The 56,697-nt window shown below is 71.6% G+C and carries 51 protein-coding genes (1 of these 51 only partly in view); 34 read left to right on the forward strand and 17 right to left on the reverse strand.

Annotation, left to right across the window (positions count from 1 at the left end; genetic code table 11):
* Positions 1-239, reverse strand: partial view of an NAD(P)/FAD-dependent oxidoreductase gene (locus DMB66_RS30755; RefSeq protein WP_125807662.1) — the 5' portion only. Its footprint begins 1,186 nt before the window's first position; the window shows 239 of its 1,425 coding nt (coding positions 1-239); the start codon lies at positions 237-239; the stop codon falls past the left edge of the window.
* A gap of 163 nt (positions 240-402) precedes the next feature.
* On the opposite strand from DMB66_RS30755, the gene DMB66_RS30760 reads away from it, so the two are divergent.
* From DMB66_RS30760 to DMB66_RS30770, 3 genes are all read left to right on the forward strand, one after another.
* Positions 403-1,275, forward strand: coding sequence for a helix-turn-helix transcriptional regulator (locus DMB66_RS30760; RefSeq protein WP_125807612.1), 873 nt, complete (start codon positions 403-405; stop codon positions 1,273-1,275).
* A 168-nt stretch (positions 1,276-1,443) separates the two neighbouring features.
* On the forward strand, positions 1,444-1,692 hold the full coding sequence (locus tag DMB66_RS30765) for a hypothetical protein (RefSeq protein WP_125807613.1): 249 nt from the start codon (positions 1,444-1,446) through the stop codon (positions 1,690-1,692).
* 251 nt (positions 1,693-1,943) lie between these two features.
* The gene (locus tag DMB66_RS30770; RefSeq protein WP_199752705.1) at positions 1,944-2,204 is read left to right on the forward strand and encodes a chaplin; all 261 of its coding nucleotides are present in this window, start codon (positions 1,944-1,946) and stop codon (positions 2,202-2,204) included.
* A gap of 90 nt (positions 2,205-2,294) precedes the next feature.
* Here DMB66_RS30770 and DMB66_RS30775 read toward each other — a convergent pair whose 3' ends face one another.
* On the reverse strand, positions 2,295-3,332 hold the full coding sequence (locus tag DMB66_RS30775; protein ID WP_125807614.1) for a hypothetical protein: 1,038 nt from the start codon (positions 3,330-3,332) through the stop codon (positions 2,295-2,297).
* Positions 3,333-3,593: 261 nt separating this feature from the next.
* On the opposite strand from DMB66_RS30775, the gene DMB66_RS30780 reads away from it, so the two are divergent.
* Complete coding sequence (locus DMB66_RS30780; RefSeq protein ID WP_158647419.1) at positions 3,594-4,481, forward strand: AbfB domain-containing protein; 888 nt, start codon at positions 3,594-3,596, stop codon at positions 4,479-4,481.
* An 87-nt stretch (positions 4,482-4,568) separates the two neighbouring features.
* Here the strand turns inward: DMB66_RS30780 and DMB66_RS30785 are convergent, their stop codons facing one another.
* Entirely contained in the window at positions 4,569-5,588 is a 1,020-nt protein-coding gene (locus DMB66_RS30785) for a LacI family DNA-binding transcriptional regulator (RefSeq protein ID WP_233624959.1), read from the reverse strand.
* Between the two features lie 139 nt (positions 5,589-5,727).
* Here DMB66_RS30785 and DMB66_RS30790 point away from each other — a divergent pair, with 139 nt between their 5' ends.
* Genes DMB66_RS30790 through DMB66_RS30805 form a run of 4 tightly spaced genes read left to right on the forward strand, consistent with a single transcriptional unit; the run spans position 5,728 to position 10,869 of the window.
* Positions 5,728-7,719 (forward strand): beta-galactosidase, encoded by a 1,992-nt coding sequence (locus DMB66_RS30790; protein WP_125807617.1) that lies wholly within the window; start codon positions 5,728-5,730, stop codon positions 7,717-7,719.
* Complete coding sequence (locus tag DMB66_RS30795) at positions 7,716-8,645, forward strand: carbohydrate ABC transporter permease (RefSeq protein WP_125807618.1); 930 nt, start codon at positions 7,716-7,718, stop codon at positions 8,643-8,645. Before DMB66_RS30790 ends, DMB66_RS30795 begins: the two co-directional genes overlap by 4 nt.
* On the forward strand, positions 8,642-9,502 hold the full coding sequence (locus DMB66_RS30800; protein WP_233624960.1) for a carbohydrate ABC transporter permease: 861 nt from the start codon (positions 8,642-8,644) through the stop codon (positions 9,500-9,502). The genes DMB66_RS30795 and DMB66_RS30800 overlap by 4 nt, the downstream gene beginning before the upstream one ends.
* A gap of 35 nt (positions 9,503-9,537) precedes the next feature.
* On the forward strand, positions 9,538-10,869 hold the full coding sequence (locus DMB66_RS30805; protein WP_125807619.1) for an extracellular solute-binding protein: 1,332 nt from the start codon (positions 9,538-9,540) through the stop codon (positions 10,867-10,869).
* 79 nt (positions 10,870-10,948) lie between these two features.
* Here the strand turns inward: DMB66_RS30805 and DMB66_RS30810 are convergent, their stop codons facing one another.
* Together DMB66_RS30810 and chvE are read right to left on the reverse strand one after the other, a co-directional pair.
* Entirely contained in the window at positions 10,949-12,607 is a 1,659-nt protein-coding gene (locus DMB66_RS30810; RefSeq protein ID WP_233624961.1) for a methyl-accepting chemotaxis protein, read from the reverse strand.
* A complete protein-coding gene (gene chvE / locus DMB66_RS30815) occupies positions 12,607-13,671 on the reverse strand; it encodes a multiple monosaccharide ABC transporter substrate-binding protein (protein WP_125807620.1) in 1,065 nt (354 codons plus the stop codon). Before chvE ends, DMB66_RS30810 begins: the two co-directional genes overlap by 1 nt.
* Positions 13,672-13,898: 227 nt before the next feature.
* Here chvE and DMB66_RS30820 point away from each other — a divergent pair, with 227 nt between their 5' ends.
* From DMB66_RS30820 to DMB66_RS30840, 5 genes are read left to right on the forward strand one after another with little or no spacing between them, the layout of a single operon-like run.
* The gene (locus DMB66_RS30820) at positions 13,899-14,336 is read left to right on the forward strand and encodes a YbaB/EbfC family nucleoid-associated protein (RefSeq protein ID WP_125807621.1); all 438 of its coding nucleotides are present in this window, start codon (positions 13,899-13,901) and stop codon (positions 14,334-14,336) included.
* Entirely contained in the window at positions 14,333-14,653 is a 321-nt protein-coding gene (locus tag DMB66_RS30825; protein ID WP_125807622.1) for a type VII secretion target, read from the forward strand. The genes DMB66_RS30820 and DMB66_RS30825 overlap by 4 nt, the downstream gene beginning before the upstream one ends.
* 6 nt (positions 14,654-14,659) lie before the next feature.
* Entirely contained in the window at positions 14,660-15,361 is a 702-nt protein-coding gene (locus DMB66_RS30830) for a WXG100 family type VII secretion target (protein WP_125807623.1), read from the forward strand.
* 11 nt (positions 15,362-15,372) lie between these two features.
* The gene (locus tag DMB66_RS30835) at positions 15,373-15,900 is read left to right on the forward strand and encodes a hypothetical protein (RefSeq protein WP_125807624.1); all 528 of its coding nucleotides are present in this window, start codon (positions 15,373-15,375) and stop codon (positions 15,898-15,900) included.
* Entirely contained in the window at positions 15,890-16,612 is a 723-nt protein-coding gene (locus DMB66_RS30840; RefSeq protein ID WP_125807625.1) for a hypothetical protein, read from the forward strand. Before DMB66_RS30835 ends, DMB66_RS30840 begins: the two co-directional genes overlap by 11 nt.
* A 43-nt stretch (positions 16,613-16,655) precedes the next feature.
* Here the strand turns inward: DMB66_RS30840 and DMB66_RS30845 are convergent, their stop codons facing one another.
* Together DMB66_RS30845 and DMB66_RS30850 are read right to left on the reverse strand one after the other, a co-directional pair.
* Entirely contained in the window at positions 16,656-17,048 is a 393-nt protein-coding gene (locus tag DMB66_RS30845) for a hypothetical protein (protein ID WP_125807626.1), read from the reverse strand.
* Positions 17,049-17,061: 13 nt separating this feature from the next.
* Positions 17,062-17,808, reverse strand: a complete 747-nt coding sequence (locus tag DMB66_RS30850) for an FHA domain-containing protein (RefSeq protein WP_158647420.1) — start codon at positions 17,806-17,808, stop codon at positions 17,062-17,064.
* A 253-nt stretch (positions 17,809-18,061) separates the two neighbouring features.
* On the opposite strand from DMB66_RS30850, the gene DMB66_RS30855 reads away from it, so the two are divergent.
* The 3 genes from DMB66_RS30855 (at position 18,062) to DMB66_RS30865 (ending at position 22,135) form a co-directional block, all read left to right on the forward strand.
* Complete coding sequence (locus DMB66_RS30855; RefSeq protein WP_125807628.1) at positions 18,062-19,621, forward strand: methyl-accepting chemotaxis protein; 1,560 nt, start codon at positions 18,062-18,064, stop codon at positions 19,619-19,621.
* 298 nt (positions 19,622-19,919) lie between these two features.
* The gene (locus DMB66_RS30860) at positions 19,920-21,623 is read left to right on the forward strand and encodes a VWA domain-containing protein (protein WP_125807629.1); all 1,704 of its coding nucleotides are present in this window, start codon (positions 19,920-19,922) and stop codon (positions 21,621-21,623) included.
* Positions 21,624-21,922: 299 nt separating this feature from the next.
* Positions 21,923-22,135: a hypothetical protein gene (locus DMB66_RS30865; RefSeq protein ID WP_125807630.1), complete on the forward strand. Its 213-nt coding sequence runs from the start codon at positions 21,923-21,925 to the stop codon at positions 22,133-22,135.
* A 141-nt stretch (positions 22,136-22,276) separates the two neighbouring features.
* Here DMB66_RS30865 and DMB66_RS30870 read toward each other — a convergent pair whose 3' ends face one another.
* On the reverse strand, positions 22,277-23,080 hold the full coding sequence (locus DMB66_RS30870) for a trans-aconitate 2-methyltransferase (protein WP_125807631.1): 804 nt from the start codon (positions 23,078-23,080) through the stop codon (positions 22,277-22,279).
* A gap of 14 nt (positions 23,081-23,094) precedes the next feature.
* Complete coding sequence (locus DMB66_RS30875; protein WP_125807632.1) at positions 23,095-24,024, reverse strand: DMT family transporter; 930 nt, start codon at positions 24,022-24,024, stop codon at positions 23,095-23,097.
* A gap of 82 nt (positions 24,025-24,106) precedes the next feature.
* Here DMB66_RS30875 and DMB66_RS30880 point away from each other — a divergent pair, with 82 nt between their 5' ends.
* The gene (locus DMB66_RS30880) at positions 24,107-25,051 is read left to right on the forward strand and encodes a LysR family transcriptional regulator (RefSeq protein WP_125807633.1); all 945 of its coding nucleotides are present in this window, start codon (positions 24,107-24,109) and stop codon (positions 25,049-25,051) included.
* Here DMB66_RS30880 and DMB66_RS30885 read toward each other — a convergent pair.
* A complete protein-coding gene (locus DMB66_RS30885) occupies positions 25,041-26,549 on the reverse strand; it encodes a family 43 glycosylhydrolase (protein WP_125807634.1) in 1,509 nt (502 codons plus the stop codon). The two genes, DMB66_RS30880 and DMB66_RS30885, sit on opposite strands and share 11 nt — an antisense overlap.
* Positions 26,550-26,754: 205 nt before the next feature.
* Between DMB66_RS30885 and DMB66_RS30890 the strand changes: the two genes are divergently transcribed.
* From DMB66_RS30890 to DMB66_RS30900, 3 genes are all read left to right on the forward strand, one after another.
* Positions 26,755-27,741, forward strand: a complete 987-nt coding sequence (locus tag DMB66_RS30890; RefSeq protein ID WP_125807635.1) for an arabinan endo-1,5-alpha-L-arabinosidase — start codon at positions 26,755-26,757, stop codon at positions 27,739-27,741.
* Positions 27,742-27,917: 176 nt separating this feature from the next.
* Entirely contained in the window at positions 27,918-28,919 is a 1,002-nt protein-coding gene (locus tag DMB66_RS30895; protein WP_233624962.1) for a polysaccharide lyase family 1 protein, read from the forward strand.
* Positions 28,920-28,994: 75 nt separating this feature from the next.
* On the forward strand, positions 28,995-30,005 hold the full coding sequence (locus DMB66_RS30900; RefSeq protein ID WP_125807636.1) for a pectinesterase family protein: 1,011 nt from the start codon (positions 28,995-28,997) through the stop codon (positions 30,003-30,005).
* A 289-nt stretch (positions 30,006-30,294) separates the two neighbouring features.
* Here DMB66_RS30900 and DMB66_RS30905 read toward each other — a convergent pair whose 3' ends face one another.
* Positions 30,295-31,365, reverse strand: coding sequence for a lytic polysaccharide monooxygenase (locus DMB66_RS30905; protein WP_125807637.1), 1,071 nt, complete (start codon positions 31,363-31,365; stop codon positions 30,295-30,297).
* A gap of 281 nt (positions 31,366-31,646) precedes the next feature.
* On the opposite strand from DMB66_RS30905, the gene DMB66_RS30910 reads away from it, so the two are divergent.
* The 4 genes from DMB66_RS30910 (at position 31,647) to DMB66_RS30925 (ending at position 34,202) form a co-directional block, all read left to right on the forward strand.
* On the forward strand, positions 31,647-32,327 hold the full coding sequence (locus tag DMB66_RS30910) for a DUF2064 domain-containing protein (protein WP_233624963.1): 681 nt from the start codon (positions 31,647-31,649) through the stop codon (positions 32,325-32,327).
* Between the two features lie 111 nt (positions 32,328-32,438).
* A complete protein-coding gene (locus DMB66_RS30915; RefSeq protein ID WP_125807638.1) occupies positions 32,439-33,320 on the forward strand; it encodes an LLM class F420-dependent oxidoreductase in 882 nt (293 codons plus the stop codon).
* Between the two features lie 70 nt (positions 33,321-33,390).
* Positions 33,391-33,672, forward strand: coding sequence for an SCO0607 family lipoprotein (locus DMB66_RS30920; RefSeq protein ID WP_125807639.1), 282 nt, complete (start codon positions 33,391-33,393; stop codon positions 33,670-33,672).
* A complete protein-coding gene (locus DMB66_RS30925) occupies positions 33,669-34,202 on the forward strand; it encodes a GNAT family N-acetyltransferase (RefSeq protein ID WP_125807640.1) in 534 nt (177 codons plus the stop codon). The genes DMB66_RS30920 and DMB66_RS30925 overlap by 4 nt, the downstream gene beginning before the upstream one ends.
* A 1,042-nt stretch (positions 34,203-35,244) precedes the next feature.
* Here the strand turns inward: DMB66_RS30925 and DMB66_RS30930 are convergent.
* Positions 35,245-36,234, reverse strand: a complete 990-nt coding sequence (locus tag DMB66_RS30930) for an AraC family transcriptional regulator (protein WP_233624964.1) — start codon at positions 36,232-36,234, stop codon at positions 35,245-35,247.
* Between the two features lie 38 nt (positions 36,235-36,272).
* Between DMB66_RS30930 and DMB66_RS30935 the strand changes: the two genes are divergently transcribed.
* On the forward strand, positions 36,273-36,764 hold the full coding sequence (locus DMB66_RS30935; protein WP_125807641.1) for a VOC family protein: 492 nt from the start codon (positions 36,273-36,275) through the stop codon (positions 36,762-36,764).
* Here DMB66_RS30935 and DMB66_RS30940 read toward each other — a convergent pair.
* Both DMB66_RS30940 and DMB66_RS30945 read right to left on the reverse strand, forming a co-directional pair.
* Positions 36,734-38,143, reverse strand: coding sequence for a Fic family protein (locus DMB66_RS30940; protein WP_125807642.1), 1,410 nt, complete (start codon positions 38,141-38,143; stop codon positions 36,734-36,736). The two genes, DMB66_RS30935 and DMB66_RS30940, sit on opposite strands and share 31 nt — an antisense overlap.
* 38 nt (positions 38,144-38,181) lie before the next feature.
* A complete protein-coding gene (locus DMB66_RS30945) occupies positions 38,182-40,557 on the reverse strand; it encodes a glycoside hydrolase family 3 N-terminal domain-containing protein (RefSeq protein ID WP_233624965.1) in 2,376 nt (791 codons plus the stop codon).
* Positions 40,558-40,877: 320 nt separating this feature from the next.
* Between DMB66_RS30945 and DMB66_RS30950 the strand changes: the two genes are divergently transcribed.
* From DMB66_RS30950 to DMB66_RS30960, 3 genes are read left to right on the forward strand one after another with little or no spacing between them, the layout of a single operon-like run.
* Complete coding sequence (locus DMB66_RS30950) at positions 40,878-42,218, forward strand: extracellular solute-binding protein (protein ID WP_125807643.1); 1,341 nt, start codon at positions 40,878-40,880, stop codon at positions 42,216-42,218.
* Positions 42,215-43,144 (forward strand): carbohydrate ABC transporter permease, encoded by a 930-nt coding sequence (locus tag DMB66_RS30955; RefSeq protein WP_125807644.1) that lies wholly within the window; start codon positions 42,215-42,217, stop codon positions 43,142-43,144. Before DMB66_RS30950 ends, DMB66_RS30955 begins: the two co-directional genes overlap by 4 nt.
* Positions 43,144-44,049 carry a carbohydrate ABC transporter permease gene (locus DMB66_RS30960; RefSeq protein ID WP_125807645.1) on the forward strand — a complete coding sequence of 302 codons (906 nt, stop codon included), beginning with the start codon at positions 43,144-43,146 and terminating at the stop codon, positions 44,047-44,049. The genes DMB66_RS30955 and DMB66_RS30960 overlap by 1 nt, the downstream gene beginning before the upstream one ends.
* A gap of 8 nt (positions 44,050-44,057) precedes the next feature.
* Here DMB66_RS30960 and DMB66_RS30965 read toward each other — a convergent pair whose 3' ends face one another.
* Both DMB66_RS30965 and DMB66_RS30970 read right to left on the reverse strand, forming a co-directional pair.
* Entirely contained in the window at positions 44,058-45,116 is a 1,059-nt protein-coding gene (locus DMB66_RS30965) for a LacI family DNA-binding transcriptional regulator (protein WP_125807646.1), read from the reverse strand.
* Positions 45,117-45,191: 75 nt separating this feature from the next.
* Complete coding sequence (locus DMB66_RS30970; RefSeq protein WP_125807647.1) at positions 45,192-46,295, reverse strand: endo-1,4-beta-xylanase; 1,104 nt, start codon at positions 46,293-46,295, stop codon at positions 45,192-45,194.
* 241 nt (positions 46,296-46,536) lie between these two features.
* Between DMB66_RS30970 and DMB66_RS30975 the strand changes: the two genes are divergently transcribed.
* From DMB66_RS30975 to DMB66_RS31000, 6 genes are all read left to right on the forward strand, one after another.
* Positions 46,537-47,235 (forward strand): polysaccharide deacetylase family protein, encoded by a 699-nt coding sequence (locus DMB66_RS30975; RefSeq protein ID WP_233624966.1) that lies wholly within the window; start codon positions 46,537-46,539, stop codon positions 47,233-47,235.
* A gap of 13 nt (positions 47,236-47,248) precedes the next feature.
* Positions 47,249-48,523: an SGNH/GDSL hydrolase family protein gene (locus DMB66_RS30980; protein ID WP_125807648.1), complete on the forward strand. Its 1,275-nt coding sequence runs from the start codon at positions 47,249-47,251 to the stop codon at positions 48,521-48,523.
* Between the two features lie 13 nt (positions 48,524-48,536).
* Positions 48,537-51,488, forward strand: coding sequence for a glycosyl hydrolase 115 family protein (locus DMB66_RS30985; protein ID WP_125807649.1), 2,952 nt, complete (start codon positions 48,537-48,539; stop codon positions 51,486-51,488).
* A complete protein-coding gene (locus DMB66_RS30990; protein WP_125807650.1) occupies positions 51,485-52,741 on the forward strand; it encodes an SGNH/GDSL hydrolase family protein in 1,257 nt (418 codons plus the stop codon). Before DMB66_RS30985 ends, DMB66_RS30990 begins: the two co-directional genes overlap by 4 nt.
* Positions 52,729-53,256 carry a hypothetical protein gene (locus DMB66_RS30995; RefSeq protein WP_125807651.1) on the forward strand — a complete coding sequence of 176 codons (528 nt, stop codon included), beginning with the start codon at positions 52,729-52,731 and terminating at the stop codon, positions 53,254-53,256. Before DMB66_RS30990 ends, DMB66_RS30995 begins: the two co-directional genes overlap by 13 nt.
* A 100-nt stretch (positions 53,257-53,356) precedes the next feature.
* A complete protein-coding gene (locus tag DMB66_RS31000) occupies positions 53,357-54,760 on the forward strand; it encodes an endo-1,4-beta-xylanase (protein WP_125807652.1) in 1,404 nt (467 codons plus the stop codon).
* Between the two features lie 188 nt (positions 54,761-54,948).
* Here DMB66_RS31000 and DMB66_RS31005 read toward each other — a convergent pair whose 3' ends face one another.
* Complete coding sequence (locus DMB66_RS31005; RefSeq protein WP_233624967.1) at positions 54,949-56,658, reverse strand: substrate-binding domain-containing protein; 1,710 nt, start codon at positions 56,656-56,658, stop codon at positions 54,949-54,951.
* Positions 56,659-56,697 lie beyond the last annotated feature (39 nt).

The following is a 56,697-nucleotide window of genomic DNA, read 5'->3' on the forward strand; positions in this document are numbered from 1 at the left end:
ACGTCGAGCGGGCCGGTCACGGCCGCGGCGGCGCCGCCGACCTGCCGGGCCGCGCGTACCGCCTCCGCGGGACGCAGCAGGGCCTTCGACGGCATGCAGGCCCAGTACGTGCACTCCCCGCCGACGAGCTCGGACTCGACGAGGACGGCGGTCAGCCCGCCCCGGACGGCGCGGTCGGCGATGTTCTCCCCGACCGGCCCGGCGCCCAGCACGATCACGTCGTAGCCGGGTTCGGTCATCTGTGTCATGCGTTCTGCGTACCACCAGCGGCGGGGCGGTCCGGGGCAGGGGGTGTCCGGAACCCGGCCGGATTGAAGATCGTGCAGAAGGTTGCGCATCTTCCTTCGACATTGCACGGTTGTATGCACGTGCACGTGGGCACTCGAGTGCAGGGGAGGTGACATGACCTCGGTTCGTCCGGACAGCAGTGGGTCCACGGCATTGCGCATGCAGCTCGGGGTCCGGCTGCGACGCCTGCGCCAGGCGCGGGGGATCAGCCGCGAGACGGCCGGCTGGGAGATCCGCGGGTCCGAGTCGAAGATCAGCCGGATGGAGCTCGGCCGGGTGCCCTTCAAGGAGCGCGACGTGGCCGACCTGCTCACCCTGTACGGCGTCGGCGAGCGGGATCGGGCGGCGCTGCTGGGCCTGGCCCGGCGGGCGAGCGCCCCGGCCTGGTGGCGGCAGTTCGGCGAGGTCGTGCCGCCGTGGTTCCTGTCCTATCTGGGCCTGGAGGAGGCGGCGTCGCTGATCAGGACGTACGAGGCGCAGTTCGTGCCCGACCTGCTGCAGACCGCGGACTATGCCCGCGCCGTGCTGGCGCGTGAGCATCCCACCGCGCCCACCGCGGAGATCGAGCGCCGCATCGAGCTGCGCCGCAGCCGGCAGCGGGTGCTCACCCGGCAGGACCCGCCGCAGTTCTGGGCGGTCCTCGACGAGGCGGTGCTGCGCCGCGAGCTCGGCGGCCGCGACGTCATGCGGGCCCAGGTGCGGGCGCTGCTGGAGGCCGCGGAGCTGCCCAACGTCCAGCTCCAGATCGTCCCGTTCCACCCGGGATCCGCGGCGCCGGCCGCGTTCCCGTTCACCATCCTGCGTTTCACGGAGCCGGAGTTGCCGGACGTGGTCTACGTCGAGCAGTTGACCGGCGCGGTCTACCTGGACAAACCGGGGGATGTGGACCACTACGCGGTGACCATGGAACGGGCCTGCATCGAGGCGGAGCCGCCCGAACGCACGCCGGTCATCCTGGGCGACAAGCTTCTCGAAATCATCCGCTGACCGCCGCGGCCGGCACCCGGCAGATATCGGCCGAACGGCGTGCCGTCATGGCGGATCTTCCACTTTTCGTCTCATGTGCATATGCACGTGCATCGGCTCTTGCTTACGGCTGAGCATATGACGATGCTTGGGCACGTGCATGACAACCGGACGCTTAGGAGTGAGGCAATGGACGCCAACCGTGGCCCGAATCGGCCGGTGAGCCACTTCGCGGAGACGGACTACTGCTACGGCACCGGTGCGCTCGCCATGCGTGTCGACCGGGTCGACTGGACCCGGCCGATCCAGCGCGACGGTGAGAACTGGTACGAGGTCGAGGGGGTCGAGGTCACCCCCGACGGCCGGGAGATCGGCCGGCGGCAGGCCCTGGTGCGCGGCCGGCGGCTTTCCGCCCTGCAGCGCAACACCCGCTCCTGAAGGACCGTCCGTCGCGGCCCTGGTCGCCGCGCCGCGCCGCCCGCCTGGTGGGGCCCTGGCTCCCTCGCGTTTGCCGCCCGCCTGGTGGGGCCCTGGCCCCCTCGCGTTTGCCGCCCGCCTCGCGCCGTCCCGCCGCCCATGCCGGCCGGCTGTCGACACTGGATGGTGGCGGATTTTCCTAAAATGGGCGAAAAGCCGCAAAAAGCCCGCTACCTTGAGGGCAGTAATTGTCCGCAAGAGAAGGGTTAGTCATGAAGATGGTTCGAGGCCTCGCGCTCATTCTGGGTGCGGCCACCGCAGCCCTGGCCTTCTCGGCCGGGCCCGCGAGCGCGCACGGCCACGGCGACTGGCACGACCACGGGCAGGGCGGCAGCCAGTCGAGCAGCGGCAACTTCGGCCTGCTCAACGGCAACCAGGCGTACATCCCGGTGCACATTCCGATCAACGTGTGCGGCAACAGCATCGCGGTGCTCGGCCTGGCGAACAGCAACGCCGGCTGCGTCAACAACTGACCTACCGGCGCCGGTAGGTGCCGGCCGTCGTGCACGGACGGCACCTACCACCCCCGATACCCCCGTGTCCTTGGTGGGCGTGTCGCCCGCTCAGCCGCGGCCCACCCGCAGCGTGCCGACCCCCGCCACCGCGTCCAGGTCGATGCGGTTCTCGCTGTCGGCCCAGTCCGGTGACAGGAACGACGCGCCCCGCGCGACCCCGTCGTCGGTGAGACCGTCGAGTTTCACCTGACCGGCCCCGCGCCGGGTCCGGACCCGCACCGGCACTCCCTGATCGGTGTACACCTCGAAGCGGTTCACCCCGCCCGACAGCCGGATGGGCAGCGTGCCGTCCGGCCGCGGCAGCGTCAGGTCGATCCGGGTCGCGCCGCCGGCGAAGTCCACTTCGTCCACCTTGGCCGCGCCGAGGTCGAAGACCCCGGTCTTGACCCCGCCGGTGATCAGCATGCTCCACCGCACGTCCGCGTTGAGCAGCACGGTGACCGCCGCGGTGCCGCGCTTTCCGGTGGTGTCGAGGAAGAGCTTCAGGCCCGCCTCCGTGGACCGGACCCGCGGCAGCACGCTGCCGTTCGCCGGCGTCGTGATCCGGTACAGGTCGTCGCCGAGGTCGGTGGCCCGCAGATCGATCTCCACGGTGTTGCTGACGAGTTCGAAGCCGGCCTTGGCGCGGTCGCCGGCCGGGGCCGAGATGACGTTCGGCGCCTTCGGCGCGGTCGAAGGCGCCTCCGCTGAAGGTGCCACTTCCGCAGGCGCCACTTCCGCAGGCACCGCTTCCGCCGGCGCCTTCGACTGCGGCGCGGTGGGCGCCGGTGCGGCGGTGTCCGGCCCTCGATCGCGCTGCATGGTCAGCTTCAGCCCGACGGCGCCGGCCCCGACCACCAGCACGGCGGCCAGGGCGAAACCCAGGACGGCCGTGTGCCGGGGGCGCCGGCGCGGCGGCGGCAGGATCGGCGGTACGACGGGCCTGCGGGCGCGCTCGCCGGAGCGCAGCAGGGCATCGACCGCCGCCTCCGTGGGCTCGTCGGTGTAGTGATCGGCCGGCGGCCCGATCCGTTGCGGTGCGTCCGGCCAGTAGTCGGAGATCGACGGCAGTGTCGGTGGCGGGGTGGCGGCGGGCCGCCGGTACATTGCGTCGGAGTCTGCCGGGGCGGGATTGTCCACTGCGCGTTGCTCCCTCGGTGCAAGCACCGCCGACTGCGGGGATCGATGCGGTCGTCGGCGCGTGGTGATTCCCTCGTGACTACGGATGGGAGTGCGGTTCGGATCGATCACTCTGGGTGTATGTCGAATTGCCACTTGCCAGCAGCCGCTTTTGCCCCGAATATTGCTGCTGCACCCGCCTTCTTTTGGCGTCGACGCAGCTTTCGTGCTCTCAGTGAACGGACCCGGATGTCGGAAGAGGATGGCCGGCCTGCCCACCAGCAGGCCGGTGAGTGGGTACCACCGCCCCAGTACTTCGCACCAGCGCCGCGCGTCTCCGCGCGGGTCCCGATGGCAGTCGTCACCGACCCGGTCGCGCACCGGGCCTACTCGCCGGGCCGGCTGCGCACCGTCCTGGTCGGCGGCGCGGTGGTCAGCGTGCTGGCCGCGGTGGGAATGGCGGTCACCTCCGGCGAGGAGGAGCGGCCGGGGCCCCTCTTCGTCGCCCTGCCGTCCGTGCCGGCCGTGACGGTGCCGCCGAGCGGGACGCCGGCGACCGAGGGCCCGACGGGCCGGTCCGTCCCGCTGCCGACCAGCAAGGTGCGCGAGACGCTGCCGGGCCCCGGCGGCACGGCCGGCACCGGCACCGCCGGCCCCGGCCGGCCGGCGCCGTCGGCTTCCGCCACGCCGGTCGTGGTCCTGCCGGTGATCGGCGCGGTGATCGGGCTGGAACCGGTGGGCGAGCCCGGCCGCCGGCTGCGGCACCGCAACTTCGTCGCCCGGATCGACCAGCTGGGAGCCGACAGCCCGGAGGGGGACCGGGCCGACTCGCGATTCACCGTACGGGCGGGCCGCGGCGACGCGACCTGCCTGTCGTTCGAGGCGGCCAACTACCCCGGCTACTTCCTGCGCGCGCGCGGCTTCGAGCTGCGCCTGGAGCGGCCGAGCGGCTGGGGCGGCGACCAGGGATTCGACGCCGAAGCGACCTTCTGCGCGGTCCCGGCGGCGACCGGCGGCTTCGTCCTGCGCAGCCGCAGCGACCAGAGGCGCTACGTGACCGAGCGTAATTCGGTGTTGTCACTGAACGAAGTGGTGGCCGCGAAGGCGAAGGCCTTCGTCACGCGCCCGCCGCTGTGAGCCGGTGCGGGCTCACCACGGTGAGCCCCCGCGTGCGGTGTGGTTGAGCCCGTGTGGCCGCCACGCCCTGTGCCGGGTGCCGGGTGCTCAGGCCGACTCGCGCCAGACGATCGGGGTCGGCAGTAACACGTTTCCGGGTGGGGGCTCCTCGCCGCGCAGCTGCCGCAGCACCAGCTCCGCGGCGTTGCGGCCGATCTCCCGGGCGGGCTGGTGCACCGTCGACAGTGGTGGCTGGGTGCGCAATGCCCAGGTGCTGTCGTCGAATCCGACGACGCCGACGTCGGCCGGCGCGCTGCGGCCCGCGTCCCGCAGCACCTCCAGCGCCCCCGCGGCGACGGCGTCGGAGGCGGCGAAGACCCCGTCGATGCGGGGCTCGCGGGCCAGCAGCTCGCGCATGCCCTTGACCCCGGATGCGTAGTCGTAGAGCGACACCTCCGCGACCAGGCGCGGGTCGAAGCGGTCGCCGAGCGCCGTGCGGAAGCCGGTGAGGCGGTCGGCGCCCGAGTCGCGGTCCAGCGCCGCCGCGATCATCGCGATGTGCCGGCGCCCGGTCGCCGCCAGCCGCTCGGTGATCGAGCGTGCCGAGCCCACGTTGTCTATGCCGACGAACGGGATGCTCCGGTGCAGGTCGGGCGGGTGACCGACGAAGGTGGCGGGCAGCCGGAGCTCGGCGATGACCCGGGTGATCGGGTCGTGGGTCCGGGCCGACACGATGATCGCGCCGTCGACGAAGCCGCCGCTGAGGTAGCGGGCGACCCGCTCGGTGTCGCGGGCCGAGTCGACCACCAGGTTGACCATCTGGTGGTCGGCGACCGAGAGCACCTCGTTGGCGCCGAGCATGATGGCGCCGATGTTGGGGTCGTCCAGCAGCAGCGAGTGCGGCTCCAGCGCCAGGAAGCCGACCGCCTGCGAGCGGCGCATCACCAGGTTGCGGGCGGCGGTGTTCGGCACGTACCCGACCTCGGCGATCGCGGCCTCGATGGCGGCACGGGCCTCGGCGGAGACATAGCCGCCGTTCAGGACGCGGCTGACCGTGCCACGCGAGATCCCGGACGCCGCGGCGACGTCGTGGACCGTCGCGCGTCTCGGTTTGTTCGGCAGGGCCACGTGAGCAGTGTAGATCCGGGCTATTGACCTGGCGGGAGGGCCGTGTTTAGTGTGTGCACGTTCACACATTCGACACGGTTCCGTTCGCGCGGCGCAATGTGTGCACGTGCACATACGGTGCGGACGGCGAGGGGATCCGATGGCAGATCTACCGGGCATCAGCCTCGGTTGCGACTACAACTTCGAGCAGTGGTCGCCGAGCGTCTGGGCCGAGGACGTCGCGCTGATGCGCCAGGCCGGCGTCGATCTGGTGGCCGTCAACATCTTCGGCTGGTCGAGCATCGAGCCCCGCCCCGGCGAATACGACTTCGGCACCCTGGACAGCATCATCGGGCTGCTGCACGACAACGGCATCCGGGTCAACCTGGGCACCGGCACCTCGTCACCGCCGCCCTGGCTCACCACGCTGCACCCGGAGATCCTGCCCGAGGCCGCCGACGGCACCACCCGGTCCCCGGGCGGGCGCCAGGCCTGGTGCCCCAGCTCGCCGGTCTTCCGCGAGCGCGCCCTGGCCCTGGTCGAGCAGGTGGCCATCCGGTACGGCGACCACCCGGCGGTCGCCCTCTGGCACGTCTCCAACGAGCTGGGCTGCCACAACGCGCTCTGCTACGACGAGGCCAGCGCCGGGGCGTTCCGGGCCTGGCTGCTCCGCCGCTACGGCAGCATCGACGCGCTCAACAAGGCGTGGGGCACCTCCTTCTGGAGCCAGCGCTACTCCGACTGGGCCGAGATCCTGCCGCCGCGGCTCGCGCTGTCGCTGCGCAACCCCGGGCAACTGGTGGACTTCCAGCGGTTCAGCTCCGACGAACTGCTCGGCCACTACCGCGCCGAGGCCGAGGTGCTGCGGCGGCACACCACCGCGCCGGTCACCACCAACTTCATGGTCACCGCCCACATCCGCGCCCTGGACTACTGGAGCTGGGCGCCGGAGATGGACGTCATCGCCAACGACCACTACCTCGACAACCGGCTCGGCGATCCGGACGCGGAGCTGTCCTTCGCCGCCGACCTCACCCGCGGGCTGGCCGGCGGCCGGCCGTGGATGCTGATGGAGCAGTCCACCGGCGCGGTCAACTGGCAGCCGTACAACCTGGCCAAGGTGCCCGGGCAGATGCTGCGCAACTCGCTGACCCACGTGGCCCGCGGCGCCGACTCCATCTGCTTCTTCCAGTGGCGGGCCTCCGCGCAGGGCGCGGAGAAGTTCCACTCGGCCCTGGTGCCGCACGCCGGCACCGACACGGTCGGCTGGCGCGAGGTGCTGGAGCTGTCCTCGACCCTGGACGCGCTGGCCGAGGTGGCCGGCACGACCGTACGGGCCGACATCGCCATCCTGTTCAGCTGGGAGTCGTGGTGGGCCACCGACACCGAGGCCCGCCCGTCGCAGGACGTGCGGTACCTGGACCAGGTGCACGCGGCGTACCGGGCGGCCCGCCGGCTCGGGGTGACCGCCGACGTGGTGGCCCCCGGCACCGACCTGAGCGGATACCGGCTGGCGATCGTGCCCTGCCTGCACATGGTGTCGGACGAGGACGCGGCCCTGATCAACGACTACGTCGCCGGCGGCGGGCACGCCGTGGTGACCTTCTACAGCGGCATCGTCGACGTCGCCGACCGGGTCCGGCTCGGCGGCTACCCCGGCGCGTTCCGCGAGATGCTCGGCGTCGTCGCCGAGGAGTTCTTCCCGCTGCCACCCGGCCGGCGGGTCACCCTGGCCGGGGGAGCGACGGCGACCCTCTGGACCGAGCACCTGCGGGCGACGACCGCCGAGATCGTCGACAGCTACGCCGACGGGCCCCTGCCGGGGGTGCCGGCTGTCACCCGAAACAGCTACGGCGAGGGCACTTCGTGGTACGTCGCAACCGCGCTGGATGACGATGACCTGCGGGATCTGCTGCGGGCCGCCACCCGGGCGGCCGGGATCCGCGGCACCGGGCCGGAGAGCGACGGCTCGGTCGAGGTCGTCCGCCGCGCCGGCGCCGACCGCAGTTACCTCTTCGTGATCAACCACGGCAAGCAGGACATCGCACACCCCGTCACCGGACACGACCTGATCACCGGGGAAGCCGTACCCGGAATGCTCAAGGTCGGCGCCGGCTCCGTACGCGTCATCAGAGAGGAACCGGTCGCATGACAGTGACCGAGATGGAAACCGCCCGGGTGGCCCCGCCGCCGGCCGGGCGCAAGCGCCCGGCCAAGGCCGGGCACATCGGGGCCGTACTGATCTTCGTGGTGCCCTTCGGGGTGCTCTTCGCCCTCTTCTACCTGATCCCGATCGGGTACGCCGTGGTGCAGTCGCTCTACACCGTCGAGCGCACCGGCACCTTCGGCCCGGCCCGGGAGGTCTTCGGCGGACTCGCGCAGTACGAGCGGGTCTTCACCGACGGACCGTTCTGGACCTCCGTCGGGCGGGTGCTGGCGTTCGGTGCCGTGCAGGTGCCGGTGATGCTGGGCCTGGCCCTGCTGCTGGCGCTGTTGCTCGACTCCGGCCTGGTCAAGGGGCGGCCGTTCTTCCGGCTCGCGTTCTTCGTCCCGTACGCGGTGCCGGGCGTGGTCGCCGCGATCATGTGGGGCTTCCTCTACTCGCCGAACCTGTCGCCGTTCACCGCGCTCACCAGCAACATCGACTTCCTCAGCGCCGACCTCGTGCTCTGGGCCATGGCCAACGTCGTGACCTGGGTGTACGTCGGCTACAACATGCTGATCATCTATTCGTCGCTGCTGTCGATCCCCACGGAGATCTACGAGGCGGCCCGGCTGGACGGCGCGGGGCAGTTCCGCATCGCCTGGTCGGTGAAGATCCCGCTGGTCATGCCGGCGATCGTGCTGACCACCGTCTTCTCGATCATCGGTACGCTGCAACTGCTCGCCGAACCGCAGGTGTTCCGCAGCTTCAGCTCGGCGGTGTCGAGCACGTACACGCCGAACCTCACCGTCTACTCCACGTCGTCGGTGCCGAACTTCAACCTGGCGGCGGCGTTCTCGGTGGTGCTGGCGCTGGCCACGTTCGCGCTGTCCTTCACCTTCCTCAAGGTCACCCAGCGCCGGGGCGAGCGGTGAGCGCCCCGGCGGTCAAGGTCCGGGAGAGCCTGCTCTCCCGCACCGCAGCGATGATCATCATGGGGGTCTGCACCTTCTACTTCCTGGTGCCGATCTGGTGGCTGTTCGTCGGCGCGTCCAAGAGCCGCGCGCAGTTCGTCGGCACCAACCCGCTCTGGTTCTCCGACTTCAACCTCGGCGCCAACATCCGCGAGCTGGTCGCCTACCGCGACGGCGTGTTCCTGCGCTGGATGCTCAACAGCGTCCTCTACACCGGCGGGTCCGCCCTGCTCGGCACGCTGCTGGCCGCGATGTGCGGCTACGCGCTGGCCAAATACCGGTTCCCCGGCCGGGAGACCCTGTTCAACGTGGTGCTCGGCGGCGTGCTGGTGCCGGCCACCGCCCTCGCCCTGCCGCTGTTCCTGATCTTCAGCAAGATGGAGGCGACGAACACCTTCTGGTCGGTGTTCCTGCCCAGCCTGGTCAACCCGTTCGGCGTCTACCTGGCCCGGATCTACGCCACCGCGAGCGTCCCCGACGAGTTGCTGGAGGCGGCCCGCCTCGACGGCTCCGGGGAGGTCCGCAGCTTCTTCACCGTCTCGATCCGGCTGATGTTCCCGGCCCTGGTGACGATCTTCCTCTTCCACTTCGTGGCGGTCTGGAACAACTTCCTGCTGCCGCTGATCATGCTCGGCAACGAGCGGCTCTTCCCGGTCACGCTCGGCCTCTACTCCTGGAATACCCAGGTCAACCAGACGCCCGAGCTGCGCGGCCTGGTGATCGTCGGCGCGCTGCTGTCGATCGCCCCGATGGTGGTCGCCTTCCTCTTCCTGCAACGGTTCTGGCGCAGCGGTATCGGCGCCGGAGCAGTCAAGTAAGCCCACCCCAACCCGCCCATCCAAAAGGAATCGCCATGCGCATTTCCCTGCGGTCGGCCAGCGTGCTGCTGACCTCGACCCTGTTGCTCGCCGCCTGCTCTTCCGGGGGCGACGACGCCGACACGACCACCGCCGCCGCCTCGTCGTGCGTCCCGTCCTCGGGTCCGGTGACGCTGACCTACACCACCTGGATCCCGGGTGTCGAGGACGTGGTCAAGGTCTGGAACGACAAGAACCCGAACATCCAGGTCAAGGTCCAGACCGGGCCGAACGGCAACGGCGGTACGTACCAGAACTTCTTCAACCAGCTCAAGGCAGGCAACCCGCCGGACCTGGGCCACATCGAGTACGACGCGCTGCCCAGCTTCCGGGTCCAGGACGGCCTGGTCGACATCGGCGGCTGTGACATCGTGGCCAAGGCCAAGGACCAGTTCGTCGACTGGACCTGGAACCAGGTCAGCTTCGGCGAGGCCGGCCACGCGTACGGCGTGCCGCAGGACACCGGCCCGATGGCGCTGTTCTACCGGGCCGACCTGTTCGAAAAGGCCGGCATTCCGGTACCGACGACCTGGGACGAGTACGCCGCGGCGGCCGCGAAGGTCAAGACGGCCGGCGGCTACATCACCAACTTCTCGCAGAGCGACATCAGCCAGTTCGCCGGGTTCTCCTGGCAGGCCGGCGGCCGGTGGTTCAAGAACGACGGGAACCAGTGGACAGTGAGCATGGACGACGCGGGCACCAAGAAGGTCGCCGACTACTGGCAGGGCCTGCTCGACAAGAAGCTGGTCTCGACCGTGCCGCCGTGGTCCGCCGAGTGGGACAACGCCTACAACACCGGCGCGGCCTGGACCTGGATCTCCGCGGTCTGGGGAGCCAACTCCATCTCCACCGGCGCGCCGAAGACGGCGGGCAAGTGGCGGGTCGCCCCGATGCCGCAGTGGGCCGCGGGCGAGAAGTCGGCCGGTAACTGGGGCGGTTCGTCCACCGCGGTCTTCAAGGGCTCGAAGCACCCCTACGAGGCCGCGCAGTTCGCGCTCTGGCTGAACACCTCCGAGGAGGCGCTGACGCTGCTCAACGCCAAGGCCAACCTGTACCCGGCCACCAAGACCGGCGCGGCGCTGCCGGCCCTGGGCAAGGGCGTCGCGTTCTACGGCGACCAGAAGATCTACGACGTCTTCGCCGAGGCCTCCGCCCAGGTCTCGCCGGACTTCACCTGGGGACCGACGATGACCGCGACCTACGCCAACGCCTCCGACGGTTTCAAGGCCGCCGTCTCCGGCAAGGGCAGCCTCAACGACGCCCTCACCGCGGCGCAGGCCTCGACGATCCAGACGCTCAAGTCGCAGGCCATCCCGGTCAAGGAATGACCCGCTGATCCGGCCGCGGGCCGTGGGCACCAGCCTCGTGCTGGACGCCCGCGGCCCGCGGTCGTCGCGCCGCCGCCGGTCAGTACCGGAAGTGGCTGACCAGCGACTGGAGGTGGTGGGCCATGCCGCTGAGCTCGACGACCGCCTGCCGGGACTGCCCGATGCCCTCGGTGCTGACCCGGGTGGCGTCGGCCAGCCCGGTGATGTTCGTGGCGATGTCGCCGGCGCCGGCCGCCGCGGCCGCCACGCTGCGGCTCATCTCCTCGGTGGTGGCGGTCTGTTCCTCCACCGCGCTGGCGATCGTGGCCTGGTAGTCGTTGATCTCCGCGATGACCGAGCTGATCTCGCCGATCGCGGTGACCGCGCCGGTGGTGTCGGTCTGGATCGCCTGGACCCGGCGGGCGATGTCGTCGGTAGCCCGGGCCGTCTCCTGGGCGAGGTCCTTGACCTCGGAGGCGACCACCGCGAAGCCCTTGCCCGACTCGCCCGCCCGGGCGGCCTCGATGGTGGCGTTGAGCGCCAGCAGGTTGGTCTGCTCGGCGATCGCGGTGATCACCTTGATCACGTTGCCGATCTCGACGGAGGACTCGCCGAGCTTGCCGACCTGAGCCGTGGTGGCCTCCGCGACGGCGACCGCCTTGCCGGCGACCTCGGCCGCGAGGGTGGCGTTCTGCGCGATCTCGCGAATCGACAGGCCCATCTCCTGGGTGCCCTTGGCCACGCTCGACACGTTCTCGGAGACGCCGGCGGCGGCCTGGGACACCGACTGCGCCTGGCCGGCGGACCGCTCCGCGGAGTTGGCCATGGTGCTCGAGGTCGCGGACATCTGCTCGGCGGCGGCGGCGACCGAGTTCGCGGAGCCGGCGACCGACGAGACCACCCGGCGCATGTTGCTCTGCGCCTGGTCGAGGGCGGCCGCCATCTGGGCGACCTCGTCCTTGCCGGTCACCGCCGCGCCGACGGTGAGGTCGCCGTCGGCCATCGCCCGCAGCGCGGTCCGGACCCGCAGCAGCGGCCTGGTGATCGACTGCACCACGACGTAGGCCAGCAGGCACACGACCAGGGCGGCCAGGGCGACGACGACCCACAGGATGCGCTCGGCGCGATCTCGGCTCGCCGCGGCGGCCCGCTCGGCGCGCTCGACGGTGTCGAGGAACAGCGCCCGCTCGTTGGCGAGTACCGCGCTGATCAGGTAGTTGTCGACGCCGATCTGCTCCCAGGAGAGCCGGGCGCCCGCCGGATCGACCCCGGCGCCGGCGACGAAGCGGGTCAACGTCGCGGTGTAGTCGGCCGCCACGGTCTTGATCCGCTCCACCGCGGCGGCGAGGCCACCCGGCAGGGACACCGCTTCGAGCGCGGCCAGCAGTTCGTTCGCGCTGTCGACCTGATCGGTGAGCAGCGCGGCCTGGGCCTGGGGATCGGCGCGGATGACCGCCTGCAGGCCGTTGACCTTCAGCTCGCTGGCGACCCGGTCGAGTTGCAGCACGAGCGCGCTCGCCGCGTTGAGACTCCGCAGGTCGGTGGCGGCCGACTCGGCGGTCCGGTTGTTGACCACCGTGACCACCAGGCAACTGGCCAGCGCGACCAGGCTGGCCGCGACCAGCACCGTGAGCTTCACCCGTACGGAGAGGTCGAGGAACCACCGCAGGGCGGGATGCGACGCCGCGCGGGTGCCGGCAGGGGCGCTGGTCATCGGTGCGATCTCCTCGTGGTCGGCGGCCTGGACGGTCGGCGGCATCAGCCGGTGACCTCGGCGGCGGTGTAGTAGCCGCTGTCGACAAGGACGCGCTGATAGTTGGACTTGTCGACGTTCACCGGCTGCAGGAGGAAGGTGGGGACCACCTTGACGCCGTTGTCGTACTGCTTGGTGTCGTTGACCTCCGGGCGGCCGCCGGTCAGCAGCGAGTTGGTCATCTGCACCGCGACCTTCGCCAGTTCCCGGGTGTCCTTGTAGACCGTCTCGGCCTGCTGCCCGGCCGCGATCAGCTTGACGGAGTCGAGTTCGGCGTCCTGGCCGGTGATCAGCGGCAACCGCTTCGCGGCGCCGTAACCCGCGGCCTTGAGCGCCTCGAGGATGCCGCGGCTGAGCCCGTCGTACGGCGAGAGCACGGCGTCGACCCGCGCGGAGGAGTACGTCCCGGCCAGCAGCCGGGCCATCCGCTTCTTGGCGACCGCGCCGTCCCAGCGCAGGGTGGCGACCTTCGCGAAGGCCGTCTCCCCGCTCCGGACCTTCAGCCGGCCGGCGTTGATCTGCGGCTGGAGCACACTCATCGCGCCGTTGAAGAAGAAGGTGGCGTTGTTGTCGTCCGCGGAGCCGGCGAACAGCTCGAGGTTGAACGGGCCCTTGCCCTTGAGACCGTTGACGATCGAGGTGGCCTGCAGCACCCCCACCTTGAAGTTGTCGAAGGTCGCGTAGTAGCTGATGTCGCCGCTGTCGCGGATCAGCCGGTCGTAGGCGATCACCGGAATCTTCGCGGCCGCGGCCCGGCCCAGCACGTCCTTGAGCGCGGTGCCGTCGATGGCGGCGACCACCAGCGCCTTGTCACCCCGCGCGACCATCGCCTCGATCTGGCTGATCTGGGCCTTGACGTCGTCGTCCGCGAACTGCACGTCGGGGCGGTAGCCGAGCAGGGTGAACTGCCGGGCCAGGTTCTCGCCGTCGGCGATCCAGCGCTCGGACTTCGTCGTCGGCATCACGATGCCGACCCCACCGCGGTCGGGCGAGGCGATGCTGACGTCCGCGCCACCGCCGCAGCCGGCGACCGCCAGCACCACCACGGCGACGGCTACCGGCCATTTCATCGCGCGTGACATGGACACGCGTCCCCCCAGCGTCAACCGGCCGGGCGTCGGCCCGGCACGTCGGTGATCATCTCGGCGGCGACCTGTACCGGCGAGAACCACGAGCAGCCTATGCCCGCCGTACCGCTCTATAAGCTGATTTTCGCGGATACGCGGCCTTGCCCCGCCGTGGTGCCGGATCGCTACGATGGCCCATCGACACTGGTCATCACGGGGACGGTGGGGGTATGCGCGACGGCACGGGCGACGACGATCCCCTGCTGGAACCGGGCGCCGCGCTCGACCGGCTGGCGGCCTGGAAGGGCCGGATCGACCAGCTGGCCACCGACACCGGGGCGATGAGCGACCGGCTGGGCGAGCTGCGGGTCACCGCCGCCGACGAGACCGGCATGGTCGAGGTCACCGTCGACGCCCAGGGCGCACTGGTGGACATCCGGCTCAGCGGGCGGATCCAGCAGGCCGGGCCCGAACGGGTCGCCCAGGCGATCATGAGCACGGTCCGGGACGCCCGGCGGCAGCTCGCCGGGCGGGCCAGGGAGATCATCGCGGAGACCCTCGGCACCGAGTCGGCGGCCGCCCGGGCGATCGCGGCCCGGGTCGGCGAGCGGCTGAGCGGCGCCGGCGGCGGCACCGAGACCGGCGAGCAGGACGGGCGGTCGCGATGACCGACGAGTTCACGGTCGACGCGGCCCAGCTGCACCGGCACATCGCCAACCTCGAGGCGGTGCGCGCCCGGTTCGGCGCGGTCAGATCCGCGAGCGCCGCCATCGCGCAGGCCGACTCGGCGTACGGTCTGCTCTGCAGTTGGCTGCCGCCGATCCTTCAGGGGCGGCACCAGCGCCAGGACGACCTGGTCGCCTACGTCGAGGAGAGCCTCTCGCTCGCGGCCGACGCGCTCGCCGAGGTCGCCAGGGCGTACGAGGAGACCGACGCCGGCGCCGCCGACGCGGTCCGCAAGGCCGGCGGACGGCCGGGACAGTGACCCGCGATGGCTGACAACCCGCTGATCGCCGGCGTCGTCGCGACCCGCCAGCCGTGGACCGGGGTGTCCCTGGCCGAGAACTTCCAGGGCCTGGTCGCGGCGATCGAGAGCGACGGATGGGTCGACGACCTGCTCGCCGGGGCGGCGTTCGGCACCGAGGTCGTCGCGACCGCCATCGACCCGTTCAGCGCGCTGCTGGCCAACGGTCTGGGCTGGGCGATGGAATACTTCGAACCGCTCCAGCGGGTGCTCGACGAGCTGGCCGGCCTGCCCGACGTGATCGCGGCGCACGCCGCCACCTGGCACAACATCGCCACCGAGCTCGGCGCCATGGCTGCCGACCTGGGCTCGCACCTCGCCGGTGACCTGCCCGACTGGCAGGGCCGGGCGGCCGCGGCGTACACGGCCATGATGGGCCACAACGTGGCCGCCGTCGGCGGACTGAGCGCGGTCGCCGCGGCGATGGCGGCGGCCACCGAGGCCGCCGGCAACCTGGTGCGCTTCACCCGGGAAATCGTGCGCGACCTGATCGCCGACCTGGTGGCCCGGGTGATCGTCTGGGCGGCGGAAGCGATCTTCGTGGTGACCATCCCGGTGATCGCCGCGCAGATCACCGCGGCGGTGGTCAAATGGGCCGGCCGGATCCTGAGCTACACGACCGCGCTGATCTCGAGCCTGACCAACCTCACCCGCCTGCTGAACGGATAGGCGGCGCGGGGGTGGCACGAGGCGGGCGGGGCGGAGACGGCGACGACGGCGCACCGGCCGGCGGCCGGCCGGGCCGGCCACCCGGCGGCCCCGAGAGCGTCGCCGCCGCTCAGCAAGCGGTGTCGACCGAGGCGCAGCAGGGCCGGCCGGGCGGCGGCGCCGGCCGCACCCGGTCCTCCGACGAACCGGCCACGCCGGCGTCGGCGCAGTCGTTCGTCGACAACATCACCGCCGACCCGAGGTCGGTGTCCGGGCGGTCCGCGCAGGACATCGCCGACCAGTTCACCGCCGCCGGGTATCCGGCGACGGTCGAGCAGAGCCGGAAGAAGGGCACGTCCGGCAATGCCGTACAGGTACGGATCCAGAACCACCCCGAGATCACCAACATCCAGGTGCACCCGGGCGGTGGCCGGCACACGCCCGAGGGCTCGCCATACTGGAAGATCTCGACGAATACGGCCGGCAAGACCTGGGTCATCCCCCGGGACTTCCGGGGCGCTGAAGAGCTGGGCGGGAACGTAGTGCGCTATGACGAATAGGCTGATCAAGGTGGACCGGGTGCGGTCGGCGACGGAAGCCGCCCGCCTCGAAGCGCTCGGCGCGGACCTGGTCGGGGTCTCGCTGACCGCGGACGCACGGTTCTCCGACGACCGGACGGTGACCGTCGAGCAGGCCGCGGTGATCGGCGGAGCCCTGCGACGGGCGACGCTCGTCACGGCGATGGAGCTCGGCAGGGATCCCGGCGGGGTCCTGCGCACCGTCGCGGCCACCCGCGCGGGGATGGTGCAGCCGATCACCGGAGCGATCCCACCGGCCGACGTCCGGGCCGCGCTGAGCGACGCCGGCGTCGGCATCGTGTACGGCGCGATCGAGATCGCGCACGACGACGATCCCGGCTGGATCTTCAGCGCCTACGCCGATGTGCCGGACCTGAACGCGGTGCTGTTCCACGCGGACGTCCTGCCGGAATATCGCGAATCGTGGGCGTTCCTGCGCGACCGGGCGCCGGAGTACGAGGAGGAATTCCAGATCGCGGACCTGAACGAGCTGGGCCGCGAACGCCCGCTCGTCGTCGGGCTCGACTTCACCCCGGACAACGTGGGGGAGATCGCCGGCGCTCTTCCCGGGGTACGGGGCATCGCCCTCACCCTCGCGGAGCAGGGCCGACGAAGCGACGCCAGGTTCCACCGCTACGACGACGCCGTCCGCGTGCTGGAGGAAGCCGGTCACCTCACCGGCTCACCGCCGTGACAACTGCGCGGCCACCAACGACCTGATCCGGGGCTGATGCGTGTCACGCTCCCAGGGCTCGCAGGATCGGTTGACCCAGGTTGCCGAGCTTGTGAGCCAGCTCGATCAACGGGACGCTCAGCGATTGACCGGCGGTTGCCAGCGCGCCGGCCCGGACCAGGATGGTGGTGAGGCGGCTCAGCCGTTCCGCGAACTCCTGCCGGTCCGGTTCCGGCCCCGCCACCGCCACCTCGGCGCCGTCGAGTTCCCGCGCCGCCGCCGTCGAGGCTGCCGGCGGCAGGTCGCTCAGCCGGTCGAGCACCGCTCGCAGTTGGCTGAGCTCGGGCCGCACCTGCTGGGCGATCGTGACGTTCGCGTGCGTACCGGTGATGTTGGTCTGCTGGCCCTCGACCATGTTGATGGTGTGGGCGTGCTGGTTTCCGACCTGGAAGCCCATGCGCGTGCCCTTCCTAATAGCTTTCCGGTTTCGGCATTTGATTCAGCTTTCGGCGCCGCGCCGCCGCGACGATGTGCAGCACGATGCCGGCGATCAGCACGAACTGTCCTATGAAGGCGATCGCGAACCCGATGAGCCCGACGGAAACGCCGCCGACCTTGGGGCCGTAGAAATTGCCGGAGGTGATGGTCTCCTGTGGCGACACCGAACCGAAGTCATTCATGAGGTCCAGCAACGGCACCATGAAGACGACGGATCCGCCGCACAGCATGAGAAAGCCGAGGACCACCAGGGCCGTCGCCTTGCTGCGGGTGGCCGCTATCTCCCGGGCGAAGCTCTCCCGCTGCTGGATGACCTGGTTGTACTGGACGCCGTCGACCATGTTGATGGTGCCGGCCCGCTGCTCGTGAATGTGATAGTCGGACGACCGGCCCCGCGGGGGGTTTCCGTCCTCGTCCGGCGGCAGCGAGATGACAATGTCGACGTCCCCGAGGTGCAGCCGATCCCCGCCGTGCAGCGGGCGGCGCCGGGTGACGAGATCGCCGTTGAGCAGCAGGCCGGCCGAGGAGCCGGCGTCCTCGACCCACCAGGATCCGTCGCCCGCGCCGAGCCGCGCGTGGCGGCGGCTCACGTACGGCGATGGCAGGACGAGGTCGGAACCGCCGGAGCGGCCGACGACCACCGGCGTGGTGCCGGCGTGCAACGGGACCCGGAACGAGGGCGTGCCGGGTATCGCGATGTCGAGCACGAGATCGGCCATCAGCGTCTCCTCTCGCCGAGAACCATATTGTGCGGCTGCCCGGCGGTGAGTTCGATGCCATTCGTGACCGCCCGCTGTCGGAAATGCGCCACCGTTTCCCGCACGTTGATCAGGGAATCGATGATGCTGCATTTATCCGCGCTGCGGACCCGGCGGGGGCGACGATCATGTCAGGGGTAGACCGTCATTTCTCTTGTTGTGACCGGGGGTCGTCGTGGAATCGGTGTCGGGATTGATCAAGGACCGGACGGTGATGACGAAGATTCTGCTGGCGGTGTTGCTGGTCGCGGTGATCGGTTCCGGCGTGGCGATGTTCGCGGTGACGAAGATGGCGGCGGTCAACACCAGCACCGCGGTGGTCTACGACGGCAGCCTGCAGTTGAAGACGCTCGGGGAGCTGCGCAACGCCTTCAACCGGACCCGTACGGACGCCCTCGAGCACTTCCTGGCCACCGACAGTGCCGTCATGACAGCCAAGGAACAGGCCGTGGCCGACGACGAGCGGGCCCTGGCCCAGGCGGAGGAAGCCTACAAGCAGTTCAGCCTCGGCCCGATCCGCGTCGCCGCGCTGGCCGAGTTCGACAAGGCGTGGGCGGAGTACCTGAGCATTCTGACCGATCGGCTGCTGCCGTTGAGCCGCGCCGGCAAGCACGCCGAGATCGCCGCGGTCCGCGAGGCCGAGACCGGGCCTCTGATCGAGGTGATGCGCGAGGCGATGAACACTCTCGTCGCGCAGACCGTGGTCAAGGCGGAGGAACGGAAGGCCGCGGCGCAGGATACCTACGGCGCCGCCCGGACCCTGGTGATGACGCTGATCGTCCTGGGCGTCGCGCTCGGCGTGGCCGCCGCTGTCGGCATCGCCCGGCTGATCACCCGGCCGCTGGCCCGCTGCGTGGCGATCCTGCAGCGGATCCGCGACGGCGACCTCACCGGGCGCACCGGCCTGGCCGGCCGGGACGAGGTCGCCCAGTTGGCCCAGGCGCTGGACGCCTCCACCGAGGCGATCGCCGGCATGGTTCGCCGGGTCGGCGACAACGCGCAGCACGTCGCGGCGGCCTCGGAGGAGTTGTCCAGCGTCTCCGTCGAGATGTCCTCGACCGCGGAGGAGACCTCCGCGCAGGCCGGCAGCGTGGCCGGGTCGGCGGCCGAGGTCTCCCGCAACGTGCAGACCGTGGCCGCGAGCTCGGAGGAGATGGGCGCGTCGATCCGGGAGATCGCCGGTAACGCCAGCGAGGCGGCCAGCGTCTCCGCCGGTGCCACGCGGACCGCCACCCACACCAACGAGATCGTCGCGCGGCTCGGCCAGTCGTCGACCGAGATCGGCAGCGTCGTGAAGCTGATCACCTCGATCGCCGAGCAGACCAACCTGCTCGCGCTCAACGCCACGATCGAGGCGGCCCGGGCCGGCGATGCCGGCAAGGGCTTCGCCGTGGTCGCCACCGAGGTCAAGGACCTGGCCCAGGAGACCGCCAAGGCCACCGAGGACATCTCCCGGCGGATCGCCACCATCCAGGACGAGACCGGGCAGGCCGTCGCCGCGATCGCCGAGATCACCGCGGTCACCTCGCGGATCAACGACTACACCTCGACCATCGCCGCGGCCGTCGAGGAGCAGACCGCCACCACCAGCGAGATGTCGCGCAACATCAACGACGCCGCCGCCGGCGCGACCACCATCGCGGCCACCATCGACGGCGTCGCGCAGGCGGCGAACTCCACCGCCGCCGGCGCCACCCAGACCCAGGCGACCGCCCAGGACCTGGCCAGGATGGCCGTCGAGCTCCAGTCGACGGTCGCGGCGTACCGAGTCTGAATCGGCAGAACGGCGCGCCGGCCCCGGGATGCCCGGCCGGCCCGGGCGGGTGGCTGGTGGGCGGCCTGGCGGTGATCGTACGGATCATGGTCGAGTGTCCTGTTGCTACCCGTTCGCCCCGGCATAAGCGGCATAAGGCCCGCAGGCCGCATTCTCCGGGCCGGCTTGGCCCCTTATGCGGATGGTCCCGGCCATATCCGTGCCATCCAGGGCCTAGCGGCGGCAGGTGTTCTCGCCGATGATGGGCCACGTGACTGGCCGCCATCGACGACGTTCGCGACTTCGCGCAGGTACAGCAGTGCTGGCTACGCTCGCCGTGGTCGCGGTGGTGACCGGCGTGCGGGTCGGCGTGAGCCAGCTCGGCGGCGGTGAGTGCGACGGGCAGGTGCGGTTGTCCGTGGCGGCCGCGCCCCAGATCGCCGCCGCCGTGCAGCAGTCGGCCGCGGAGTGGGTCGGCGGCTCGGCCACGGTCGGCGGAGCCTGCGTGGCGGTCGACGTGCGCGCCGTCGACCCGGCCGACGTGGCCGCGGTGCTCAGCGCCGAGCAGAAGGTCTCGCTCGCCGGCGCCGGTGCGCCGCGCGCGGGCGTGACCGCGCCGGACGTCTGGGTTCCCGACGCTCGCACCTGGCTGCAGCGCCTGCGCTCGGCCGCGCCGGAGTTCGCCTTCACCGAGGAGGGCTCGCTCGCGCTGAGCCCGGTGGTCATGGCGATGCCGGAGCCGGTCGCCAAGGAGCTCGGCTGGCCGCGCAGGAAGCTCAGCTACGCCGACCTGATCGCGCAGATCACCACCAGCACGAACTTCCGGGCCGGCACCGTTGACCCGGCCCGCGACGCCGCCGCGCTCTCCGGCCTGCTCGCGCTGGGCGCCACCGCGGCCACGCTGGATCAGCGCCGGCCGGGCACCACCAACGGCCTGCTGCGGACGCTGGCGACCGACACCTCGGTGCTGCGCGACGACCTGATGGCCCAGCTGCCGCAGGACAAGGACGACAACTCGCTGGCCGCCGGGCTCGGACTCGCCGCCATGTCGGAGAGCGACGTCGTCACCTACAACGCCACCCGGCCGCCGGTCGGCCTGGCCGCGCTCTACCTCGAGCCCGCGGCGGTCCCGCTGAACTACCCGTTCGCGGTCATGCCCGACCTCGGCCAGGCCCAGGCGGAGGCGGCCCACCAGCTCTATGCCGCGCTGAGCGCCGGTGCGGGTTTCCGGGGCCGGCTCGCCCAGGCGGGCATCCGCGCGCCGGACGGCACCGCCCCCGCGGGCTTCACCGCGCCCGCCGGAGCGCCCAAGCGCTTCGGGCCGGCCCAAGCCGCCGGCAGCGGTGAGGCGGCCGCCGCGACGGCCGACGGCGCGACCATCGACCGGGCGCTGGCCGGCTGGTCGGCGGTCGTGGCCCCGGCCCGGATCCTGGCCATCGTCGACGCCTCGGCCAGCATGCGCACGCCGGTGCCGACCGCCCGCAACGCCACCCGGATGCAGCTGACCCTCGCGGCGGCCCGCGGCGGCCTGGGCCTGTTCAGCGACGACTGGCAGGTCGGGCTCTGGCTCTTCGCCGGGTCCGGCTCGGATCACCGCGAGCTCGTGCCGATCGGCCCGCTGACCGACAAGCGCGACGACGTGGCCGGTGCGCTCGGCGGCATCCAGCCCGCCGGCGGCGACGCGGGGCTCTACCGCACGATCCTGGACGGCTACCGCGAGGTGCAGGACGGCTGGCAGGCCGGCCGGGTCAACTCCGTGCTGCTGATGACCGACGGCGTGGGGGCCGGGCGGCAGTCCGGCGACATCAAGCTGGAGGAGCTGCTTGCCAAGCTCGGCGCGGCCAAGAGCGCGGACAAGCCGGTCCAGGTGATCATCGTCGGGGTCGGCGACGCGGTGGACCGGACCCCGCTGGAGCGGATCACCCGGGAGACCGGTGGCGGCGTGTTCATCGCCGAAGACCCGGCCCAGATCGGCGCGGTCTTCCTCGAGGCGCTCTCGCTGCGGACGACGACCCCGCGCTGAGGCCCACCCCGGGCGGGGGACGCCGCGACAGCGCCTGCTCCGGCGTGCGGATCGCGGATCGCGGATCGCGGATCGCGGATCGCGGATCGCGGATCGCACAGCATCCGGCCGGGCGACGCCGGCTGAGCCGAACCGCGGCGGAATACCCAGGCCAGTGCGTGCCACGAGCCCGATTCGCCCGGTCGCGGAGGATCGGCCGCCGGTGCCGCGAGCCGCTGCGATACCGTTTGGCGGTCGGGCCGTCGCGTCGCCCGGGTCGGTGACGATCCACGCGGCAGCCGTCAGCTCAGGGAGTCACGATGTCCGAGTCGAGTGCCGGTTCCGACGCCACCGCCGGTGAGTCCGCCGCGCAGGAGCCCGAGGCCGAGGTCTTCGCCAACCGGGCCGAGCGCCGGGCGAAGGGCAAGAAGGGCTCCGGCGGCGGTGGCGAGGTCTTCAGCAAGGGCCAGCAGCCGGTCGGCCGCGGTTCGGTGCAGAGCCCCCGCCAGTACGGCAACCGCCGCAGCGGCTGACCCCACGCGAGGCCGCCGCCGGCCGCAGCGCCTGGCTCCGCACGAGAGCGTCTGACCCCACGCGAGGCCGCCGCCGGCCGCAGCGCCTGGCTCCGCACGAGAGCGTCTGACTCCGCACGAGCCGCAGCCGGGCCGGCGGGGTCAGGCGATGGCGGCGACGGTGGCGTCAGCGCCGCCGCGCCAGAGCAGCCCGGTCTCGGTGAAGCCCGCCGTCCGCAGCGCCGCCAGGTGCCAGCCGGCCGGCGGGGTCCACTCCGCGCTGCCGTGCTCGGCAGGATAGATCTTCTCGCGCTCGGCGTGCAGCGGCGCCAGCCGCGGGTCGGCCGCGACGCGCGCCCACCAGTCGCGCCACGACAGCGCCGCCCCCGCCGCGTAGCGGGCCTCGCGGCGGGCGTTCGCCTTGCCGAGGAGCTGCTTCGTCAGCTCCGGCAGCCCTTCGTCGGGCATGTGGTCGGCGTTGGCGAAGACCCCACCGGCGCGCAACACCTGGCGGATCTCGCCGTAGAGCACGGCGAGCCGCTCCGGCGCCAGCCAGTGCAGCGCCGTCGCGGTCAGCACGGCGTCATAGTCGCGGTGCGGCAGCGCCTCCGTCCAGGACGGCCGGCCCAGATCCGCGGCGACGATCTCCCGTCCGACCACCCCGCCATCGCCCTCGACCGGGCTAGCCGGATCCCCGTTGAGTGACGCCTCGGCCAGGGCCAGCAGCACCGGGTCCTGGTCGACCACGGTGACCCGCGCGCCCGGGAACCGGGCGAGGGCGCGCAGGGAGATCGAGCCGGTGCCGCCGGCCAGGTCGAGCAGCCGCGGCCGGCCGTCCGGCGTGACCGCCTCGACGGCGTCGAGCATGGTCGCGATCCGGTGTTCCCGGTCCGGCAGGTAGGCCTCCTGCTGCCGGTCCCAGCTTTCCTGAAATGCGTCCGCCACCTCGGCGAGGTAATGAGTCATGCCTGTCACGCTACTTACATCCGGTCCCCGGGTCCAGACTTGTTGCCAAGAATGTGCAATAGTGCCGAGGGTGGCAGCCGGGTCACGGCGACGCCGAGCAGGCAGAGCGCGCCGCCGGCGAACGCCAGCGGGGCGGGCACCTCGCCGAGCAGCAGCCAGGACAGCACCACCGCGATGCCCGGGACCACGTAGGACGACGAGCTCAGGCCGCCCGCGCTCATCCGCTTGAGGGCGTACGCCCAGGTCGCGAACGCGATCGCGGTGGGGAACACGCCCAGGTAGACGACGCTCAGCGTGGCGCTGCCCGGCGCGTCGCGGAGTTCGGTCAGCAGTCCCGGCGCGAAGGGCAGGCAGGCGACCGTGCCGGCCAGGCAGCCGAGCCACGTCGCGGTGAACGGGTCCACGTCGCGCAGCGCCTGCTTCTGCAGCAGGACCCCGACGGCGTAGAGGGCCGCGGCGGCCAGGGCCAGCAGCACGCCGGCCGCGTCGTGCCGGCCGGTGGAGGTGGCGATCGCGATCGTGACGACACCGGAGAAGGCGATCACCAGGCCGGTGACGAGACCGCGGGGAAAGCCCTCCTTGAGGTAGACACCGGCCAGCACGGCGATCAGGATCGGGCCGACGTTGACCACCAGGGCGGTCGTGCCCGCGTCGAGGTGGTGCTCGGCCGCGTTCAGCGCCACCGCGTAGATGCCGAACCACAGCACGCCGTACCCGATGACCAGCAGGAGCGGGCGGCCGCGCGGGATCCGCCGGGGTCGCAGGGCCGCGACCAGGCTCAGCGCCACCGAGCCGGCGGCCAGCCGGCCCAGGGCCAGCGGGCCTGGGCTGTAGTGATCGCCGACCGAGCGGATCACGATGAAGGCCGACGCCCAGAGGATCATCGTGACGGCGGTGGCGAGCAGGGGCAGGGTGGCGGAACGGCTGCGGGTGGCGGTGGTCATGCGTCCAATCTCGGGCTGGCGCCGATTAAGCACAAGCAACCGTTTCTACAGCATCGTTAAGCCCTGCTGTACGGTGGTCGTCATGCTGGACCTTCATCGACTGCGCGTCTTCCGGGCCGTGGTGGCCAGCGGCTCGGTCAACGCCGCGGCGGCCAACCTGGGCTACACCTCCTCGGCGGTGAGCCAGCAGGTCACCGCGCTGCAGCGGGAGACCGGCCTGGTGCTGCTGGCCCGCAGCGGCCGGGGGATCGAGCCCACCTCGATCGGGCTCGCGCTGGCCGAGCAGATCGACGGGGCGCTGAGCCGCTTCGGCGACGTCGAGGCCTTCGTGGCCGACCTGCGCAACGGGCGCACCGGCTCGCTGTCGATGGCGTATTTTCCGTCGGTCGGCGCCGCGTGGCTGCCCGCCGTGGCCCGGGCCCTGCTGCGCCGCTATCCGGACGTGCGGCTCGACCTGGAGCTGCGGGACGACTTCACCGCCGGCTCGGCCAAGCGGGCAGCCTTCAGCCCGGTCAAGGGCGGCGATGGGGTGGTTGGACGGGGGGTCGACATCCAGCTGCTCGTCGCGCCGCCGGACTTCGCCGGCACCCGCGACACCCGTGCCCACCATCTGCTGGACGACCCGTACGTGGTGGTCGTGCCGCCGGAGCACCCGCTGGCCGGCGCCGACGCCGTGGAGCTGGCGCGCCTGGCCGGCGAGCGCTGGATCGACAACGACTTCGCCCGGGGCTGGTGCCGGGAGAACCTGATCGACGCCTGCCGGGCGGCCGGCTTCAGCCCGCCGTTCCGGATCGAGGCGCACGACTACCCGACGGCGCTGGCCTTCGTCGAGGCCGGGATCGGCATCACCGTGCTGCCGCGGCTCGGCACCGCGAGCCTGCCGGGCGGCCTGGTCGCGGTGCCGGTCACCGCGCCGGCGGTGTGCCGCTCGATCTACGCCGTGGTGCAGACGTCGGTCGAGGCGACCCCGCCGGCGCAGTGCGTGCTGGAGGAACTGCGCCGGTGTGCCCGCGCCGCTACGGCGTGATCCGCCACTCCTGGCAGGTGTTGCCGAGCGCGGCCCACTGCCGCACCGCCGCGCCGTTGGCCGTCGCGCAGTTCGCCACGTCCAGGACCTTGCCGTTGCCCCGGTTCGCGATGAGATAGCGCCCGTTGACCGGGGTGACGCTCCACTGCTGGCAGGCGTTGCCCAGCGCGGACCAGAGGTTGACCGCCGTGCCGTCCGCGGTGCCGCAGTTGACCGAGTCGAGCACGGTGCCGCTGTTCACGTTGGTGATCGTGTAGTAGCCGCTCGACGCCTTGGCGAAGGTCCATTGCTGGCAGGCGTTGCCGAGCGACGCCCACTGGTCGATCGCCGTGCCGTTGGCCGTGCCGCAGTTGACCGCGTCCAGCACCGCGCCGCTGTTCTGGTTGATCAGGCGGTACCTGGTGCCGGCCACCGGGAAGGTGACGCTGCCGCCGGGGTCGCCCGCCGGCGCGGTCTGGGTGCTGCCGAGCGCGGCCGGGGTGCCCAGGTTCGGCGTGCCGTCGGAGTTCCAGCCGATCTTCTGGATCCGGGTGGTACGCGTGCCGCCGCAGCCCTGCCCGGCCGTCTCGTTGGCGTGGTAGACGACCCAGGTCTCGGTGCCGTCGGGGGAGGTGAAGAAGCCCTGCCCGCCCGGCCCGTAGACGCCGTTGCCGTCGGCCCGCTGGAAGATCGGGGTGCTCTTCTTGGTCCACGCGGCCGCGCTCAGCGGGTTGCTGCCGGTCAGCGTCAGCATGCCGAGCTTGTAGTCCGGGGTGTTGCACGAGCTGGCCGAGTACGTCAGGAACGTCTTGCCCCCGCGCTGCAGGACGTACGGCGCCTCCTGGGTGTTGCCGCCGGAGGTCTCCCACGAGTACGACGGCGAGGAGAGCTTGGTGCCGTAGGCGCTGACGGTCCACGGGTTGCTCATCGGGGCGACGAACAGGCTCTGCAGGTTACCGACCCAGGACGAGTAGAAGTAGTAGTTGGCGCCGTTGATGGTCGCGACGCTGCCGTCGATGGCCCAGCCGTTGCCCGCCTGGACGTTGAGCTGGGCGGCGTAGTGGTACGGGCCCATCGGATCGGTGCCGTCGCTCTCCAGCACGTACGAGCGCTGGCCGTCGCAGCACGCCGCCGGGCCGGCCGAGTAGTAGTAATACCACCGTTTCCCGTTCGGGCCGTCGAGCAGGTGCAGCGAGGGAGCCCACATGTTGCAGCAGTTCGACGAGCCCGTTCCGGTGTGGACCACCGTCTCGGCCGCCCCGCCCAGCGCGGCCACCGATGCCGCCTTCTTGATCACCAGCCGGGAGTTCCAGGTCGTCGCGGCCAGGTAGTAGTTGCCGTTGTAGTAGCCGAGCCACGGATCGGCCCCGTACGGCGCGGCCGCCACCGGGTTGGTGAAGGTGGTCGCGGCCGCCGCCCGGCCCTGCGACGGCGGCGCGACGATCGCGATCACGATCAGCAGCACCGCCGCGGCCAGCAGGAACAGTGGCCGGGACCCCCGGCGCAGGTGCGGTTCCATCGGCTCATCCCTCGTGGTCGCCACGCGCCGGTCGGTCCGGCCTGGCGATTGTGAGCGTTCACAACGGCGCTGGTCAATACCTTCGACCTCATCTGCCCGAAACAATCGGGAAACCTTGACGACCAACTTGTTACCGCCCACACTGCGGCACGACATCGACAGATGTCGTTGTCTGAACCGTCGTTTCTCGACCAGGGAGGGTCCCATGCTGGAACTCCACGAGCGCCGCGCCGGTCGGCGCGGTCTGGTGGCGGGTGTCGTCGCCGGGGTGCTGCTGGCGGTGGCCGGTGCCGCCACCGCGGAGGCGGCCGACTATCCGAATCCGGGCCGGGTCACCGGCGACACCGGGGTGCACGACCCGTCGATCGTCAAGACGCCCGCCGGCGGCTACCTCGTCGCGTACACCGGCGACAACCTGCGGCTGAAGACCTCGCCGGACCGGACGGCCTTCCGCGACGCCGGCGCGGTCTTCCCGAACGGCGCGAGCTGGACGACGGCGTACACCGGGGGCAGCCGTAGCCTCTGGGCGCCCGACATCTCGTATCGCAACGGGCGGTACTACCTGTACTACTCGGCGTCCACCTTCGGCTCGAACCACTCGGCGATCTTCCTGGCCACCAGCACCACCGGGGCGTCCGGCTCGTGGACGAACCAGGGCCTGGTGATCGAGTCGGGCAGCGGCAACGACTACAACGCGATCGACCCGAACCTGGTGGTGGACGCGCAGGGCGGGTGGTGGCTGAGCTTCGGATCGTTCTGGTCAGGCATCAAGCTGATCGCGCTCAGCGCCTCGACCGGCAAGCGGTCGGACGGCACGGTCCGGGCCCTCGCCGGGCGCGGCGGCGGGGCGATCGAGGCGCCGACCCTGGTGCGGCACGGTTCGTACTACTACCTCTGGGTGTCGTTCGATTTCTGCTGCCGCGGCGCCGCCAGCACGTACCGGATCATGGTCGGCCGGTCGACCAGCGTGACCGGGCCCTTCGTCGACCGTAACGGCACCGCGCTGACCGCCGGCGGCGGCACCCAGGTGCTCGCCTCGCACGGCGCCATCCACGGCCCGGGCCATCAGGCGGTGCTCGCCGACGCCGACAGTGACGTGCTGGTCTACCACTACTACGCCGACAGCGGCGCGCCCTATCTCGGCATCAACCTGATCGGCTACGACGCGGCGGGCTGGCCGTACATCCACTGAATCTCTGCAAACAACCTGCAAACACCTTTGCCTTCCCATTGACATCCGTCTGTGTTGTTCTGTAGGAGGTAAGCGCTTGCTTCGGGCAAAGCGGGCGCGGGGAGCCGGCACCCCCATCCGTTCCTCGATCGCCGCGATCCACCCCGCGGCACTCACCGAATGTCAAGGAGACCACCATGCGCAGAAACATGCGCCAGCTCGTGCTGGGCACCTCCGCCGGCGCGACCGCACTCGCTCTCGTCACCGCCGGCATCACCCTGACCGGCGCCGCGTCCGCCGCCGAGAACGCGGCCGCGGCCCCGCCGAGCACGCTGGCGGCCATCACCGACCTGGTCGGCTGGGGCACCCAGAACGGCGGCACCACCGGCGGCGGCAGCGCCGCGACGACCACGGTGACCAGCGCCTCGGCGCTGACCACGGCGCTCGGTTCCAGCTCGGCCGCGGTCATCCGCGTCTCCGGGACGATCTCCTGCTCCGGCATGCTGCGGGTGCGGTCGAACAAGACCATCATCGGCAACGCCGGCGCCACGATCGCGGGCTGCGGCCTCAACATCAACGGCGACCGCAACGTGATCATCCGCAACATCACGTTCCGCAACTGGAACGACGACGCGATCAACGTCCAGACCTCGGCCACCAACGTCTGGGTCGACCACAACACCTTCACCGCCGGCTACGACGGCGCCGTGGACATCAAGCGCGGCTCGGACTTCATCACGGTGTCCTGGAACCGCGTCTACAGCCACGACAAGTCGATGCTGCTCGGCCACAGCGACGACAACGCCGCGCAGGACACCGGCCACCTGCGGGTGACCTACCACCACAACTGGTTCGACGCGTCGACCCAGCGGCACCCGCGGGTGCGCTTCGGCAACCCGGTGCACGTCTACAACAACTACTACCGCAACAACAGCGGCTACGGCGTGGCCTCCACCGAGGGCGCCGGCGTGCTGGTCGAGAACAACTCCTTCGAGGGTGTCTCGGACCCGTTCCACCTGGGCGAGGGTGACTCCGGGCCGGGCACGCTGGTCGCCCGGGGCAACCTGCTGGTCGGTTCGGGCGGCGGCCAGACCGGCGGCAGCGTCAAGGCCATCCCGTACGGCTACACGGCGGACGCCGCCAGCAGCGTGAAGTCCATCGTGACCGCCAACGCGGGCGCGGGCCGCATCTCGCTCTGATCCGGTGAATGCCCGGCCTCCCACCACACGGGAGGCCGGGCTCTCCGTTCTCCGCCCCCCGACAGGAGCTGATCCATGATCCACCGCAAGCTGCTCGCGTCCACCCTGGCCGGCCTCGCCGCCGTCGCCGGCACCGTGGCCGGGGTCTCCGCCGCGGAAGCCGCCGTCTCGATCACCGTGGCGGCCGACGGCTCCGGCACGGTCCGCACCGTGCAGGCGGCCGTCGACCTGGTCCCGGCCGGCAACTCCAGCACCGCCACCATCACCATCAAGAAGGGCACCTACGCGGGCCGGGTGGTGGTGCCGTCCACCAAGCCGAACATCGTCTTCACCGGTGCGACGGGCGTCGCCACCGACGTCGTCATCACCGCGAGCCGGCCGCAGAACACCGACGGGACCGACGGCAGCGCCACGGTGCTGCTCAGCGCCAAGGACATCGAGATGCGCCATCTCACCGTCCGCAACGACTACAACGAGAGCACCAACGGTGCCTCGCAGGCGCTGGCGCTCTACGTGAAGGCCGACCGGGCGAAATTCCGCAACGTGCGGCTGATCGGCGATCAGGACACCCTGCTGACCCACGGCACGGTGCGGGCGTACTTCTACAAGAGCTATGTCGAGGGCGACGTCGATTTCATCTACGGCAGCGGCACCTCGGTCTTCGACAACTGCGAGATCTTCTCGTCGACCCGCAATCAGTCCAACAACGGCTATGTGACGGCCTCGGCGACCCCGGGTGCGCGCACGTACGGGATATTGATCGTCAATTCGCGGCTGACCAGCGACGCGGCCGCGGGCACGGTCTACCTCGGCCGGCCCTGGCATCCCGGCGGCGACACCACGGCGGATCCGCAGGTGCTGATCCGCAACACGGCGCTCGGCGCGCACATCCGCACCGCCCAGCCGTGGACGGACATGAGCGGCTTCTCCTGGAAGGACGCCCGGCTGTCGGAGTACCGCAACACCGGCGCCGGCGCGACCGTGAACAGCAACCGTCCGCAGCTCAGTGACGCGGCGGCGGCGAACTACACGGCCCAGAAGTACCTGGCCGGCTCCGACGGGTGGAACCCCGTGGTCACCGGCTGACGGCAGCGGCCGGACAAGCGCGAAGGCCCGTGACGGAGGGAACGCCGTCGCGGGCCTTCGTGGTGCTCGGGCCGTCCCGCGCGTAGCGCGGAACGGGAGACGGGGGACGAGGAGGGCGCCTCATCCCCCGTCCAATTCCGTTCGGACGGAACATTGTGGTGCGGGAGCCGGGCCAGTTGTCGGTCTTGCCGGGTCACCTCCAGGGGGACGGGAGGGGATGGATTGGGAGCGCTCCCATAGAAGACTGTAACTGTCTTGGCGGCTTGCCGGAAGCACCTTAAGGAATTGCTCAGACAGTCGCGCGGCAGGACGCCGCCGGGACGGTGCTGGCGCCGGAGCCGATGAATCCGAACGTCGTACTCGCGCCGGCCGCCAGCGCGCCGTTGTAACTGGCATTGACGGCCGTCACCGTGCTCCCGCTCGCCGAGACGGTGGCGTTCCAGCCCTGCTGGATCGTCTGGCCGGCGGGGTAGGCGAGCGAGACGGTCCAGCCCTTGATCGCTGCGGGGCCGGCGGTCACCTTGACCTCGCCCTGGAAGCCACCCTGCCACGATGAGGTCACCGCGTAGGTGGCCGTGCAGGCACCGGTCGCCGGGGGCGTCGAGGTGGGGGGCGTCGTGGGCGGCGTCGTGGGTGGCGGGGTGGACGGCGGCGGGGTCGTCGGCGGGGTGGTGCCGCCGAAGGCCACGTCGCTGCAGAAGTAGTAGGACTGGTCCAGGTGGCTGGCCTGCCAGATGGTGTAGACCATGGCCCGGCCGGTCCGCCCGGACAGCGCCACCGGCAGGTCGATCTGCACGCCGCCGCTGACCGAGGTCCACTGCGCGGCGGGCGTGTTGCCGATCTGGCTGACCAGGTCCAGATCCGACCACTTCAGGGCCGTGGTGACCGGGTTGAAGCCGGGCTTGGTGACATAGACGCGGATGTAGTCGGCGCCGTGCAGGGCGCCGTCGAACAACCGCACGTTGAAGCTGTTGCCCACCGACGTGGGGGTCCAGTCGCCGACGGTGTCCATGGCGTTGTAGCGACCGCTCTGGGTGCGCCCGGCGCTGCAGAGCTGGCCGTCGGGGATGGCGGCCTGGTGGTTGCCGGCGACGCCCTCGCGGAAGAGGCCGTTCCAGTTCCACATGGCGTTCGGGTCGGCCTGCCAGGCCTGCCAGCACATCGGATCGAGGGTCGCCATCGTCGGGTCCTGGAACTTGCTGCCCCACCGTTCGTAGCAGCCGTAGTTGCGCGACGCGGGCCCGGTGACGTTGCCGTGCGCGGCGGCGGGCCCGGCCGGGAGCACGACCGCGGCCAGCGCGGCCACGACGATCCCGGCGAGACCGCTGATCAATATGCGGATTCGTAGCGAAGAGGACATGGGCTCAGCACTCCGTGAGAAAGGGGCCCCGAGGAAAAGGGCAGGGTCGCGGGGGGTACGGCGAAGGCTGCCCATGGCCTCCGCCCGCCACCTGGCCCGGCGGGGTGCGCGCCCAGCCTCGCCGACCGATCGGCGTGTGTCAATGCATCCTGCGTCCGGTCGGCGCCGGCCGCGGATCGGCGAGAAATTCGCCGGATCCCGGCAACCTTTCCGGCCTCTTTCGCCACTGTGCAGGTGGGCGCGGCATCAGCCGTGGTCCGGGGCTGGGGAATGGATGGGTGATGACGCGACCTGGCATGCCGTACGCCGGCCGGCCGTCCCGGCGGACCCGGGACACGTCGGTGGTCGGGCGGCGACCCGTCGGCGGCCGGGTCCATCCGTGCCATCCCCGGCGGACGCCGGCCGCGCGGCCGTGCAGCGTGCAGATCGTGGCCGACCTGACCGGCCCGGCGGCCCGGCTGGACCCGCCCTGGAGCGGCGTGCCGGCTGCCATGATCGCCGCGGCGGCCACCGTCGACACGCTCCGCGCGGTACGGGCGATGCCCGGCTGGTCGATCGAGGTCGGACCGCTCGCCTACGCCTTCGCCGACCGTGGCGCCGAGCGGGGCGTCGCGCTGCTGCTGGCACCACAGGTGCCGCAGCTCAGCCCGGATCTGCTGGCCGACGCCGTCGACCTGCTGCGCGACTTCGACGCGGTGCTCGGTCCCACCACCGGCGAGGGCTGGTGGGCGTTCGGCCTCCGCGAACCGGCACACGGCGCGCTCCTGCGCACCATGCCCGGGGCGCTGGCCGACGCGGGCGCCCTGACGGTCGCGTCGCTGCGGCTCGGCCTGCGCGTCGCCATGCTGCCCACCCTGCACGAGTTGGGCAGCGGCGCCGACGTGCGGGCCGTCGCCGGGCTGTGCCCGCCCGACAGCGAGTTCGCCGCGACGGTCGCCCACCTGGGCGGGACGCACCCCTGAGCGGTCACCTCACCGTCGACGGCGGCCGGTGTGACGCGAAGTACCGCGCCGGAACGCACGCGGCGGATCTCGGGCCCCGGCTGTTCGCCAAGATCCGGTAGGTTACGGGGTATGAGCGTACGTTTCGGGGTGTTCGTGCCGCAGGGCTGGAAGATGGACCTGGCCGAGATCGCCGACCCGGTCGAGCAATACGAGGCGATGACGGCGGTGGCCAAGGCCGCGGACGCCGGCCCCTGGGACTCGGTGTGGGTCTACGACCACTTCCACACGGTCCCCGAGCCGACGATCAACACGACCTTCGAATGCTGGACGGTGACCTCGACGCTGGCCCGCGACACCAGCCGGGTCAACATCGGCCAGATGGTCGGCTGCAACGGCTACCGCCAGCCCTCGCTCTACGCCAAGATCGCCTCGACCGTGGACGTGGCCAGCCACGGCCGCCTCTACGCCGGCCTCGGCGCGGGCTGGTACGAGCACGAGTGGAAGGCATACGGCTTCGAGTGGCGCGAGGTGCCGCAGCGGATGGGCGAGTTCCGCGAGGCCGTCGAGATCGTGCACAAGATGTGGACCGAGGAGCGGCCCGTCTTCACCGGCCGGCACTACTCCATCGACAAGCCGATCAACGAGCCGAAGGGCGTCCGCAAGCCGCACCCGTCGTTCTGGCTCGGCGGCGGCGGCGAGAAGGTGACGCTCAAGCTGGTCGCCCAATACGCCGACGCCTGCAACGTGGGCGGCGGCGATCCCGCGATCATCCGCCACAAGCTGGACGTGCTGCGCCGGCACTGCGACGACCTGGGCCGCGACTACGACCGGATCATCAAGTCGACCGGATGCGAGCTCAAGCCCGGCGAGCCGGTCGCGGAGACGATCGGCCGCATCGAGAAGATGGTCGAGGCGGGCGCCGACTACGTGATCGTCTACGTGCCCCGGGTGGCGTACGACCACGAGCCGATGCTGCGCTTCGCCAGCGAGGTCATCCCGCAGTTCGCGTGACCGGATACTCGGACTCCACTGAGTACGCGTGCGGATCCCCGGGCGGTCGCGCTCGGAAAGACTTGCCGGCATGCGAAAGACACTGACCGGTATGACGCTCGCCGCGGCGCTGGCCGCCACCCTGTTGACCGGGGGCTGCAGCTTCGCGGACGCGATCTGCGGCTCCGACGACTACCCCGTCAAGGCCGTGGGCACGACCACCGGGCAGGACTGCGTCCCCAAGGGACAGGAGCCACCGGCGGGCTACGTCCGCTACCCGAAGGGCAAGGTGCCCGAGCACGTCGGCGACAAGTGGGACGAATACTGGAGCGAGGTCGTCGTCGACGAGAAGGGCAACGTCGTACCCGGATGAACCCACCCCAGGCCACCGACCGGCTGGCATTCCGCCGGATGACCCCCGGCGACCTCGACGACGTGGCCGCGCTGCTGGGCGACCCGGCCGTGATGCGCTACTACCCCCGGGTCCGCGACCGGGCCGGAGCCCGGGACTGGATCGCCTGGAACCAGGGCCTCTACGCGAGCGAGGGTTTCGGCCTGTGGGTCGTCACGCTGCGCGGCAGCGGGGAGTTCGTGGGCGACTGCGGCCTGACCCCGCAGGAGATCGACGGGGTGACGGACATCGAGGTCGGTTACCACGTGCGTGCGGAGCTGCAGGGCCGCGGGTACGCCACCGAGGCGGCGGCAGCCTGCCACGCCTACGCCCGCGACACCCTCGGCCTCCGGCGCCTGACGGCAATCATCAACCCGGACAACATCCCGTCCCAGCGCGTCGCCGAGAAAATCGGCCTCACCCACGAACGCGACACCACATCCCGCGACGGCCGCCCGGTCCGCATCTACGCCACGGCATTCCGGCCCCCGGAGAGCACAGCACCCGGCTGAGGTGGACCAGGCCACGGTGAAATCTCGTGTCGAGCCCTTCGCAGCAAGTGGCCGCGTGGGGTCTTGCTTCCCCGTCTCCGGCGCGTCCTGTCGATAGCCGATCCCGGTGGCAGCGTCCACGATGCGAGTCGTCGGAACCGCTTCCTCCCACGAGGCGGGGTGTCCTCGGCTCGCGTCCTGGCCCGCGCGCGACTTGCCGATGGAGGGCCGGTGAGGATCTCACGGCTTTCGGGTGGCGGGGTCACGCCCGCACATCAGCCATTCCGGCGACCGCTGTGTGGGCTCCGCGCCATCTACCGCCACCACCTGCCGACCGTGCAGCGGGGGCCTCGTCCACTCGCCGGGTCTGCGACAACCAACCCAGGTCTCGTCTCGGCTGCCCGGGTTTGAGTCTGCTACGGCACTTTTGTTCTCCGGTGCCGCTGGGGGTCCGGGCGGCGGGGTGTTGGTGGTGACTTGCCTTTGCTCTGCTTCCCGATAGGAAACACTGGATGAGATGTGCGGGTTCTGCTTCGGTTGATGCCGGGCCTCGACCGTGGGGTGTTTCCAATGGGGAAGCAGAGCAGCGACAGGCGTTGGGGCGGGGTCGCTGGGCGGCAGGAGCCGCCGGCCCGGCCCGGCGTGGCCCGGCCCGGCGTGGCGTGGCCCTGGTGTGGCCTGGCCTGGCGCGGCGATCGAGGCGGGCTTCGATCTGGCTTCTGGCCCGCGGCCGAGGACCAGGAACCGTCCTTGCAGTGTGAGTCCGACGGTGTGCCGTAGTGGCGCGGAGCTCACCGGATCGCTACAAGATCTGCCCCGGGTCGCCGACCCAGAATCAACATTGATGCGCGCGAGCACGGAGCGGACCACCCCGCCACAAGATCCAGCCACGGGCCCCAGCGTGCCGGCGACGCGACTGATCGAACCCGGCGACCCTGGTCACCGGTGGCCCCCGGGTGGGCTACTGGCTACCACGATCGACAGGAGGTGACTCGTGGCCTCGGCGACCTGAGTGGTCCTCCCAATGGCGAAAGCCGGGGATGCCGACTCGCGGCGGCCTCGTTCAGCTACCGGCCGATGTGGTTCGGCGGCGGTAGGCGCCCGGGGAGGTGCCGACCTCTCTCTTGAACGCGGCCGCGAACGCCACGTCCGAGCCGTACCCGACCCGGCCCGCGATCGCCGCCACCGTTGCCCGTTCGTCGCGTAGCAGCGTGCGGGCCCGCTGCATCCGCAGCGACAGCAGATACCGCATCGCGGGCCGGCCCACCCGCTCGGTGAAGCGGGCCGCGAAGGCGGCCCGGGACAGCCCGGCGGTGGCGGCGAGCGTGGGCAGCGTCCACGGGTACGCCAGGTCGCCGTGGATGGCGGCCAGGGCCGCTGCGATACCCGGGTCGCCCAGTCCGGCCAGCCATCCGGGCCGGTCGACGCTGCCGCTGTGCTGCCGCAGGGCCCGGATCAGCAGCGCGTCGGACAGCCGGGCCATGACCAGGTCGCTGCCCGGGCCGCCGTCGAACGCCTCCGCGCGCAGCGCGTCCACCAGTGTGGCTACCCAGGCCGGCGGGCGGCCGTCGGTGCCCGGCAGGTGGATGACGGCGGGCATGCCGCGCAGGGCGGGGTGATCCGGTTCGCCGACGACGAACGCCCCGCAGACCACGACGGTCCGGTTGCCCGCACCGCCGATCGCGGCGGGCGGGCCGGAAGCGGGCGGGCTGGCGGTGGGCGGGCCGGAAGAGGGCGGGCTGGGGGAGCGCGGGCTGGCGGTGGGCGGGCCGGAGGTGGGCGGGCCGGGGGAGCGCAGGATGTGCGAGTCGCCGCTCGGCAGGATGACGACGTCGCCGGCCGCCAGCGCGATGACCTTCCCGTCGCGCAGCACCAGCTCGCACCGGCCCTCGGCGATGATGTGCACGCCGCGCAGGCCGGCCTGGTCGAAGTCGATGCTGAACGGCGTGCCCAGCTCCAGCCACCGGTAGGCGGCGCTTTCGAACCGGAGCTCACGCAGCACGGCACTCAGCAGATCCGCCGAGACGATTGCTTTGTTCCGGTGGACTTCCACTCATGGATTGTCCTGCGGTTGGCTCCTACCGTCGAGGAATGACCACAACAGAGCAGGGCATCGCCGGGTTGGACCGGATCGCGCAGATCAAGCTGCCCGTCACCGACCTGGCCCGGAGCGTCGACTGGTATCGCCGGCTGCTCGGCCTGCGGCTGTTCTCCGAGTTCGTGGAGGACGGTGTGCTGCGCGGCGCCGGGCTGATCGATCCGCGGGGCCGGTTCGGCATCGCCCTGCGGGACCGGGCGGTCTGCGCCGGCACGCCGAGCCTGGACGGCTTCGACGTGCTCGCCTTCACCCCGACCTCCCGTGCCGTCCTCGACGAGCTGATCGCCCGCTGCGCCCGCTTCGGCATCAAGCACGCCGAGCCGTTCGACACCCCGGCCGGCACCGTCCTGGACGTGCCCGATCCGGACGGTACGGTGCTGCGGTTCTACTACTACACCGCCGGCACCGACGGGTTCACCGGCGTCGAGTCCCGGGGCGGTGGGTACGTCGGTTTCTACTCCGAGCCCCGGCTGCCGGCCGGGTGAGCGGTCTGCCGGATCAGCATCTCGATGAGACCGGCCAGCCCGGCGGCGCCGGCGGCGTCGTCCGCCCGCCGGATGGTCATCAGCAGCGGCGCGGCGCGGTCGAGCACCACGCCGTCCCGGGCGAGCAGGTAGTAGACCGCCAGCGTGGCCGAGCGGGCGTTGCCGTCGTCGAACGGATGGAAGAACAACACATCGAGGTAGAGCCGGGCGGCCCGGGACGCCAGCGGCACCTCGTCGTCGGTGGCCTCGGCCAGGCACTGCTCGAACTCCTCCGGTAGGCCGGGCCGCCAGGAGTACCGTTCGCGACCGCCCTTGGCCCGGGCCTCGCCGGTGCGGAACGGCGCCTCGAGGACGGTCAGCACCGTGCGTTGCCACCGGGCGAGCCGGGCGAAGGTGAGCGGGCCGCCCTCGGCCACCGCCGCCCGGACCAGGTCGAGGGTCGCGAGCAGTTCCCGGCCGCCGGGGCCGCGTCGGGCGGCGTGTTCGGCGATGCCGTCCCGGTCGGCGGCGACCGGCCCGGGGGTGTGCCCGGCGGCGGCGTGCCAGTCGACCCGGGTCCGCACGTCGCGCCAGGCGCTCAGATCGTCGGCGTACAGCTTGTTTTCGCGCCGGATCGGGCGGCGGTCGGCGGCCGGCACGTTGCTGGTCCGCCAGGACGGCCAGGCGTCCGGCCAGGTGTCGGGCAGTTCCTCGGCCGGGAATCCGTCCAGCGCCGGCAGCCGGCTTGCCCGCTCGCCGACGACCTGCCGGGCGAAGTCCTCCGCGGTGTCGGCGATGTCCGTGCTGGACGGCAGCACCCAGCTGCTGAACCGTCCGCCGATCGCGTCGCTGATCAGCTCGCTGTGCCGCTGCTCCGGAACGCCCGCGGCGCTGAGGAACCAGGTGAGGACCAGGCGGACGTAGGTCTGCCAGCCGTCGCTGTCGGCCTGGCCCGCGGTCACCGCCACCAGCTGGGCCACGGCGATCTCCCACGCGGCCAGGGCCGCGTCCGGCTCGGCCTCGAGGTCGGGCAGCGGCAGGAACCGGTCGAACCGCTCGGCCACGCCCTCCAGCCAGCCCCGCCACTCGATCAGCCCGGCCGTGACGAGGGCGAGGGTCTCCCCTTGGGTGGTGACGGAGTGGGAGAGGCAGCACCACCCGCCGCTGGGCGCCCAGGCCCAGCCGCACGCCCAGCGGCCGTACCGTTGGACGAGAGCGTGGCTCGTCGCCCTGACCCACCGCCCGGCCTCGCGGTCGCCGGAGCGCGCCGGCGGCACGGCCGGCACGAGGCCGCGGACCACGGCCGGCGCCTCGTCCGGGTCGAACGGGTGCCGGGCCGGATCGGCGTCCGCCCAGGACAGGTCCATCGGCCGGACGAGCTTCCGCGAGTCGTCGGTCATCGGGAGCCATCGTGCCACGCGGTGTCGCGTGGCCGGCCTCAGTCCTTGGTGGGCATCACGTCCACCGGGGTGACGAGCCGGCGGTCGGCGCCCACCACCCGCAGCGGGCCGGTCAGCCGGACCGTGCCGCGGCACGGCAGGTCGTCCGCCGACGTGCCGACCATGATCTCGATGTCGCCCGGTTCCACGATACGGTGCAGGTCGCGGCCGGTGAACGCGGTCCGGTCGGCGTGCACCTGGAAGCGCACCAGGGCGTCGGTGTGCGGTTCCAGCGACACCCGGGCGAAGCCGGTCAGCTGCTTGACCGGCCGGGTCACCTGCGCGACCGTGTCGTGCAGGTAGAGCTGGATGACCTCCTCGCCGGTGCGCTCGCCGGTGTTGCAGACCCGGACCGACACAGTGAACTCGCCGTCGGTGGGCACCTCGGCCGCGCTGATCCGCAGGTCGTCCAGCGTGAACGTGGTGTAGGACGCCCCGAAGCCGAACGGGAACAGCGGCGTCGGGTCGAGGTTGCTGATGTCCGTGCGGTCCGCGCCCAGCGGCGGCTGCAGGTAGGTGCTCGGCTGGCTGCCCGGCAGCCGGGGGATCTGCACCGGCAGCTTGCCGACGGGCTGGATCCGGCCGCTGAGGATGCCGGCGATGGCCGCGCCCGCCTCCTGGCCCGGCATGAACGCCTGCACCAGCCCGGCGGCGCGGCCGTGCACGTCGCCCAGCGCGTACGGGCGTCCGGAGACCACGACCACGACCACCGGCGTACCGGTGTCGAGCAGCTCGGCCAGCAGGTCGGCCTGCACGCCCGGCAGCCGCAGGTCCTCGGCGTCGCAGCCCTCGCCGGACGAGCCGTGACCGAACAGGCCGGCGACGTCGCCGACGACGGCCACGCAGAGGTCCGCGTCGCGGGCAGCGTCGGCGGCGGCGGCGAAGCCGGAACGGTCGGTGCCCTGCACCTGGCTGCCCTTCTCGTACGCCACCTCGGCGCCAGGCAGCTCCGCGCGCAGCGCGTCCACCACCGTCGGCACCTCGATGCCCATCCCGAGGCCGGGGTGCCGGGGCAGCACGTGGTTCGGGAACGCGTAGCAGCCCATGAACGTGCGCGGGTCGTCGGCGCACGGACCGATGACGGCCACGCGCTGCGGCGCCGGGCGGCCCGCGTCCAGCAGCGGCAGCGCGGTGCCCGCGTCGAGCAGCACGATCGAGCGCTCGGCCAGCTCCCGGGCCAGCTCCCGGTTGGCGGGGGAGTCCAGGTCGGTGCCGGCCGCCGCGGCCACCGAGCCCTCCGGGGTCCAGCCCGGGTCGAGCAGCCCCAGCTCGACCTTCTGGGTGAGCAGGCGCCGGGCGGCCCGGTCCACCAGGTCCTCGCCGACCTCGCCGGCGCGCACCCGCTCGACGAGGCTGGGCCCGAAGCCGACCGTGTCGGGCAGCTCGACGTCCATGCCGGCGGCCAGCGCCTGCGCGCCGGCGTCGCCGAGGTCCGCGGCGACCCGGTGCATGATGGCCAGGAAGGGCACGGACCAGTAGTCGGACACTACCGTGCCGGTGAAGCCCCACTGGTCCCGCAGCAGGTCGGTGAGCAGCCACGAGTCCACCGCGGCCGGCATGCCGTCCACGTCGGAGTACGAGTTCATCACCGAGCCGGCCCGGGCCACCCGGACCGCCATCTCGAAGCTGGGCAGGATCACGTCCATGAGCTCGCGCCGGCCCATCGGCACCGGCCCGTGGTTGCGGGCGGCCCGGGCGGCGGAATAGCCGGCGAAGTGCTTGAGGGTGGCGATGACCCCGGCGCCCTGCAGGCCGCGGACGTACGCGGCGCCGAGCATCGAGACCAGGTACGGGTCCTCGCCCATGGTCTCCTCGACCCGGCCCCAGCGGTAGTCGCGCACGACGTCCAGCACCGGCGAGAGCCCCTGGTGCACGCCGACCGCGGCCATGTCGCGGCCGATCGCCGCCGCCATCCGCTCCACCAGGTCCGGGTCGAAGGTCGCGCCCCAGGCGATCGCGGCGGGGTAGACCGTCGCGCCGTAGGTGGTGAAGCCGGTCAGGCATTCCTCGTGCACCAGGGCCGGGATGCCCAGCCGGCTGTCGTCGAGCACGATGCGCTGCTGGCGGACCACCTCGGCCGCGCCCTCGGTCACGGTCAGCGGGCTGCCGCCGTAGACGCGGGTGAGGTGGCCGAGGCCGTGCCGGCTCGCTTCCTGCAACGGCACGGTGCCGGAGGCGGCGAAGACGTCCTGCATGGGCGCGACGTTGAGGTTCGCCTCAGGCTCGGCGTCCGCTTCCTCTCGATGGTCCATGTCGTTGTTGACCCACCGGCTGCCCAACTGTGCGACCTTCTCTTCGAGGGTCATGTGCGCCAGCAGTGCGCTGACCCGGTCAGCGACGCTGCGGGTCGGGTCGTGCCAGTCAGGTGTCGTCACGATGGTTCTCCTTACGAGCCGGACGGGTGCAGGCGCTCCGAAACTTTCGGACTGTCGCCGAGACCGGACCGCGACCTTACCGTGACCTTGGGCGGGGGTGGATCGGCCTCACAGCGCTGCATTGGGGTCCACTCTCGCTGGTAGAGCACGAGTCTTTCAAGGGCCTTGACACACCTATCGTGAAATCCTACGTTAACGAAATCTCTCGGTAACTTGCGGTTGTCGATCGAAAGTTCCAGACCTCGGAACCGGGTTCGGTGACCACCCCTCAGCACCTTCGACCGGCCGCACGCCAGCGGCTTTCGAGTACGGAGACCAGCGTGGAACGCAGTCCGATATCCCGTCGCACCTTCCTCAGCCTCACCGCCGCCGCCGGCGCCGGCGCGGCCCTGACCGCCTGCGGCAGTTCCGGCCCGGGTGGCGGTTCCAGTGGTGGTGGCGCCGCGAGCACGGCCAGCTACTGGTTCCTCACCGGCCAGCCCGGCGAGGGCATCCGGCAGGCCGCGGCCGAGCGGTTCAACAAGGCCAATCCGAACAACAAGCTCCAGTTCACCGCCTTCGAGAACGACGCCTACAAGCAGAAGATCAAGACGGCCATCGGCGCCGGCCAGGCGCCCACCCTGATCTGGGGCTGGGGCGGCGGCGGCCTGAAGAGCTACGTCGACGCCGGCCAGGTCGAGGATCTGACCGGCTGGTTCGGCGAGAACGCCGCGGTCAAGGACAAGTTGTTCCCGTCCTCTTTCGGCCCGGCCACGGTCGGCGGCAAGATCTATGCCATGCCGTGCGAGACCGTGCAGCCGATCGTCCTGTACTACAACAAGAAGGTCTTCGAGCAGGCCGGGGCGCAGCCGCCGCAGTCGTTCGAGGACATGATGGCGCTGGTGCCGAAGTTCAAGGGCAAGGGCATCGCGCCGTTCTCGCTGGCCGGCAAGGCCCGCTGGACCAACATGATGTGGCTGGAGTTCCTGCTCGACCGCATCGGCGGCGCGGCGGTCTTCCAAGCCGTCTTCGACGGCCAGAAGGACGCCTGGTCCGACCCGGCGGTGCTGGACATGCTCACCAAGATCCAGACGATGGTGAAGGACGGCGCGTTCGGCAAGGGCTTCTCCTCGGTCGACGCCGCCGACAACGCCGACCAGGCCCTGCTCTACACCGGTAAGGCCGCGATGATGCTGCACGGCGGCTGGACCTACGGCAGCATGAAGAACGACGGCGGCGATTTCGTCTCCGGCGGCAACCTCGGCTGGATGAACTTCCCGCCGGTCGCGGGCGGCAAGGGCGACCCCACCGACACGGTCGGCAACCCGGGGCAGTATCTCGCGATCTCGGCCAAGGCCACGGCCGAGCAGAAGGAGACCGCGAAGAAGTTCTTCACCAGCGGGGTGCTCGACGCGGACGAGACCAAGGCCTGGATCGACCAGGGTGGTTCGGTCCCGGTCGTCAAGGGCACCGAGAGCATCCTGGCCGCCTCGCCGGACGCCGCGTTCCTCAAGTTCGTCTACGACACCTCCGTCAACGCCAAGACCTTCGCCCAGTCCTGGGACCAGGCGCTGAGCCCGACCGCGGCCGAGGCGCTGCTGGACAACATCGCCAAGCTGTTCCAGAACCAGGTGTCGCCGCAGCAGTGGGTCACCAACATGAATCAGGTCATCGGCAAATGACGGTTCTTGCTCCGCCCCCGGACCGGGTGGCGAGAAGCTCCAACCCGACCGGCGGGCGGAGCAAGCCCGTGCTGTGGATGGTGTTGCCGGCGCTGGTGATGTTCACGGCGTTCGGCGTCATCCCGCTGGTGGGCGTGCTCGGCCTGAGCTTCACCCAGTGGGACGGCATCGATGATGCGATCAAGCCGGCCGGGCTGGACAGTTGGACGGCGGTGCTCACCGAGCCCGGATTGCTGCACGCGCTCTGGGTGACCTTCCTGGTGATGGCCCTCTCCTGGGTCTTCCAGACGCCGATGAGCCTGCTGATCGGCGTCTTCCTGGCCGCGCACAAGAGATACCGCGGATTCCTGGCCGTGCTCTACTTCATCCCGTTGCTGCTCAGTTCGGCGGCCATCGCCATCACCTTCAGCGCCCTGCTCAACCCGAACTTCGGGCTCGGCGCCGGGCTGGGCGTCGAGCTGCTCAACCAGGACTGGCTGGGCCAGGGCAACCTCGCCCTCGGCGTGCTCGTCTTCGTGGTGTCCTGGCAGTTCATCCCGTTCCACTCGCTGATCTACCAGGGCGGCATCCGGCAGATCCCGACGTCGATGTTCGAGGCGGCCGAGATCGACGGCGCTGGCAAGATCCGCACGTTCTTCAGCATCACCCTGCCCCAGCTCAAGTACACGATCATCACCTCGTCGACGCTGATGGTGGTGGGGTCGCTGACCTTCTTCGACCTGATCTTCGTCCTCACCGGCGGGGGACCGGGTGACTCCACCCGGGTACTGGCGCTGGAGATGTACCAGACCGGATTCAAGGCCAACCTGATGGGGCCCGCCAGCGTCATCGCGGTGATCCTGGTGCTCGTCGGGCTCGGCCTGGCGCTGCTGCTGCGCCGGCTCGGCGGGGGCAGCTCGTCCGACAGCCAACTGGAAGGTGCCTGATGGCCATCTCGACCCGGCCGGCACCGCCCAGATCCGGTGGACCGGCGCCGGCCGACCAGGGCGGCACGCGGCGCCGTTCGGCCCTGCTGCGGTGGAACTGGATAGGCGGCAGCTTCGGCTGGCTGTGGCTCGTGGTGGTGATGCTGCCGATCTACTGGATCGTCATCACCAGCTTCAAGACGCGGGCCAACTACTACGTCCAGAATCCGTTGGCCCCGCCGACCGAGCCGACGCTGGACAACTACCGCCAGGTCATCGAGGCGGACTTCACCCGGTACTTCGGCAACAGCCTGGTGGTCACGGCCGGGGCGACCCTCCCGGCGGTGCTGATCTCGTTCATGGCGGCGTACGCGATCGTCCGTGGCAGCGCCGGGAGCCGCTTCCTGCGCTCGGTCAACGGGTTGTTCCTGATGGGCCTGGCGATCCCGCTGCAGGCGGTGATCATCCCGATCTACCTGATCATCATCCGGCTGCATATGTACGACACCCTGATGGCGATCATCCTGCCGTCGATCGCCTTCGCCATTCCGTTGTCGGTGCTGGTGCTGGCCAACTTCATCCGGGACGTGCCGAAGGAGCTGTTCGAGTCGATGCGGCTCGACGGCGCCACCGAGTGGGGCACGCTGTGGCGGCTGGCCTTCCCGCTGACCCGCCCGGCGCTGGTCACCGTGACCATCTATCAGGGACTCGGCGTCTGGAACGGCTTCATCCTGCCGCTGATCCTCACCCAGAGCCCCGAGCAGCGCACCCTGCCGCTGGGGCTGTGGAGCTTCCAGGGCCAGTACGGCGTCAACGTGCCGGCCGTGCTCGCCTCGGTGGTGCTGACCACCCTGCCGATCCTGATCTGCTACGCCATCGGCCGGCGTCAGCTGCTCAGCGGCCTGACCGCGGGCTTCGGGAAGTGATCAGCTGCTCAGCGGCCTGAGCGTGGGTTGCGGGGAATGACCGGTGCGGTGCTGTGCCGCACCACGAGCTCGGTGGCGAGCTCGACCCGGGGGGCCTGCAGGGTCTCGCCGCGCGCCAGCCGCAGGACGGTGTGCGCGGCGAGCCCGCCCATCTCGGCCAGCGGCTGGCGCACGGTCGTCAACGGGGGTGCGGACCAGCGGGCCTCGGGCAGGTCGTCGAAGCCGGTCACGCTCAGGTCGGCGGGCACCCGCAGGCCGCGGCGGCGGGCGGCCTCGTAGACACCCAGCGCCATCTGGTCACTGGTGGCGAACACGGCGGTCGGCGGCTCGGCGAGATCGAGCAGCCGGCCGCCGGCGACGTACCCGGACTCGTGCTGGAAGTCGCCCTGCACGATCAGGCCCGCGTCGAGGCCGATCCCCGCCGCGGCCAGGGCGGCCCGGTAGCCGTCCAGCCGGGCGCGGCTGCAGGCCAGCCCGCGCGGGCCCGCGATCAGCCCGATCCGCCGGTGACCCAGGGCGATCAGGTGCTCGGTGGCGCTGAGCCCGCCCGCCCAGTTGGTCGCGCCGACGGTCGCCACGCCCACGCCCACGCCCGCGCCGGACGCGGGGTGGTTGGACGGCGGGTCGATGACGACCACCGGGATGTGCAGCCGGCGCAGCTGGGTGTGTATCGGCGCGGTCGGCTCGGCCAGCACGAAGACGACCCCGTCGCAGGTGCGCGAGCGCAGGTTGCGCAGCCACTGCCGGGTCGCCGTCTCGTCCTGGTGCACCGCCGAGACCACCGTGCCCGCCCCGGCGGCGTGCGCCACGTCGGCCACCCCACGGATGAGCTCGACCGCCCAGGGGCTGTCGAGGGCGTCGAAGACCACGTCGAGGATCTGCGCGCGGCCCGGCTGGCGGGAGTTGCGCCGCCGGTAGCCGCGGTCCCGCAGGAGCTGCTCGACCCGTTCCCGGGTCGCGGTGGAGACGTCCGCACGGCCGTTGAGCACGCGGGAGACGGTCGGCACGGAGACGCCGGCCAGGTCGGCGATGGCCGCGATGGTCACCCGGCGCTCGTGCGCGGTCAACGGCGTCCTCCTCGCTTTCAGGGCCGGTGCCGGGCGGGCCCGCCCCGGTGCGGGGCGGGCCCGGATCCGCACCGGTCAGCGGCCGGCGACGGCCAGCGTGTCGCGCAGTGCCGCGTACGCGGGTTTGGGTGTCAGGTTCTCGTCGAGCGGAGTCGCCGAGCCCTGGCCGTCGAAGACCCCGGGCACCCACGAGTAGCGGTCGGTGAAGCCCCACAACGTGTACGAGACGCACCGGTCGGCCAGCAGGCAGGCCTGCAGCAGCGCGGTGAAGCCCTGCGCCTGGGCCTGCACCTTGATCGGGTCGGTCGGCAGCGGCATCCGCACGTCGACCTCGGTGAAGGCGGTCTGCAGCCCCAGCTTCTCGAAGCGGCGCAGGTTGGTGAGCGTGTCGCCGGGCACGCCGTACTGGACCGCGAGGTGGCCCTGCACGCCGTACCCCTGCACCGGCACGCCGGCCGCCTTCAGCTGCTTGACCAGCGCGTAGTAGGCGTCGCTCTTGGCGTTGACGCCCTCGTTGTTGTAGTCGTTGAGGAACAGTTTGGCCTGCGGGTCGGCCTGGTGCGCCCAGCGGAAGGCGTCGGCGACGTAGCCGGGCCCGAGGTTGCGCAGCCAGATGGTGTCGCGCCAGGTCCCGTCGTCGTTGAAGACCTCGTTGACCACGTCCCAGTGCCAGACCCGGCCGCGGAAGTGCGAGACCTCGTCGATGATGTGCCTGCGCAGCACCGCGCGCAGCTGCTCGGGGGTGAACGCCTGCTCGTTCACCCAGGACGGGTTCTGGTTGTGCCAGACCAGCGTGTGCCCGCGCACCTTCTGCCGGTTGGCGCGGGCGAAGTCGACCAGGCGGTCGGCGGCGGCCCAGTCGTGCACGCCCTGCTGGGGCTCGGTGGATTCCCACTTCATCACGTTCTCCGCCGTCACGGTGGAGAACTCGCGGGCCACGGCGGCGCGGTAGGGGGCGTCGCCGGCCAGGGCGGCCATGTCGACGGCGGTGCCGATCCGCAGGCCGGCCCGGTCGCCGACGGTGCGCAGGCCGGTGGCGGTGGGTGCGGCGGCGGTGGCGGTGGCGGCTGAGGGGGCGGTGTCCGATGGGGCGGCGGCCGGCGGGGCCGCGGTGGCGGGGGTGCCGGCCAGGGTCATGGTCGCCAGCAGCACGACACCGGCGAGGGCGCGAACTCTCATCGCGGTATGTCCTTTCCGGCCTTCCGGGGACGGCCGAGAGTTCCGAGAAGTTCCGTTACGTGACCGGAACATATGCCGATCAGGATCGCCGGTCAACAGGAAACAACATGGACACACAAAGGCGAAGATCAATGACGTGAGCCCTTGATCTGGGGCGCAGCACCTTCTTGACGCGACTTCGACCGAGTTCTATGTTACGGACGTTCGGCTGTGCGGTTTCCGAAACTTTCGGAGGGTCTCCATGTCTCATCGTCCGAAGTGGTGGCGCCGGCTGGCGCTGCCGATGTCGGTGCTGCTGCTGTCCGGCGGCCTCGCCGGACCGGCCCGGGCCGGCGGGCCGACCGCGGCCGTGGTGGACACCGCGCGCGGTGACGGCGCCGTGGTCAGCTTCACCTTCGACGACGGGCCCAACCCGGCCGACACCCTCCGCCTGCTCGACGTGCTGCGCCGGCGGCACGTGCGCGCGGTGTTCTGCCTGGTGGGCGACCAGGTCCGCGCGCACCCCGAGGTGGTACGCCGGATCGCCGCCGGCGGCCACGTCCTGTGCAACCACTCGCTGCACCACGACGACCTGAGCGTCCTGACCCCGGAACAGATCCGCGGCGACCTGGCGCAGACCAGCGCGCTGATCCGGCAGGCCGTACCGCACGCGCGCATCCCGTACTTCCGGGCACCGTACGGCAGCTGGGGGCAGAGCCCGCAGGTGTCCGCGGAGCTCGGCATGCAGCCGCTGGGCTGGCGGCTGGCGATCAGCGACTGGGAGCCGCCCGGCACCGAGGTGCTCGTGCAGCGCCTGCGCGACGGCATCACCCCCGGCGCGGTCGTGCTCATGCACGACGGCGGCGGCGACCGCAGCCAGACGGTGGCCGCCGTCGACCGTGTCATCCCCGAACTGCGCGCCCAGGGCTGGCGCTTCACCCTGCCACGGCGCCGTGGCTGACCAAGGAGGACCTGTGTCCACCAGACGCGAACTGCTCGCCCTCGCCTCGGGTGCCGCCGTCGCCGCGACGCTGCCGGCCGCGCCCGCGCAGGCGGCCGGCCGGCCCGGTGCCGGCCCACGGTGGACCGGCACGTGGGCGGCCGCGCCCACCACCGTCCCGCCCGGACCGCCGGCGGTGCTGGAGAACCAGACGGTGCGGCACGTCGTGCACGTCAGCGCCGGCGGCGACCGGCTGCGGGTGCGGCTGACCAACGAGTTCGGCGAGCAGCCGCTGGTCATCGGCGAGGTGCGGGTCGCCCGCCGGGCCGGGACCGGGGCGAGCACCGCGACCCGGCCCGGCACCGACCGCCCGGTGACCTTCGGCGGGCGCACCGCGGTGACCATCCCGGCCGGCTCGCCCCTGGTCAGCGACCCGGTGCAGCTGCCGTTCCCGGCCGGCACGGAACTGACCGTCAGCCTCTACCTGCCCCGGCGCACCCCGGTGACCACGCTGGCCGCCTTCGCGTTCCAGGACAACGTGATCGCCGCCGGCAACGTCACCGCGGCCCGCACCGTCACGCCCACCGCCGTGGTCGCGCAGAACCTGTTCCTGTCCGGGGTCAGCGTCGCGTCGCCCGCCGGGGCCATCGTCACCCTCGGCGACTCCATCACCAACGGCGCGGTCTCGGTGGCGAACCTCAACCACCGGTGGCCCGACCTGCTCGCCCAGCGGCTGCGCGCCGCCGGTATCGACCGCGGCGTGGTCAACGTCGGCGTCTCCGGCAACCGGTTGCTGCACGACCCGAACCCGCCGGCCGGCAGCGGCGCCGAGGCGTACGCCGCGTACTTCGCGCAGAGCGCGCTGCGCCGCTTCGACCGCGACGTGACCGCCCAGCCCGGCGCGGAACACCTGATCGTGTTGCTCGGGGTCAACGACCTCGGCCATCCGGGCAGCACCGCCCCGGCGTCCGAGACCGTCTCCGCCGACGACCTGATCGCCGGGCACCGCCAGCTCATCGCGCGTGCGCACCAGGCCGGCCTGCGTGCCTACGGCGCCACCGTGCTGCCGTTCAAGGACGACACCCTGGGGTTCTACTCGGTGGAGAACGAGCGCAAGCGCGCGGCGCTGAACCGCTGGATCCGGACCGGCGACGAGTACGACGCGGTGGTCGACTTCGACGCCGCCGTCCGGGACCGCACCGATCCGCTGCGCCTGGCGTCGGCCTACGACAGCGGTGACCACCTGCACCCCAACGACGCCGGGATGGCCGCGCTCGCGGCGGCCGTACCCCTGCGCCTCTTCCGGTAGGGATGGCGTACCGATGAAGCTCTTGCTCGCTCTCGCGGCCCTGGCCGCGCCCTTGTTCGTCGCGATACCGGCGGCGGCCGCGCCGCACGTCGAGCACCGCGACTCCTACGTCTCCGACCGGCCGGGCCACGGCCGGTTCCCGCTCGTGGCGGCGGGCCGCGCCGCGCCGCTGGTGGTCAGCGCCGGCGACCACGCCGGGGTGATCCGGGTGGTCGACGACCTGAGCGCGGACATCGCCGCGGTCACCGGGGTGACGCCGGTCGTCGCCCACGACCGGGTGCCCGGCGGGCGCGACCCGGTGCTGGTCGGCACCATCGGCAAGAGCCCGCTGATCGACCGGCTGGTCGCCGCGGGCAAGCTCGACGTGCGCGGCATCGCCGGCGAGTGGGAGACCACCGTCGAGCAGATCGTGGAAAATCCGCTGCCGGGGGTCCGGCGGGCGTTCGTGATCGCGGGCAGCGACCAGCGCGGCAGCATCTACGGCGCCTACGACCTGTCCAAGCGTCTCGGCGTCTCGCCCTGGCGGTTCTTCGACGACGTCCCGGTCAGCCACCGGGACGCCGTCTACCTGCTGCCCGGGCGGCACACCCAGGGCACGCCCGCGGTGAAGTACCGCGGCTTCTTCATCAACGACGAGAACCCGGCCACCGGCACCTGGGCGCCCCGCTACTTCGGGCCCGGCAAGGCACCCGGCTTCCCGAACGGGCTCAACGCGGCCTACTACGCCAAGGTCTTCGAGACCATGCTGCGGCTGAAGGCCAACTACCTGTGGCCGGCCGTCTGGGGACGCGCCTTCGCCGAGGACGATCCGCAGAACCACGCCACCGCCTCGTTCTACGGCGTGGTGATGGGCACCTCGCACGAGGCGCCGATGATGCGCGGCATCGAGGAGTGGAACAGGCACCCCACCGGGACCGGCGAGTGGAGCTTCCGGCGCAACCCGGACGCGATCAAGGCGTACTGGCGGGACGGGGCCGAGCGGATGGCCCGCGAGAAGATCGAGGGCGTCGTCACCCTCGGCATGCGGGGCAACGGCGACGTCAGCCTGCCCGACGGCGACGGCATCGAGCTGATGAGCTCCATCATCGACACCCAGCGGCAGATCCTGCGGGAGGCCGGGCTGATCGGCGCGCCCCAGGTGCAGACCCTCTACAAGGAGGTCCAGCGCTACTGGGACCGCGGCTACCGGCCGCCGGACGACGTCACCGTGGTCTTCTGCGACGACAACTGGGGCAACATGCGCAAGCTGCCGGACGCCTCGCTGCCGGCCCGCGGCGGTGGCTACGGCATGTACTACCACTTCGACTACGTCGGCGGCGGGCGCAACTACAAGTGGGTCGACACGGTCAACCTCACCAACACCTGGGAGCAGCTGGATCTCGCGTACCGCTCGGGGGTCGACCGGCTCTGGATGGTCAACGTCGGTGACCTGAAGAACGAGGAACAGCCGACGCAGTTCTTCCTGGACTACGCCTGGAAGCCCATCCCGCTCAGCGGGCTGGGGGAGTGGGAACGGGGGTACGCCGCGCAGAACTTCGGCCAGGCGCTGGCGCCCGAGATCGCGGGTGTGCTCGGCGACTACGGCCACCTGCAGTCGCGCCGCAAGCCCGAGCTGCTCAACCGGCGCATCACCGTCAACCCCAGCACCGGCGTGATCAGCTACGACGACGAGGGGAACCCGTTCAGCCTCACCGACTACCGGGAGATGGACCGGGTCACCGCCGAGTGGCAGGCGCTGGCCGCCCGGGCCGAGAGGATCAAAACCAAACTGCCGGCGGCCTGGCAGGACGCCTACTTCCAGCTGGTCTATTACCAGGTCAAGGCCACCGCCAACCTGTACGCGCTGCGGCACGCCGAGTTCACCAACATCCGGTACGCCGGGCAGGGCCGCGCCGCCACCAACGCCCTGGCGGACCTCGCCGAGGCCCGGTTCGCCGAGGACCAGGCGCTGAACGCGCACTACAACACCGCGCTGGCCGGCGGGAAGTGGCGGGACTGGCAGCTCCAGCCCAAGATCGGGTACGGGAACGTGGCCCGGTACGGCCCGAACGCCCCGTGGCAGCAGCCGGAGAAGAACAACGTGGCGCTGCCCGACGAGATCTACCCCTACCTCAAGCGCGTCGAGGTGCCCGTGGCGGCCGAGATGGGCGTGGACCTCGACGGCGGCGACCCGGTCACGCTGCCCGCGTTCAGCCCCTACCAGGCCCAGCCGGCGCAGTACATCGAGGTTTACAACAAGGGCGCGACCCCGTTCCCGTACCGGATCACCCCGTCCGTGCCGTGGGTGCGCGTCACGCCCGCCGCCGGGCAGGTCGATCAGCAGGTCCGGGCCACCGTCCGGGTCGACTGGCGGCGCGCGCCGAAGGGCACCACCTCCGTGCCGATCACCGTGACCGGCGCGAACGGCGCCGAGGTGACCGTGCGGGCGCCGATCGACAACCCGGTGCTGCGCCCGCGCGGCTTCGTCGAGGCGAACGGCTACGTCGCGATGGAGGCCGACCACTACACCCGCAAGGTGGGTGACTGGCGGCTGCTGCCCGGCATCGGCAAGACCGGCAACGGGCTGACCCCGCTCGGCGGCGCCGGCGCGCGCCTGGAATACGCGATGACCCTCACCAGCACCGGCCCGGTCAAGGTGACCGCGGTGCTGTCGCCGCGCAACAACGTCCGCCCGACCGACGGCCTCAAGTACGCGGTGTCCCTGGACGACCAGCCGCCGCAGACGGTCAACATCACGACGGCCACCGGCGCCGACGACACGACCATGAACCGGCAGTGGGAACGCAACACCTCCGACAACGTCAACCGCACCACCACGACCCACGTCGTGGCGGCCGCGGGGGCGCACACCCTCAAGTTCTGGATGGTGGATCCGACCGTGATCGTGCAACGTCTTGAGATCGACACCGGCGGCGTGAAGTACAGCTATCTCGGCCCGCCGGAGAGCCGGCAGGTGAGCAGATGAAGCGCCGGTCGCTGCTCGGCCTGGGTGGGGCCGCGACGGTCTCCGTGGCCACCGCGCTGCGGGGCCGGTCCCGCCCCGGGCGGCACTGGCTGCACACCTGGGTCTCGATGCCGCAGCTCACCGAGCCGGGGAACCTGCCGCCGGCGCCGTTCACCGGGGTGAACTCGGTCCTGGTGGACACCACCCTGCGCCAGACGGTGCACGCGTCGATCGCCGGGCGCTCCGTACGGGTGCGGTTCTCCAACGCGTTCGGGGGTGCCGTACTGCCGATCACGGCCGTCTCGGTCGCCCGGCCCGCCGGGGGCCGGGCGGGCGCGGCCGCGATCGAGCCGGGCACGGCCCGGCCGGTCACGTTCTCCGGGCGGGCCTCGGTGTCCATCCCGGTGGGCGCGCAGGCGGTCTCCGATCCCATCGATCTCGACGTGCCCGCCCGCGGCGAACTCACCGTCACGGCCTACCTGGCCACCGGCCAGGCGAGCACCGCCGTGACCTCGCATCCCGGCTCCCGGACGACCTCGCACCTGCTGCGCGGCGACCACCACGACGCCCCGGACCTGCCCGGTGCGACGCCGGTGGACCACTGGTACTTCCTCAGCGGAGTCGAGGTGCTCGCGGTGGGCGGCAGCGCCGCGACCATCGTGCTCGGCGACTCGCTGACCGACGGCCGGGGCTCCACCACCAACGGCAACGACCGCTGGCCCGACCAGCTCTCCGCCCGGCTGCACGGCAGATACGCCCTGCTCAACCAGGCCGCCGGCGGCAACCGGGTGCTGCAGGACGGCCTCGGGCCGAGCGCCCTCGCCCGGCTGGACCGCGACGTGCTCGCGCTGGGCGGTGCCGCCACGCTGATCGTCTTCGAGGGCATCAACGACATTGGTACGGCGGCCGCGACGCCCGAGGCGCAGCAGCGGGTGGGCGACGATCTGCGGGCCGCCTACGACCAGATCATCACCCGGGCCCACGCCCGCGACCTGCGTGTGTACGGCGCCACCCTGACACCTCTTGGCGGCAACGGCGGCTACGACGACGCGGCCGGGCTCCGGGAGCAGACCCGCTCCGGGGTCAACGACTGGATCCGGGGCGGCGGCCGCTTCGACGGGTTCGCCGACTTCGACGCGGCGGTCCGCGACCCGGCCGACCGGCGCCGGCTGCTGCCGGCCTACGACACCGGTGATCATCTCCACCTCAACCCGGCCGGGTACCAGGCGCTGGCCGGGGCTGTTCCGGAACGGTGGTTGCGATGGCGAACATGACGAACGTGGCGGTGCTGCTGCCGCCGCCCGAGGCGCTGCCGGCCCGGCTGTCGACGTACCGTGAGGTCTTCGCCGGCCCGGTCTTCGACCTGGCCTTCGCCGCCGCCGGCACCTTCGACCTGCTCGCCGGGGCGGACATCCTCGCCATCGCCCCGCCGGTGCGGCGTGGTCCCGACACCATCACCGCCGACGAGGCCGCCGCCCTGCGCGAGGCGGTGCACCGCGGCTGCCGGATCCTGGCCGTCGGCGAGGCGGTCTTCACCGTCGCGGCCGCCGGGCTGCTCGACGGCCGGGCGGTGTCCACCTGTCCCGCGCACGCCGAGGAGCTGCGGCGCAGGTATCCGCGCGTCCGGCTGGCGCCCGGCGTGCGGTACGTCGACGACGACCCGATCTTCACGGCGGCGGCCGGACCGCCCGGCGTGGAGCTGTGTCTGCATCTGGTCCGCAAGTACCACGGCGCGGCCACCGCCGCCGGCATCGCCCGTTCCCTGCCGCGGCACCGCCCGCCGGGATAACAATCACTCCGGTCTATTCCCTCCGGGACTCGGCCGGTTCAAGATGGGAGCGCTCCCAAAGAATCCCCGTTCCCCCGATCCGATCCGGAAGGCGTTCACCATGTCCGACCGACCCGTCCCCCGTAGACCCCGGCTCCGCACCACGCTCACGCTGCTGGCGGCGAGCGTCGCCGCCGGCGGCCTGACCCTGTTCGTGGCACCCTCCGCCGACGCCGCCACCACCCTCGGCGCCTCGGCGGCCGCCAGCGGCCGCTACTTCGGCACCGCCGTCGCGGCGAACAAGCTGAGCGACAGCACCTACGTCGGCATCCTGAACCGGGAGTTCAACTCGGTCACGGCCGAGAACGAGATGAAGATCGACGCGACGGAGCCGCAGCAGAACCAGTTCACCTTCGGCAACGCGGACCGGATCGTCAACCATGCCATCGCCCAGGGCATGAAGGTCCGCGGGCACACCCTGGCCTGGCACTCGCAGCAGCCCGGCTGGATGCAGGGCATGGAGGGCACCGCGCTGCGCCAGGCCATGCTCAACCACGTCACCCGGGTCGCCACGAACTACCGCGGCAAGATCGACACCTGGGACGTGGTGAACGAGGCGTTCGCGGACAGCGGCGGCGGCCGGCGCGACTCCAACCTCCAGCGCACCGGCAACGACTGGATCGAGGCCGCGTTCCGGGCCGCGCGCGCCGCCGACCCGGGCGCCAAGCTGTGCTACAACGACTACAACATCGACAACTGGACCTGGGCCAAGACGCAGGCCGCCTACACCATGGTCCGCGACTTCAAGGCCCGCGGCGTGCCGATCGACTGCGTCGGCCTGCAGTCCCACTTCAACAGCGGCTCGCCGTATCCCAGCAACTACCGCACCACGCTGCAGAGCTTCGCGGCGCTCGGCGTGGACGTGCAGATCACCGAGCTGGACATCGAGGGCTCGGGACAGACCCAGGCCACCACGTACGGCAACGTGGTGAGGGACTGCCTGGCGGTGGCCCGGTGCAACGGCATCACCGTCTGGGGCATCCGCGACACCGACTCGTGGCGGGCCAGCGGCACCCCGCTGTTGTTCGACGGCAACGGCAACAAGAAGGCCGCCTACACGAGCACCCTGGACGCGCTCAACGCCGGTGGCACCAACCCCACCACGCCGCCGCCGACCTCCCCGACCGTTTCGCCGACGCCATCGCCGACCGGCACCACGCCGCCGCCGTCCGGCGCGGGCTGCACGGCCACCTACACGGTGAACGCGTGGACCGGCGGCTTCACCGCCTCGGTCAAGGTCACCGCCGGTGGCAGCGGGGTCAACGGCTGGGCGGTCACGCTGACGCTGCCCGCCGGCGCGGCGGTCACCAACGCCTGGAACGCGCAGAACAGCGGCACCACCGGCGCCGTGCGCTTCGCCAACGTGTCCTACAACGGCCAGATCGCCGCCGGCTCCAGCACCGAGTTCGGCTTCCAGGGCACCGGCAGCGGGCCGACGGCCAGCCCGACCTGCGCCACGTCCTGACCCCCGGCCCGCGCCGCTGCCGTTCCCCATTTCCCGGCGTGGCGCGGGCCTATTTTCCGGCGTGGCGCTGGCCCTGTTCTCCGGCGTGGCCTGGCCTCCGGCGTGGCGCGGACCCACCCTCCGCGCCACGCCGGATTCCTGCTGTTACCTCGTTCCGGGTCGGCTGACCGGGCACGCCGCCGCGCGGCTCACGACGCGCCGGTGCGGGTCGCGATCGCCTGCAGGAAGATCTGGTTGATCTTGGCCGGGTCCTCCGCGATGAAGACGCCGCTGGCCGAGCCGCTGGCGTCCGAGATCGCCTTGAGCTCGTTGCGGTCGACCTCGGGGCCGATACCGATGATCACCACGCGGACCGGCTTGTCGGCGTTGCGCGCCTTCTTCAGGGCGGCCACGAGATCGTTCAGTTCGAGGCCACCGTCGTTCTCGTTCACCCCGTCGGTGAAGAGGATGACCGAATTGACCCGGCCCGCCTGCCACCCGTCCTGCACGTTCTTGTACGCCGCCAGCGCGGTGTCGTACAGCCCGGTGTCGCCGTTCTTCTTCGGCTTCATCTCGTTCAGGGTGTCGTTGAGCTTGGTGCGCCCCGAGGACAGCGGGGTGATCGGCACCTTGGGCTGCCACGCCTGTTTGCCGACCAGATCCGTGGCGAAGAACCAGACGCCGATGGCCCACCGGTCGTCGAACAGCTGCAGCCCTTGCGCGGCGGCCCGCTTGGTGACCTCGGCACGGGTCAGGTTGCCCGCAGTGGGCACCGGCTTCAGCATCGAACCGGAGATGTCGAAGACGGCCAGCACCCGGCCCGGCTGGGTGATGGCGGCCCAGCTGCCCAGCAGCTGCGTGATGGCGGTGGCGGCCTGGGTCGCGGCGGCGGCGGTGCCCGGGCTGGCGCCGGCGGGCGCCGAGGCGGCCACCGCGGGTGCGCCGGTGGGCGGGGTGAAGCCGGCCCCCGTCTTGCCGCCGGGTCCCCGCAGGCCGACGGTCGCCAGCGCGTTCAGGAAGGTGGTGCCGCGCAGCGCCTGGTGCAGGGCGGCGGCGGCCGCGGCCTTCTGCGCGTCGACCTCGGGCATGACCGCGAACGGATAGTTCAGCGCCGCCGGCGCCGGATCGAGATAGAGCGCGGCAAGCGGGATCGGCGGCTTGTTGCTGTTGTACGCCAGCACGTCCTCCTCGGACAGCGGCGCGGCGCTCAGCCCGGTGGTGACCTCCTCGGCCGTCCGCGGGAACTTCTCCAGCAGGTCCTGGCGGATGCTCGAGGTGTTCGCCGCCAGCCCGCGCAGCGCGCGCACCTTCTTCTGGGTGCCCGCCTCATCGCTGCCGGCGGCCCCGCCCAGGGCGAGCAGGCCGGTGAGCCCGGCGGCGTCCCGGATCGGGTCGACGATGCCGGGCCGCAGGCTGTTGCCCCCGGTCAGCTGGGCGAGCAGGTCCTGCCACTTGAGCTTCCTGGCCGGCCAGCCCAGCTGCTGCGCCACCGGCGCCGGCATGGCCAGCACCACGGGACTCTCGGCGACCGGGGTGTTGTCGGTCGGGACGAAGCCCGGTGCCTCGCCGCCGACCCGCAGCAGCCAGGTCGAGGAGTCCGGGATCCAGACGTCCGGCACGGTCGGCTTGCCCGGCGCCGCCTTCAGGCCGGAGAGGCCGACACCGTGCTTGGCAGCGATGGTCGCGGCGGCGACGGCGGGGTCGACGGCGGTCACGCCGACCTTGACGCAGACGCCGTCGACCTGCGCATCCTTACCCCGCGTCCACTCGTCGGCGGCGGCCTGGACCGCGCCGGCTATCTCGGTCGCGGCGGCGACGTCGAGCTTCACCTGCCCGGCACAGTCGTCGGCGGAGAGGCGCTGGTAGCCCAGCCAGGATCCGGCACCGATGACGACGAGCGAGGCCGTGGCCGCGCTCACAACGATGCCGGTGATACTCAATGTTCTTCGATGGCGTCC

Source organism: Actinoplanes sp. ATCC 53533 (genome assembly GCF_003947245.1).

Coding starts and splice junctions, on each gene's coding strand:
- DMB66_RS30820 (WP_125807621.1), top strand. CDS start 13,899: ATGCGCGACGGCACGGGCGACGACGATCCCCTGCTGGAACCGGGCGCC.
- DMB66_RS30925 (WP_125807640.1), top strand. CDS start 33,669: ATGAACCCACCCCAGGCCACCGACCGGCTGGCATTCCGCCGGATGACC.
- DMB66_RS30920 (WP_125807639.1), top strand. CDS start 33,391: ATGCGAAAGACACTGACCGGTATGACGCTCGCCGCGGCGCTGGCCGCC.
- DMB66_RS30765 (WP_125807613.1), top strand. CDS start 1,444: ATGGACGCCAACCGTGGCCCGAATCGGCCGGTGAGCCACTTCGCGGAG.
- DMB66_RS30970 (WP_125807647.1), bottom strand. CDS start 46,295: ATGAGAGTTCGCGCCCTCGCCGGTGTCGTGCTGCTGGCGACCATGACC.
- DMB66_RS30790 (WP_125807617.1), top strand. CDS start 5,728: ATGGCAGATCTACCGGGCATCAGCCTCGGTTGCGACTACAACTTCGAG.
- DMB66_RS30840 (WP_125807625.1), top strand. CDS start 15,890: ATGACGAATAGGCTGATCAAGGTGGACCGGGTGCGGTCGGCGACGGAA.
- DMB66_RS30880 (WP_125807633.1), top strand. CDS start 24,107: ATGCTGGACCTTCATCGACTGCGCGTCTTCCGGGCCGTGGTGGCCAGC.
- DMB66_RS30870 (WP_125807631.1), bottom strand. CDS start 23,080: ATGACTCATTACCTCGCCGAGGTGGCGGACGCATTTCAGGAAAGCTGG.
- DMB66_RS30955 (WP_125807644.1), top strand. CDS start 42,215: ATGACGGTTCTTGCTCCGCCCCCGGACCGGGTGGCGAGAAGCTCCAAC.
- DMB66_RS30850 (WP_158647420.1), bottom strand. CDS start 17,808: ATGGCCGATCTCGTGCTCGACATCGCGATACCCGGCACGCCCTCGTTC.
- DMB66_RS30810 (WP_233624961.1), bottom strand. CDS start 12,607: ATGCCGCCGACCGTCCAGGCCGCCGACCACGAGGAGATCGCACCGATG.
- DMB66_RS30795 (WP_125807618.1), top strand. CDS start 7,716: ATGACAGTGACCGAGATGGAAACCGCCCGGGTGGCCCCGCCGCCGGCC.
- DMB66_RS30905 (WP_125807637.1), bottom strand. CDS start 31,365: ATGTCCTCTTCGCTACGAATCCGCATATTGATCAGCGGTCTCGCCGGG.
- DMB66_RS30875 (WP_125807632.1), bottom strand. CDS start 24,024: ATGACCACCGCCACCCGCAGCCGTTCCGCCACCCTGCCCCTGCTCGCC.
- DMB66_RS30975 (WP_233624966.1), top strand. CDS start 46,537: ATGTCTCATCGTCCGAAGTGGTGGCGCCGGCTGGCGCTGCCGATGTCG.
- DMB66_RS30990 (WP_125807650.1), top strand. CDS start 51,485: ATGAAGCGCCGGTCGCTGCTCGGCCTGGGTGGGGCCGCGACGGTCTCC.
- DMB66_RS30895 (WP_233624962.1), top strand. CDS start 27,918: ATGCGCAGAAACATGCGCCAGCTCGTGCTGGGCACCTCCGCCGGCGCG.
- DMB66_RS30830 (WP_125807623.1), top strand. CDS start 14,660: ATGGCTGACAACCCGCTGATCGCCGGCGTCGTCGCGACCCGCCAGCCG.
- DMB66_RS30960 (WP_125807645.1), top strand. CDS start 43,144: ATGGCCATCTCGACCCGGCCGGCACCGCCCAGATCCGGTGGACCGGCG.
- DMB66_RS30760 (WP_125807612.1), top strand. CDS start 403: ATGACCTCGGTTCGTCCGGACAGCAGTGGGTCCACGGCATTGCGCATG.
- DMB66_RS30885 (WP_125807634.1), bottom strand. CDS start 26,549: ATGGAACCGCACCTGCGCCGGGGGTCCCGGCCACTGTTCCTGCTGGCC.
- DMB66_RS30890 (WP_125807635.1), top strand. CDS start 26,755: ATGCTGGAACTCCACGAGCGCCGCGCCGGTCGGCGCGGTCTGGTGGCG.
- DMB66_RS30935 (WP_125807641.1), top strand. CDS start 36,273: ATGACCACAACAGAGCAGGGCATCGCCGGGTTGGACCGGATCGCGCAG.
- DMB66_RS30845 (WP_125807626.1), bottom strand. CDS start 17,048: ATGGGCTTCCAGGTCGGAAACCAGCACGCCCACACCATCAACATGGTC.
- DMB66_RS30985 (WP_125807649.1), top strand. CDS start 48,537: ATGAAGCTCTTGCTCGCTCTCGCGGCCCTGGCCGCGCCCTTGTTCGTC.
- DMB66_RS30940 (WP_125807642.1), bottom strand. CDS start 38,143: ATGACCGACGACTCGCGGAAGCTCGTCCGGCCGATGGACCTGTCCTGG.
- DMB66_RS31000 (WP_125807652.1), top strand. CDS start 53,357: ATGTCCGACCGACCCGTCCCCCGTAGACCCCGGCTCCGCACCACGCTC.
- DMB66_RS30900 (WP_125807636.1), top strand. CDS start 28,995: ATGATCCACCGCAAGCTGCTCGCGTCCACCCTGGCCGGCCTCGCCGCC.
- DMB66_RS30865 (WP_125807630.1), top strand. CDS start 21,923: ATGTCCGAGTCGAGTGCCGGTTCCGACGCCACCGCCGGTGAGTCCGCC.
- DMB66_RS30855 (WP_125807628.1), top strand. CDS start 18,062: ATGACGAAGATTCTGCTGGCGGTGTTGCTGGTCGCGGTGATCGGTTCC.
- chvE (WP_125807620.1), bottom strand. CDS start 13,671: ATGAAATGGCCGGTAGCCGTCGCCGTGGTGGTGCTGGCGGTCGCCGGC.
- DMB66_RS30995 (WP_125807651.1), top strand. CDS start 52,729: ATGGCGAACATGACGAACGTGGCGGTGCTGCTGCCGCCGCCCGAGGCG.
- DMB66_RS30805 (WP_125807619.1), top strand. CDS start 9,538: ATGCGCATTTCCCTGCGGTCGGCCAGCGTGCTGCTGACCTCGACCCTG.
- DMB66_RS30825 (WP_125807622.1), top strand. CDS start 14,333: ATGACCGACGAGTTCACGGTCGACGCGGCCCAGCTGCACCGGCACATC.
- DMB66_RS30780 (WP_158647419.1), top strand. CDS start 3,594: ATGTCGGAAGAGGATGGCCGGCCTGCCCACCAGCAGGCCGGTGAGTGG.
- DMB66_RS30915 (WP_125807638.1), top strand. CDS start 32,439: ATGAGCGTACGTTTCGGGGTGTTCGTGCCGCAGGGCTGGAAGATGGAC.
- DMB66_RS30910 (WP_233624963.1), top strand. CDS start 31,647: ATGACGCGACCTGGCATGCCGTACGCCGGCCGGCCGTCCCGGCGGACC.
- DMB66_RS30775 (WP_125807614.1), bottom strand. CDS start 3,332: ATGTACCGGCGGCCCGCCGCCACCCCGCCACCGACACTGCCGTCGATC.
- DMB66_RS30770 (WP_199752705.1), top strand. CDS start 1,944: ATGAAGATGGTTCGAGGCCTCGCGCTCATTCTGGGTGCGGCCACCGCA.